The organism is Velazquezella soli, assembly GCF_977018685.1.
In genome coordinates this window covers 607501-663916 of record NZ_CDRNXF010000004.1, presented here as the reverse complement: position 1 = coordinate 663916, position 56416 = coordinate 607501, and the positions used below count along the sequence as shown (strand labels likewise).

Annotated in this window: 53 protein-coding genes (2 of these 53 running past the window's edge); 27 read left to right on the top strand and 26 right to left on the bottom strand. The window is 60.2% G+C overall.

Translation table 11 applies throughout. The annotated features are described in order from the left end of the window. The 5 genes from AC0JZ8_RS06805 to AC0JZ8_RS06785 form a co-directional block, all read left to right on the top strand. Positions 1-163: the final stretch of an ABC transporter permease subunit gene (locus AC0JZ8_RS06805; protein WP_062462141.1), read on the top strand. It extends 842 nt beyond the left edge of the window; the window shows 163 of its 1005 coding nt (coding positions 843-1005); its start codon lies off the left edge, out of view; it ends in the stop codon at positions 161-163. A 29-nt stretch (positions 164-192) separates the two neighbouring features. Further along, complete coding sequence (locus AC0JZ8_RS06800) at positions 193-1110, top strand: ABC transporter permease subunit (RefSeq protein ID WP_062462138.1); 918 nt, start codon at positions 193-195, stop codon at positions 1108-1110. Positions 1111-1112: 2 nt separating this feature from the next. Continuing rightward, positions 1113-1970, top strand: coding sequence for an ABC transporter ATP-binding protein (locus tag AC0JZ8_RS06795; protein WP_082471963.1), 858 nt, complete (start codon positions 1113-1115; stop codon positions 1968-1970). A 5-nt stretch (positions 1971-1975) separates the two neighbouring features. After that, positions 1976-2821, top strand: coding sequence for a dipeptide ABC transporter ATP-binding protein (locus AC0JZ8_RS06790; RefSeq protein WP_471893334.1), 846 nt, complete (start codon positions 1976-1978; stop codon positions 2819-2821). A 167-nt stretch (positions 2822-2988) separates the two neighbouring features. Further along, positions 2989-3915, top strand: coding sequence for a methylenetetrahydrofolate reductase (locus AC0JZ8_RS06785; protein WP_471892125.1), 927 nt, complete (start codon positions 2989-2991; stop codon positions 3913-3915). Here the strand turns inward: AC0JZ8_RS06785 and AC0JZ8_RS06780 are convergent. Beyond that, a complete protein-coding gene (locus tag AC0JZ8_RS06780; protein WP_062462131.1) occupies positions 3882-4694 on the bottom strand; it encodes an MBL fold metallo-hydrolase in 813 nt (270 codons plus the stop codon). The two genes, AC0JZ8_RS06785 and AC0JZ8_RS06780, sit on opposite strands and share 34 nt — an antisense overlap. A 172-nt stretch (positions 4695-4866) precedes the next feature. On the opposite strand from AC0JZ8_RS06780, the gene AC0JZ8_RS06775 reads away from it, so the two are divergent. Beyond that, positions 4867-5946, top strand: coding sequence for an acyltransferase family protein (locus tag AC0JZ8_RS06775; protein ID WP_471892124.1), 1080 nt, complete (start codon positions 4867-4869; stop codon positions 5944-5946). Between the two features lie 41 nt (positions 5947-5987). Here AC0JZ8_RS06775 and AC0JZ8_RS06770 read toward each other — a convergent pair whose 3' ends face one another. The 9 genes from AC0JZ8_RS06770 to araD1 all read right to left on the bottom strand — a co-directional run bounded on the left by AC0JZ8_RS06770 (position 5988) and on the right by araD1 (position 18833). Continuing rightward, positions 5988-6641: a TerC family protein gene (locus AC0JZ8_RS06770; RefSeq protein WP_062462125.1), complete on the bottom strand. Its 654-nt coding sequence runs from the start codon at positions 6639-6641 to the stop codon at positions 5988-5990. A 286-nt stretch (positions 6642-6927) separates the two neighbouring features. After that, positions 6928-8316: a virulence factor family protein gene (locus tag AC0JZ8_RS06765; protein WP_471892123.1), complete on the bottom strand. Its 1389-nt coding sequence runs from the start codon at positions 8314-8316 to the stop codon at positions 6928-6930. After that, entirely contained in the window at positions 8313-10889 is a 2577-nt protein-coding gene (mprF, locus tag AC0JZ8_RS06760; protein WP_471892122.1) for a bifunctional lysylphosphatidylglycerol flippase/synthetase MprF, read from the bottom strand. The genes AC0JZ8_RS06765 and mprF overlap by 4 nt, the downstream gene beginning before the upstream one ends. Before the next feature lie 216 nt (positions 10890-11105). After that, positions 11106-12296 carry a multiple monosaccharide ABC transporter permease gene (gene mmsB, locus AC0JZ8_RS06755; RefSeq protein WP_062462120.1) on the bottom strand — a complete coding sequence of 397 codons (1191 nt, stop codon included), beginning with the start codon at positions 12294-12296 and terminating at the stop codon, positions 11106-11108. 2 nt (positions 12297-12298) lie between these two features. Continuing rightward, complete coding sequence (gene mmsA, locus AC0JZ8_RS06750; RefSeq protein ID WP_062462117.1) at positions 12299-13858, bottom strand: multiple monosaccharide ABC transporter ATP-binding protein; 1560 nt, start codon at positions 13856-13858, stop codon at positions 12299-12301. A gap of 53 nt (positions 13859-13911) precedes the next feature. Beyond that, positions 13912-14973 carry a multiple monosaccharide ABC transporter substrate-binding protein gene (chvE, locus tag AC0JZ8_RS06745; protein ID WP_062462113.1) on the bottom strand — a complete coding sequence of 354 codons (1062 nt, stop codon included), beginning with the start codon at positions 14971-14973 and terminating at the stop codon, positions 13912-13914. An 89-nt stretch (positions 14974-15062) separates the two neighbouring features. Then, positions 15063-16907 carry an IlvD/Edd family dehydratase gene (locus tag AC0JZ8_RS06740; RefSeq protein WP_471892121.1) on the bottom strand — a complete coding sequence of 615 codons (1845 nt, stop codon included), beginning with the start codon at positions 16905-16907 and terminating at the stop codon, positions 15063-15065. A gap of 2 nt (positions 16908-16909) precedes the next feature. Continuing rightward, the gene (locus AC0JZ8_RS06735; RefSeq protein WP_471892120.1) at positions 16910-17842 is read right to left on the bottom strand and encodes a Gfo/Idh/MocA family protein; all 933 of its coding nucleotides are present in this window, start codon (positions 17840-17842) and stop codon (positions 16910-16912) included. Between the two features lies 1 nt (position 17843). Further along, positions 17844-18833, bottom strand: a complete 990-nt coding sequence (araD1, locus tag AC0JZ8_RS06730) for an AraD1 family protein (protein ID WP_062582998.1) — start codon at positions 18831-18833, stop codon at positions 17844-17846. Between the two features lie 329 nt (positions 18834-19162). On the opposite strand from araD1, the gene ytfQ reads away from it, so the two are divergent. The 5 genes from ytfQ to AC0JZ8_RS06705 all read left to right on the top strand — a co-directional run bounded on the left by ytfQ (position 19163) and on the right by AC0JZ8_RS06705 (position 24619). Then, positions 19163-20122: a galactofuranose ABC transporter, galactofuranose-binding protein YtfQ gene (gene ytfQ, locus AC0JZ8_RS06725; RefSeq protein WP_062581523.1), complete on the top strand. Its 960-nt coding sequence runs from the start codon at positions 19163-19165 to the stop codon at positions 20120-20122. 172 nt (positions 20123-20294) lie between these two features. Beyond that, positions 20295-21800: a sugar ABC transporter ATP-binding protein gene (locus tag AC0JZ8_RS06720; protein ID WP_471892119.1), complete on the top strand. Its 1506-nt coding sequence runs from the start codon at positions 20295-20297 to the stop codon at positions 21798-21800. Continuing rightward, positions 21800-22834: an ABC transporter permease gene (locus AC0JZ8_RS06715; RefSeq protein WP_192077897.1), complete on the top strand. Its 1035-nt coding sequence runs from the start codon at positions 21800-21802 to the stop codon at positions 22832-22834. The genes AC0JZ8_RS06720 and AC0JZ8_RS06715 overlap by 1 nt, the downstream gene beginning before the upstream one ends. Continuing rightward, positions 22831-23817 (top strand): galactofuranose ABC transporter, permease protein YjfF, encoded by a 987-nt coding sequence (yjfF, locus tag AC0JZ8_RS06710; protein WP_082471961.1) that lies wholly within the window; start codon positions 22831-22833, stop codon positions 23815-23817. The genes AC0JZ8_RS06715 and yjfF overlap by 4 nt, the downstream gene beginning before the upstream one ends. A gap of 1 nt (position 23818) precedes the next feature. Then, the gene (locus AC0JZ8_RS06705) at positions 23819-24619 is read left to right on the top strand and encodes a FadR/GntR family transcriptional regulator (RefSeq protein ID WP_082471960.1); all 801 of its coding nucleotides are present in this window, start codon (positions 23819-23821) and stop codon (positions 24617-24619) included. Here AC0JZ8_RS06705 and AC0JZ8_RS06700 read toward each other — a convergent pair. The 6 genes from AC0JZ8_RS06700 to AC0JZ8_RS06675 all read right to left on the bottom strand — a co-directional run bounded on the left by AC0JZ8_RS06700 (position 24597) and on the right by AC0JZ8_RS06675 (position 30501). Continuing rightward, the gene (locus AC0JZ8_RS06700; protein WP_471892118.1) at positions 24597-25433 is read right to left on the bottom strand and encodes a GNAT family N-acetyltransferase; all 837 of its coding nucleotides are present in this window, start codon (positions 25431-25433) and stop codon (positions 24597-24599) included. The two genes, AC0JZ8_RS06705 and AC0JZ8_RS06700, sit on opposite strands and share 23 nt — an antisense overlap. Continuing rightward, on the bottom strand, positions 25430-26176 hold the full coding sequence (locus AC0JZ8_RS06695; RefSeq protein ID WP_325265411.1) for an aspartate/glutamate racemase family protein: 747 nt from the start codon (positions 26174-26176) through the stop codon (positions 25430-25432). The genes AC0JZ8_RS06700 and AC0JZ8_RS06695 overlap by 4 nt, the downstream gene beginning before the upstream one ends. Before the next feature lie 9 nt (positions 26177-26185). Further along, positions 26186-27004 (bottom strand): ABC transporter permease, encoded by an 819-nt coding sequence (locus AC0JZ8_RS06690; RefSeq protein ID WP_062462092.1) that lies wholly within the window; start codon positions 27002-27004, stop codon positions 26186-26188. Between the two features lie 18 nt (positions 27005-27022). Next, complete coding sequence (locus tag AC0JZ8_RS06685) at positions 27023-27934, bottom strand: ABC transporter permease (protein WP_471892117.1); 912 nt, start codon at positions 27932-27934, stop codon at positions 27023-27025. A gap of 151 nt (positions 27935-28085) precedes the next feature. Next, positions 28086-29375 carry an ABC transporter substrate-binding protein gene (locus AC0JZ8_RS06680; protein ID WP_471892116.1) on the bottom strand — a complete coding sequence of 430 codons (1290 nt, stop codon included), beginning with the start codon at positions 29373-29375 and terminating at the stop codon, positions 28086-28088. A 37-nt stretch (positions 29376-29412) separates the two neighbouring features. Beyond that, entirely contained in the window at positions 29413-30501 is a 1089-nt protein-coding gene (locus tag AC0JZ8_RS06675; RefSeq protein WP_471892115.1) for an ABC transporter ATP-binding protein, read from the bottom strand. A 234-nt stretch (positions 30502-30735) separates the two neighbouring features. On the opposite strand from AC0JZ8_RS06675, the gene AC0JZ8_RS06670 reads away from it, so the two are divergent. The 5 genes from AC0JZ8_RS06670 to AC0JZ8_RS06650 all read left to right on the top strand — a co-directional run bounded on the left by AC0JZ8_RS06670 (position 30736) and on the right by AC0JZ8_RS06650 (position 34644). Next, positions 30736-31449 carry a GntR family transcriptional regulator gene (locus AC0JZ8_RS06670; protein WP_174197210.1) on the top strand — a complete coding sequence of 238 codons (714 nt, stop codon included), beginning with the start codon at positions 30736-30738 and terminating at the stop codon, positions 31447-31449. Positions 31450-31618: 169 nt separating this feature from the next. Further along, a complete protein-coding gene (locus AC0JZ8_RS06665; RefSeq protein WP_062581505.1) occupies positions 31619-32449 on the top strand; it encodes a transporter substrate-binding domain-containing protein in 831 nt (276 codons plus the stop codon). A 100-nt stretch (positions 32450-32549) separates the two neighbouring features. Continuing rightward, entirely contained in the window at positions 32550-33191 is a 642-nt protein-coding gene (locus AC0JZ8_RS06660) for an amino acid ABC transporter permease (RefSeq protein WP_062462075.1), read from the top strand. Continuing rightward, the gene (locus AC0JZ8_RS06655) at positions 33188-33856 is read left to right on the top strand and encodes an amino acid ABC transporter permease (RefSeq protein WP_062462072.1); all 669 of its coding nucleotides are present in this window, start codon (positions 33188-33190) and stop codon (positions 33854-33856) included. The genes AC0JZ8_RS06660 and AC0JZ8_RS06655 overlap by 4 nt, the downstream gene beginning before the upstream one ends. Beyond that, positions 33853-34644: an amino acid ABC transporter ATP-binding protein gene (locus tag AC0JZ8_RS06650; protein WP_471892114.1), complete on the top strand. Its 792-nt coding sequence runs from the start codon at positions 33853-33855 to the stop codon at positions 34642-34644. Before AC0JZ8_RS06655 ends, AC0JZ8_RS06650 begins: the two co-directional genes overlap by 4 nt. A gap of 7 nt (positions 34645-34651) precedes the next feature. Here AC0JZ8_RS06650 and rocF read toward each other — a convergent pair whose 3' ends face one another. The 3 genes from rocF to AC0JZ8_RS06635 form a co-directional block, all read right to left on the bottom strand. Then, positions 34652-35572: an arginase gene (gene rocF / locus AC0JZ8_RS06645; RefSeq protein ID WP_471892113.1), complete on the bottom strand. Its 921-nt coding sequence runs from the start codon at positions 35570-35572 to the stop codon at positions 34652-34654. Positions 35573-35710: 138 nt separating this feature from the next. After that, positions 35711-36637: a dihydrodipicolinate synthase family protein gene (locus AC0JZ8_RS06640; protein ID WP_430255404.1), complete on the bottom strand. Its 927-nt coding sequence runs from the start codon at positions 36635-36637 to the stop codon at positions 35711-35713. A 187-nt stretch (positions 36638-36824) separates the two neighbouring features. After that, positions 36825-38021: an amidohydrolase family protein gene (locus tag AC0JZ8_RS06635; RefSeq protein WP_062462059.1), complete on the bottom strand. Its 1197-nt coding sequence runs from the start codon at positions 38019-38021 to the stop codon at positions 36825-36827. A 301-nt stretch (positions 38022-38322) separates the two neighbouring features. Here AC0JZ8_RS06635 and AC0JZ8_RS06630 point away from each other — a divergent pair, with 301 nt between their 5' ends. Continuing rightward, on the top strand, positions 38323-38526 hold the full coding sequence (locus AC0JZ8_RS06630; RefSeq protein ID WP_012760580.1) for a cold-shock protein: 204 nt from the start codon (positions 38323-38325) through the stop codon (positions 38524-38526). A 104-nt stretch (positions 38527-38630) separates the two neighbouring features. Here AC0JZ8_RS06630 and AC0JZ8_RS06625 read toward each other — a convergent pair whose 3' ends face one another. Next, complete coding sequence (locus AC0JZ8_RS06625) at positions 38631-39116, bottom strand: Lrp/AsnC family transcriptional regulator (protein ID WP_471892112.1); 486 nt, start codon at positions 39114-39116, stop codon at positions 38631-38633. 96 nt (positions 39117-39212) lie between these two features. On the opposite strand from AC0JZ8_RS06625, the gene AC0JZ8_RS06620 reads away from it, so the two are divergent. The 6 genes from AC0JZ8_RS06620 to AC0JZ8_RS06595 all read left to right on the top strand — a co-directional run bounded on the left by AC0JZ8_RS06620 (position 39213) and on the right by AC0JZ8_RS06595 (position 45822). Continuing rightward, positions 39213-40706, top strand: a complete 1494-nt coding sequence (locus AC0JZ8_RS06620; RefSeq protein ID WP_471892111.1) for an aminotransferase class V-fold PLP-dependent enzyme — start codon at positions 39213-39215, stop codon at positions 40704-40706. Between the two features lie 311 nt (positions 40707-41017). After that, positions 41018-42157 carry an ROK family transcriptional regulator gene (locus tag AC0JZ8_RS06615; RefSeq protein WP_471892110.1) on the top strand — a complete coding sequence of 380 codons (1140 nt, stop codon included), beginning with the start codon at positions 41018-41020 and terminating at the stop codon, positions 42155-42157. Next, the gene (locus tag AC0JZ8_RS06610) at positions 42154-42924 is read left to right on the top strand and encodes an ATP-binding cassette domain-containing protein (protein ID WP_062462050.1); all 771 of its coding nucleotides are present in this window, start codon (positions 42154-42156) and stop codon (positions 42922-42924) included. The genes AC0JZ8_RS06615 and AC0JZ8_RS06610 overlap by 4 nt, the downstream gene beginning before the upstream one ends. Positions 42925-42958: 34 nt before the next feature. Next, positions 42959-43999 (top strand): sugar ABC transporter substrate-binding protein, encoded by a 1041-nt coding sequence (locus AC0JZ8_RS06605; RefSeq protein WP_062581491.1) that lies wholly within the window; start codon positions 42959-42961, stop codon positions 43997-43999. A 60-nt stretch (positions 44000-44059) separates the two neighbouring features. After that, positions 44060-45055 carry an ABC transporter permease gene (locus tag AC0JZ8_RS06600; protein ID WP_113111650.1) on the top strand — a complete coding sequence of 332 codons (996 nt, stop codon included), beginning with the start codon at positions 44060-44062 and terminating at the stop codon, positions 45053-45055. Then, positions 45052-45822 carry an SDR family oxidoreductase gene (locus AC0JZ8_RS06595; protein WP_471892109.1) on the top strand — a complete coding sequence of 257 codons (771 nt, stop codon included), beginning with the start codon at positions 45052-45054 and terminating at the stop codon, positions 45820-45822. Before AC0JZ8_RS06600 ends, AC0JZ8_RS06595 begins: the two co-directional genes overlap by 4 nt. Before the next feature lie 52 nt (positions 45823-45874). On the opposite strand, the gene AC0JZ8_RS06590 is transcribed toward AC0JZ8_RS06595, so the two are convergent. The 5 genes from AC0JZ8_RS06590 to AC0JZ8_RS06570 all read right to left on the bottom strand — a co-directional run bounded on the left by AC0JZ8_RS06590 (position 45875) and on the right by AC0JZ8_RS06570 (position 51555). Further along, a complete protein-coding gene (locus tag AC0JZ8_RS06590) occupies positions 45875-46882 on the bottom strand; it encodes an ABC transporter permease (protein WP_471892108.1) in 1008 nt (335 codons plus the stop codon). A gap of 9 nt (positions 46883-46891) precedes the next feature. Further along, entirely contained in the window at positions 46892-48391 is a 1500-nt protein-coding gene (locus AC0JZ8_RS06585; RefSeq protein WP_471892107.1) for a sugar ABC transporter ATP-binding protein, read from the bottom strand. Between the two features lie 75 nt (positions 48392-48466). After that, a complete protein-coding gene (locus AC0JZ8_RS06580) occupies positions 48467-49414 on the bottom strand; it encodes a sugar-binding protein (protein WP_430241688.1) in 948 nt (315 codons plus the stop codon). Between the two features lie 126 nt (positions 49415-49540). Continuing rightward, complete coding sequence (locus tag AC0JZ8_RS06575; RefSeq protein WP_092659140.1) at positions 49541-50533, bottom strand: sugar-binding protein; 993 nt, start codon at positions 50531-50533, stop codon at positions 49541-49543. A 41-nt stretch (positions 50534-50574) separates the two neighbouring features. Beyond that, entirely contained in the window at positions 50575-51555 is a 981-nt protein-coding gene (locus tag AC0JZ8_RS06570) for an NAD-dependent epimerase/dehydratase family protein (RefSeq protein ID WP_471892106.1), read from the bottom strand. A gap of 252 nt (positions 51556-51807) precedes the next feature. Here AC0JZ8_RS06570 and AC0JZ8_RS06565 point away from each other — a divergent pair, with 252 nt between their 5' ends. The 3 genes from AC0JZ8_RS06565 to AC0JZ8_RS06555 are packed head-to-tail and all read left to right on the top strand — an operon-like array spanning position 51808 to position 54506. Continuing rightward, a complete protein-coding gene (locus tag AC0JZ8_RS06565; protein ID WP_244476247.1) occupies positions 51808-52446 on the top strand; it encodes an ATP-binding cassette domain-containing protein in 639 nt (212 codons plus the stop codon). Between the two features lie 12 nt (positions 52447-52458). Beyond that, positions 52459-53448 carry an ABC transporter permease gene (locus AC0JZ8_RS06560; RefSeq protein WP_092659134.1) on the top strand — a complete coding sequence of 330 codons (990 nt, stop codon included), beginning with the start codon at positions 52459-52461 and terminating at the stop codon, positions 53446-53448. 35 nt (positions 53449-53483) lie between these two features. Further along, on the top strand, positions 53484-54506 hold the full coding sequence (locus AC0JZ8_RS06555) for a LacI family DNA-binding transcriptional regulator (RefSeq protein ID WP_244474108.1): 1023 nt from the start codon (positions 53484-53486) through the stop codon (positions 54504-54506). Positions 54507-54577: 71 nt separating this feature from the next. Here AC0JZ8_RS06555 and AC0JZ8_RS06550 read toward each other — a convergent pair whose 3' ends face one another. Next, positions 54578-55489 (bottom strand): LysR substrate-binding domain-containing protein, encoded by a 912-nt coding sequence (locus AC0JZ8_RS06550; protein ID WP_430255418.1) that lies wholly within the window; start codon positions 55487-55489, stop codon positions 54578-54580. Between the two features lie 311 nt (positions 55490-55800). Between AC0JZ8_RS06550 and AC0JZ8_RS06545 the strand changes: the two genes are divergently transcribed. Next, positions 55801-56416, top strand: the 5' portion of a protein-coding gene (locus tag AC0JZ8_RS06545; protein ID WP_062462025.1) for a TerC family protein. The gene runs 374 nt beyond the window's last position; 616 of the gene's 990 nt are visible here — the first part of the coding sequence; its start codon is at positions 55801-55803; its stop codon lies off the right edge, out of view.

Sequence of the window (56416 nt, the reverse complement as noted above, 5' to 3'; positions counted from 1 at the left end):
CTTTTCCTGGCCGGGCATCGGCAAGTGGATGGTCGATAGCGTCTTCCGTCGCGACTACCCGGTCATCCAGGGTGGCCTGCTTCTGATCGCGGCGATCATCATGACGGTCAACCTCATCGTCGACCTCATGTACGGCCTCATCAATCCCCGTATCCGCCACTGATCCGCCGAGATAAGAAGGAGAAAAATCCCATGGCAGATGCAATAACCGCCAAGACGCCAGAGATCGTCACGACCGGGCAGATGCGCCGCCAGATGCTCAAGGAGTTCTGGTTCTACTTTTCCGAAAACCGCGGTGCCGTCATCGGCCTGTTCGTTTTCATCGCTCTCGTGGTCGTAGCCGTCCTCGCTCCGGTGATTGCCCCGCATTCACCGTTCGAACAGTATCGTGACGCCGTGCTGCGGCCGCCGGTATGGGCCGAAGGCGGCAGCTGGAGCTTTCTTCTCGGAACAGACCCTGTCGGTCGCGACATTCTTTCGCGCCTGATCTACGGCGCACAGTATTCGCTGTTCATCGGCCTGTTCGTGACGACGCTGTCGCTGCTCGGCGGCATTCTCGTCGGCCTGATCGCGGGCTACTATCGCGGCTGGATCGATACGGTGATCATGCGCCTGATGGACATCATCCTGGCGTTTCCGTCGTTGCTTCTGGCGCTGGTTCTGGTCGCAATCCTGGGGCCCAGCCTCACCAACGGCATGATCGCGATCGCGCTCACCCTGCAGCCTCATTTCGTGCGACTGACCCGCGCCGCCGTCATGGAAGAGAAGACGAAGGATTACGTCACCGCTGCCCGCATCGCCGGCGCCGGTCCGATCCGTCTGATGTTCCGCACCATCCTGCCGAACTGCACCGGACCGCTCATCGTCCAGGCGACCTTGTCCTTCTCGAACGCGATCCTCGATGCAGCAGCGCTGGGCTTCCTCGGCATGGGCGCACAGCCGCCGGCGCCCGAATGGGGCACGATGCTGGCCGAAGCACGCGAGTTCATCCTGCGCGCCTGGTGGGTCGTCACCTTCCCCGGCCTTGCAATTCTCATCACCGTTCTTGCCATCAACCTGATGGGCGACGGCCTGCGCGATGCGCTTGACCCGAAACTGAAGAGGTCCTGATCATGGCGCTTCTGCAAATCGACAATCTCACCGTTGAGTTCGAAACCGCGACCGGCTGGTTCCGGGCCGTCGACGGCGTCTCGATCACGGTCGAAAAGGGCGAAGTGCTCGCCATCGTCGGCGAAAGCGGCTCCGGCAAGTCCGTTTCGATGCTGGCCGTCATGGGGCTTCTGCCGTGGACGGCGAAGATCACCGCCGACCGCATGCTGTTTGAAGGCAAGGACTTCCAGAAACTGAGCCCTGCCGATCGTCGCAAGCTGATCGGCAAGGATATCGCGATGATCTTCCAGGAGCCGGTGGCAAGCCTCAACCCTTGCTTCACGGTCGGCTTCCAGATCGAGGAAGTGCTGCGCATCCACCTCGGCCTCGACAGACAAGCCCGCCGCGCCCGCGCCATCGAACTGTTCAAGCTGGTCGGCTTGCCGGACCCAGCGGAACGGCTGAACAGCTTTCCGCACCAGATGTCGGGCGGCCAGTGTCAGCGCGTGATGATCGCCATCGCGATTGCCTGCGACCCGAAGCTGTTGATCGCCGACGAACCGACGACGGCACTCGACGTCACCATCCAGAAGCAGATCCTCGACCTGATCATGGACCTGCAGACCCGCACCGGCATGGGCCTGATCATGATCACCCACGACATGGGCGTGGTTGCCGAAACGGCCGACCGGGTCGTGGTGCAGTACAAGGGCCGCAAGATGGAGGAAGCCGACGTGCTTTCGCTGTTTGAGAACCCGCAGAGCAACTATACCAAGGCGCTTCTCGCAGCCCTGCCGGAAAACGCGACGGGTGACCGACTGACCACCGTCTCCGCCTTTTTCGACGGCAATCCGGACCAGCCTTCGGGAGTGAATGCATGACCGATATGACCAACACCGACATCATGCTGGAAGTGCGCGACATCAAGCGCGACTACGAACTGCCGGCTGGCTTCATGAAGCCGAAAAAGACCGTGCATGCGGTCAAGGGCGTTTCCTTCAAGCTTGAACGCGGCAAGACGCTGGCAATCGTCGGCGAAAGCGGCTGCGGCAAGTCCACGCTTGCCCGCATGATCACCTTCATCGACGAACCGACGGCCGGCGAACTGATCATCGACGGCCAGAAGATGGATACGCGTCCCGGCCACCTGACATCAGAAATGCGCCAGAAGGTGCAGATCGTGTTCCAGAACCCCTATGGTTCGCTCAACCCGCGCCAGAAGATCGGCGACGTTCTCGGCGAACCGCTGGCGATCAACACCTCGATGCCGGCATCCGAGCGGCGCGATCGCGCAACCGAGATGCTGATCAAGGTCGGCTTGGGTCCGGAACACTACAACCGCTATCCGCACATGTTCTCCGGCGGCCAGCGCCAGCGCATCGCGATCGCCCGTGCGCTGATGATGAACCCGAAGCTTCTCGTGCTGGACGAACCCGTCTCGGCGCTCGATCTTTCTGTTCAGGCACAGGTCCTGAACCTGCTGGCCGACCTGCAGGACGAGTTCAACCTGACCTACGTCTTCATCAGCCACGACCTTTCCGTCGTACGCTACATCGCCGACGAGGTGATGGTGATGTATTTCGGCGAGGCGGTCGAATACGGAACGCGCGAAGAGGTGTTTTCCGCGCCGAAGCACGAATATACCCAGACCCTGTTCAAGGCGACTCCGCGCGCCGATGTGGAATCGATCCGCGCTCGTATTGCTAAGAAGAAGGCTGCCTCGGCCGTTTGAACGCCTAAGATGCACTGATAATGCCGGCAGCTGTCGGCATTATCACGGAATTGAGCTTGAAGTTGACGCAGAGAGAAATCTCTCGCATCAGGAGTCATGCAAGAAGAAACCTCTGTCAGGTCGCCGGAAAGCGGCGAGCGTCATTATGGCAGGGTGGGAGTAGCGGCATGGCATTGTTGAACTTGTTCAGAAGCAGGCAGCAGGACAAAGCGCCGGAGCCCGCCTCGCTCAAGTCGATGGTCTCGGGCTACTCGATCGAGGTCATGCCGCGCACGGCCGCCAAGATCGACGACTTCACGACACTGCTGCCCGCAAACACCCGGGTCTATATCGCCCATATCGACGGCACACCGATCGACGATATGGTGAAGACGGCCAAACGGCTGCGTGAAGATGGCTTCGAGGTCATGCCGCACATTCCGGCCCGCAGCATCGAGAGCCGCGCCATGCTCGACGACTGGGTAAGCCGATATCACAACGAGGCAGGTGTGGACCAGGCGCTCGTCCTCGGCGGCGGCCTGTCGCGCCCGGCTGGCGCTCTCGACAGTTCGCTGCAGCTGATCGAGACCGGCATTTTCGACCGCCATGGCTTCAAGCGGCTGCATGTCGCCGGCCACCCCGAAGGCAACAGGGATATCGACCTCGACGGCACGACCAAGCTCGTAGACGAAGCCTTGAAGTTCAAGCAGATCTATTCCGAAAGCACCGACGCGAAGCTTGCCATCGTCACCCAGTTCGCCTTCGATTCGCGGCCGGTGATCCTGTGGGCGGAGCGCATCGCCGCAACCGGCGTCCGCATGCCGATCCATCTCGGCGTCGCGGGACCGACAAAGCTTCAGACGCTGATCAAATTCGCCCTCACCTGTGGTGTCGGCCCGTCGATCAGCGTCATCCAAAAGCGGGCCATCGACATCTCCAAACTCCTGGTGCCCTACGAGCCGACCGAATTCCTGACTGAAATTGCCGACTACAAGGCCCGCAACCCGCAAAGCTTGATCGAGCAGATCCACGTCTTCCCGCTGGGTGGTATCAGAGCCAGCGCGGAATGGATGAACGAGCGTCAACCTGCGCTGGCTGAAATCCGCGCGATATAGTCTTTTGCCGAGCGCGCGACGATCGCCTGGCCGTTGCCGCGGATATCCTGTTTGGCGAAGGCTCCGTAGATCCGCTCGAACGGCCAGGCCGCCAGCCGTTCGGCGACATCCGCCACCTCAGCTGCGCTGAGCGGCATCATGTTGGGATAGCTCCACATGAACGAAACCCGGTCGGCCCCCGGCGTCACCTGCACGATATCGCCGGCGAGCAGCACACCTGTCCCATCCCGCGCTGTCCAATGCATCACGGTTCCGCCAGCGAAATGACCGCCGGCATGTACAAGCGTCGCGGAAGAAGACAGGACGAGCGCATCCTCGTCCCACAGGCGGACGTGATCGGACGGACGCTGGATCCACTGGCTGTCCAAAGCGTGGATGTAGATCGGGCAATCGAAGGCCTCGGCCCAATCCTGCATGGTTGAGTAATAGTGCGGATGGGAGATCGCGATGGCGCTCAACCCGCCCAGCGATTTGACCAGCGTCTTCGTCGCGTCGTCGAGGAGCGCGATACAATCCCAGAGAATGTTTCCGGACGGTGTCTGCACCAGAAGCGCCCGCTGGCCGATAGCAAACGCGGGAACGGTACGGATGGAAAGGAGGCCGGGCTCGAGTTCGAGCCAGCTATTGGCATGCCCCTGCGCGAGCTTTTCAGCGGAAACCCACGCCTGGCCGGAAGCCGGGACATATTGCCGGTCGTCGAGGCAGATCGGGCAAGATGCGGGTGGTTCGGCACGATCGGGATAGGATGTGCTACAGGCATTGCAAAGAAAAACCGTCATGAGCCCCCCGCTCCGGATAACCGCGATCAATCGGTTATAGACGAGAACGGACTTCCCGATAGAGGCTGGGAGCCACATTCCGGTAAAGCGGCAAGAGCAGCCGGCCTCATTCACGCTTTCCCAACGCGGCCGCGATACGCTGTAGCGATGTTGCGGTTGCCGGGAGGCTGTGATGACGGAAGCAAAGCCTGTGCGGCTCTTGAACCTCGATCTGCTCCGGCTGGTCTCGGCCCTGCTCGTCCTGTTCTTCCACTACGGTTTTCGCATGCGGATCACCGGAGAAGGCGCCGGGATCGGCTTTCCGGAGCTCGCGCCGATAGCCAAGTGGTTCGATATCGGCCTGCTGATCTTCTTTGCCATCTCCGGCTACGTCATCATGATGTCGGCAGAAGGTCGATCGGCCTTTGATTTTGCCGCTGGACGGTTTGCAAGGCTCTGGCCGACATTCGTCGTCTGCGCCACCATCACCGCCGTCGTCCTGTCGATCTGGCCGGTCCCGGCGCTCAGTGCCCCGACGGTGCGGCAATGGCTGGCCCATCTCGTGATCCTGTCGCGCGTATTCGGCCAACCCTTCCTCGACGGAGCATACTGGACGATCGCCTACGAGATCATCTTCTACGGCTGGATCTTCGTCGCTCTCGCAACAGGCCTGTTGAAGTCGCACTGGCGTCTCATCGTCACGGTCTGGCTTGCCATTTCGGTGCTGAACGAGACAGCGCTGCAAAGCGTCGTGCTGCAGAAACTGCTGATCACCCAGTATTCAGGCTATTTTGCCTTCGGATTGGCGCTGTTTCGGACGCGACTGGAAAACTCCCGGGCAAGCTTTGCAGTGCTCAGCCTCGCAGCCGGCTGGGCCATCGCTGCACCGTTCCTGACGGAGCCGGAATTTGTATCCATGTATGGTCTTGAAAGAAATGCCGCGGGCCTGGCCGCGATGGGGCCGCTGGCGCTTGCGGCCGTGACGATCGCGATCTACGCGCCGACACTGCCGATCAAGAGAGGGCTCGCGATCTCGCTCGGCGGGCTGACCTATCCGCTTTACCTTCTGCATCAAAATATCGGCTATGCCGCCTTTGCCAATTTCGGCACGTCGGACAATCGCTTCGCCATTCTGGCTTTGTTGATTGGGGGATTGTTGGCTGTCGCGATGATCATCGCAAGAACAGTTGAGCCTGCCGCGAGACGGGCGATCATTAGGCTTTCAAAGCCCGTTCAGGCCAGCCTGACGCGACTGCGCGCCCGCTTTGCCTGAGGGACCCCGCGGCGGAAAAACCGCCGCAGGGTCTTGTGCACTCAGCCGTTGATGTAAGGCATGACTTCCAGAACGCCGCGGTAGATCATCTCCAGCGAAACGTAGAGGATGACGACCAGACCGACATAGGCAATCCAGCGATGCTTGTTGAGCAGGCGGGCGATGAAGCTTGCCGCGATACCCATCAAGGCGATCGAAAGAATGAGGCCGAAGATCAGCACTTCGGGATGTTCGTGTGCGGCACCGGCAACGGCCAGAACGTTGTCGAGCGACATGGAAACGTCGGCGATGACGATCTGCCAGGCAGCCTGGGCGAAGGTCTTGCGTGGCGCACCGCTGACGGACGCGTTCTCGCCTTCCTCGACGGCCTTCGAGACGACATTTTCGGCATCGTCCTCATGGCTGTGCGGAGTGCGCAGCTCGCGCCACATCTTCCAGCAGACCCAAAGAAGCAGGACACCACCGGCAAGAAGCAGGCCGACGATCTGCAGAAGCTGGGTCGTGGCAAGCGCAAAACCGATACGCAGCACGGTGGCGGCAATGATACCGATCAGGATCGCCTTGGCGCGCTGATCCTTGGGCAGTCCGGCGGCGGCGAGGCCGATGACGATTGCGTTGTCACCCGCCAGAACAAGGTCGATCATGATTACTTGCGCGAGGGCGGACAGTGCCTCCGGCGTAAAGAATTCCATCATTTGGTACCCGATCTTTCAATACGGAGCACCCATGTCGTGGAGAGGGGCGACGAATTACGGGCGGAAATTCACCGCTATCCATTCGATTGCCGTCAAGGTCGAGTGACGACCCCCACAAACACCAGGCACCTGAAGTTGAACAATCCAGTCCGACATCACAGTTCCTGCGAACTGCCAGAGGGGCCCGGTCCTGGTGCGCTGAGATTTATCTTGGGAGCCGCAGAAATCAAGCCCCAACTCACGAACCAGCTCACGGGAGTGTGATTTCTTCGCGGGAAAACGGCTTCTACTTGGTCAGCCGCTTGTGGAGGCTCTCAAGAATGAGCTTTCCAAGCCCCTCGTAATCTTCATCGAAATGGTGTCCGCCTTCGATGCCGACCGTCTCGATACCCTGCGGTTTCAGCGTCGGGCAAGGATCGTCGTCTTCGTCGGTACCATAAAGGCACTGCACGACATGCGGATCGATCTTGGCGATATCGGAAATGCTGTCGCCGTTCTTGCCCTCACCGGCAACACCAAGCCAACCGGTAACGGAAATCTCGAAATCGACCTCTTTCGACAGCGCCAGCAGCGAAATCTGTTTCACCCTCGCTTTGGTCGCAGCCGGCAGGACGTTGAAGGTCGCCGGCAGGATGTCGGCTCCGAATGAATAGCCGATCAGCACCACGTTTTTCACGTTCCACTGGCGCCGGTACGTGTCGATGATCTTGACGAGATCATCCGCCGTTTCCTGCGGCGTGCGTTCCTTCCAGAAATACCGCAGCGAATCCACCCCGACCACAGGCACACCCTGGGCCTGCAGATAACCGCCGAGCTCGCTGTCGATATCACGCCATCCGCCATCGCCGGAATAGACAACCGCCATCGTGTCGAGTGTCGGTTTCGTGTCCAGGACCGTTACTGGCAGATCGAGTTGATCGCTATTGCCGTCACCTTCAATCGCCGTGTCGAGGAGATCTGCGAGCGCTTCAGTTGCAGGCCCGGATACGTCCTTGAGCTCAAGATCCGGCCAACCGGCCTTGAGGCTGGTGGCGTGGTCCTTGCCGGCGGCATCGGCCGCATCGGTCAAGCCGATCGTCACGTCGGCCGGCAGCTTTCCATCGGTAAAGCCGTAGATCGTCCGGTCGCCGGCCTTTTCCTTGGTCGCGGGGGTGCAGAGAACCTTTTCGAGCGGAATGCCGGCCGTCGGATCGACTGCGATGGCTTTCGAGATCGTCGCAAACGGGCTTTGCGCGATCATGCCGAGCGCAAGCGCTGCGCCATCCCCGATGCCGGCAATGATCGGATGCCGGTAACTGGCATTGCCGATCCGGCGCTGCACCTGCTGCGACAGATCTTCGATATCGGAGACCATGTAGATGCAATCGCCGTCATCCTTGGCGAGCGACGCGATGTAGGACGGGTAATCGATACCGACCACCGCCGCCCCCTGATCGACAAGCGCCTTGGCCTGGCTCTCTTCCTCGGCACCCCAGCCTGCGCCCTTCGAGATCAGGAAGACCATCGCCTTCAGATCCTTGTCGGCGGGCAGAGTGATATGTGGCGAGGCGATCATTCCGGTCTTGTAGTCATCCGTCTGCGAACCGGTTTGCTCGGAAGCAGGCTGCTGAGCGGAGGCAAGACCGGTGCCGGCCAGCAGAATGCCGACGGCGAGAATTCGGGACAAGATCATCATTTTCCGACCACTCCTCTCAAGCCCCCGCCAATCAGCAGCGTCGCATCCACCATCGCGATGGCAGGACTGACGCTTGCCACCGCAAGATAGCGCGGTTCCCAGTGCGGGTGAAACTTGGTTTTGAATGCCTTCAGGCCTTTGAAATTGTAGAAGCGCTCGCCGTGTTCGAAGATCACGCTGCCGATCCGGTCCCAGACAGGGGCGGCTTCCCTCTGTGCCATCCCGGAAAGTGGCGCCATGCCGAGGTTGAAGGTCTTGTACCCGGCAGCCTGTAGATATTCCATGCAGCGGACGAACAGGAAATCCATCGAGCCTCTGGGCGCATCCGGCGCAAACCGCATAAGGTCGACGGTTGCCTCCTGCTTCGTCTCCGTCAGCGACAGCGTTGCAAAGGCGACGATCTTTCCCTGCGTGCGCAGCACCGCCACCGGCTGGGATGCCACATAGGCATCCTGGAAGGCCCCGAGCGAAAACGTCTTTTCGCGTGTCTCATGGGCTGCGAGCCAGGTATCGGACACGCGGCGCAGATCCTCGATCGAGCCCATCACATCCGCCTGCTCGATCACGTCGAATTCGAGCCCTTCGCGAAGACCCTTGTTGACGGCCTGGCGCAGACCGGCGAGACGACTTCCCTTGAGATCGAAGCGCTCCAGATCGACGATCGCCAGTTCTCCGAGCTTGACGGCTCGCATGCCGGCATCGGCGCAGTAAGGCAGAAGCGCCGGCGAAATCTGGTAGAAGACGGCCCGTCCGCCCTGGGCCCTCGCCTCTTCCACGAAGCTCCAGACCAGTTCGGGGATTTCCTCTGCCGGGCCGACCGGATCGAACAAGGCGATCCAGGAACGACCCTGAATGCCGTACATGATGAAGGCCTTGCCGTTTGCGGAAAACATCAACCGCTTGTCGGCCATGCGCACGACATTCGCATCCGCGATGTCCTGCTGCCGGACGATCGAGATCGCCCGCTCCAGTTCCTCCGGCGTGGAGTGTGCCGTGCGGGTCGCAGCCGGGCGCAACAGGCTCGCAATCGCGATTGTGCCGGCAACGATCGCCACGCCGAGGATCGCGCGAAGCCCGCGCGGCGCTTCGGCGGAAAACTCGAACTGCCACCAGAGCTCCCGGCTGTATTCCACCTCGCGATAGACAAACAGAAGCACTGTGATCGCGGCTGCCACCAGCACCAGCATCGCCACGACCCATGCAGGCGTCAGGACCTGCCGGAGGAGTGACGCCGGACGCGTGAACTGCCGGGCGCTGAGCAACAGGCCGGCGAGCAGAATGACCAGAAAGATCGCTTCAAACACCGCGACCGCACGCACGAAGGCGAGCAGCAAAGCCAGCGCGGAACAAGCCGTTGCCGTCCACCACGCCCCGTCGAGCCTCTGGCTCACACCGCGGGCCGAAGCAAAAAGAACGATGCCGAGAATGCTTGACAGAAAATGCGCACCTTCGACAACCGGCAGCGGCAGATAGTTATAGAGGAAATCGAGATCCGAATCCGGCGTTGGCGTGACGCCCGAAAACACCAGCATGGCACCGGCGATCATCGCGAATGCGGCAAGCAGAAGCGGCGCCAGACGGAATTCGAGCTTGCGCAGCGTCGAGGCGACCGGATGGTTGGAAAGCTGCTGCACCTCCATGCCGATCACGAACAGCGTCGCGACCAGAAGCGGCAGCACGTGATAGATAACCCGGTAGAGAACAAGGCTGCCGAGAACCTGATCGATATCGACAGTGCTTCCGAGCGCCGCAACGATGATCGTCTCGAACACGCCCAGCCCCGCCGGAACGTGGCTGAGAACGCCGGCACCGACAGCCGTGGCATAGATCGCCAGGAACGACGGCCAGCCGATATCCGTCTGCGGCAGAAGCACGTAAAGAACTGACGCCGAGGCAGCGATATCGAGCGCCGTGATCAGGAACTGCTGCGACGAGGTTTTCGTATCGGGAAGCCGCAGCTTCAGCCTGCCCAACGCCACTTCGCGGCCATTCCAGCCGGCAACGACAAGCGCTGAGAGCACCACGATAATCGCAACCGCAATGCCGCGCACCCAGCCCTCGCCGATGCCGAGCAGGCTGCCGATCCGAGGCGCCGTGACAAGCGATGCGATCGCAGTCACCCCAAGCAGGCCGATCCCGAAGGCGAGCGTGACAAAGGCGATCACGCGGCCGATGTCGTCGGGGCTGAGGCCCAGCCGCGAGTAACCGCGGAATCGGATCGCGCCGCCGCTCAAGGCACCGAAACCGGCTGTGTTGCCAACCGCATAGGCGCTGAACGCGGTCATCGCGACCGGCACCGGTGGCAGCTTCTTGCCGATATAGGAGAGTGCGTTGAGGTCGTATCCGGTCAGGGCAACAAAACTCAGCGCGGTGAAGAAGATCGCGAGAAGGATGGACGATGCCTTCGTGGCCGCAAGCGCTGCAAGCACGTCGTCATAACTGACTTCGGTAGTCAGATCGTAGATCGCAAACGTCGTGAAGCCGAAGACCACGAGGATGATGAAGGGAACGAGATAGCCGCGATAGTTTTCAAACGTCTCGCGGAGGCCGGTCTTCTGCTGATCTGTGGACATCAATGGTCATGCCGGTTGTTGAAGCATTGCCGGGGATTTCTCCCCGAACGAGCCGGGCAGCTAAGGCGACCCGATCGCGGCAATAATATGTCTGTGTTGCCGCCCTCATTACGTAGGCACTCGCCTACTTTCAATAAGGGTTTAGCGCATCGGCGTCGCAATAAAAAAGGCGGAAGCTGCAGCTTCCGCCTTTCGCTGTCTCTCTGTGATGAGGGCTCAACGGCGCTGGTTGTAGACGTCGACGCAGACGGCGCCGAGCAGAACCAGACCCTTGATGACCTGCTGATAGTCGATGCCGATGCCGAGGATCGACATGCCGTTGTTCATCACGCCCATCAGGAAGGCGCCGATGACGGCACCCGTGACCTTGCCAACGCCGCCGTAAGCCGAGGCGCCGCCGATGAAGCAGGCCGCGATGACGTCGAGCTCGAAGCCTGTGCCGGCCTTCGGGGTCGCGCTGTTGAGGCGAGCGGCAACGACGAGGCCGCCAAGCGCTGCCAGCACACCCATGTTGACGAAGGTCCAGAACACCAGACGCACGGTCTTGATGCCGGACAGCTCGGCTGCGCGGGCATTGCCACCGACCGCATAGATCTGCCGTCCGATGATCGTGCGGTTGGTGAAGAAGCCGTAGGCGACGATCAGCACGGCCATGATGATCAGCACGTTGGGCAGGCCGCGGTGCGACGAGATCAGGTAGGCGACATAGCCGATGGCAGCCATGACAAGGATGTTCTTGCCGATGAAGAAAGCCATCGGTTCGGATTCGACGCCATGCTCGACACGCCGTGCGCGGCTTCTGAAGTTCTGCCAGACCATCAGGGCGGCCAGTACCAGGCCGATGATGAAGGACGTCAGATAAAGGCCGCCCGTCGAGGAGATCAGTTCCGGGATGAAGCCGGAAGACAACTTCTGGAAGGTCGGATCGAAGGGACCGATCGACCGGCCGCTAAGGACCGCGATCATGAACCCGCGGAAGACCAGCATGCCGGCAAGCGTCACGATGAAGGACGGAATCCTGAAATAGGCGACGAAATAGCCCTGCATTGCGCCGATCACGCCACCGAGCACGAGGCAGATGATGCTCGCCGTGACAAAGTCGAAGCTGTACTGCACCATCAGCATCGCCGCGACCGCGCCGACGAAACCGGCGACCGAACCGACCGAAAGGTCGATGTGGCCGGTTACGATCACCATCAGCATGCCGAGCGCCATGATGACGATATAGCTGTTCTGGAGAACGATGTTGGTGATGTTGAGCGGCTTCAGCAGAACGCCCCCCGTTGCGACCTGGAAGAAGATGACGATCACGACCAGCGAGATCAGCATCCCGTAGTCACGAAGATTTTCCTTCCAGAAACCTGTCGCCGCCTTGGGAGCGGTAATTGCTTCCTGCGGAGTGCTCATAATTATCTCCCCTTGCGGCGCATGATAGCGCGCATGATATTTTCCTGCGTTGCCTCTTCGCCGGCGACTTCGCCGACAAATTCGCCCTCGTGCATGACCATGATCCTGTCGCAGATGCCGATGAGCTCGGGCATTTCGGACGAGATCACGATGACTGCCTTACCGGCATCCGCAAGTTCGTTGATGATGGAATAGATTTCGTACTTGGCGCCGACATCGATGCCGCGTGTGGGTTCGTCCAGGATCAGGATGTCCGGGTTGGTGAACAGCCATTTCGACAGCACGACCTTTTGCTGGTTGCCGCCGGAAAGCTTGCCGGTTTCCTGGTAGACGTTATGGCTGCGGATCCGCATACGGTCGCGGAATTCCTGGGCAACCTTCATTTCACGGATGTCGTCGATCACGCCGCGTGACGAAACGCCGCCCAGGTGCGCGAGCGAGACATTCTTGCGGATGTCCTCAGACAGGATCAGCCCGAGATGTTTGCGGTCTTCCGTGACATAGGCAAGGCCCGCCTTGATCGCCCGGTGCACGTCCGATGTATCCGCTGGCTTGCCATGGATCTTCACGGTGCCGGAAATATCGCGGCCATAGGCGCGACCGAACACGCTCATCGCGAACTCGGTGCGGCCGGACCCCATCAGGCCGGAGATGCCGACGACTTCGCCGGCCCGGACCTTCATGGACACGTTCTTGACCACCTTGCGGTGCGAATGCTGCGGATGGTGGACGGACCAGTCGTCGACCTCGAAGATCACCTCGCCGATCTTCGGCTCGCGCTTCGGGTAACGGCTTTCGAGATCGCGATCGACCATGCGACGGACGATCTCGTCCTCGTCGACCGGACCTTCGTGACAGTCAAGCGTGCCGACCGTACGACCGTCGCGCAGCACGGTGATGCGATCAGCAACTTCCGAGATCTCGTTCAGCTTGTGGCTGATCATGATCGAGGTAATGCCGTTGCGGCGGAATTCCTTGAGGAGTTCGAGCAGGGCTGCGCTGTCGGTTTCGTTGAGCGAAGCGGTCGGCTCGTCGAGGATCAGCAGGCGCACGTCCTTGGACAGTGCCTTGGCGATCTCGACCAGCTGCTGCTTGCCGACACCGAGGTTGGTGATGAGGGTTTCGGGCACCTCGGCAACGAGACCGACCTTGGCGAGCAGGGCCTTCGTGCGGATGTAGCGAGCATCGCGGTCGATCACTCCGTACTTGGATGGCGCGTTCGCGAGAAAGATGTTCTCGGCAATCGACATCAGCGGGATGAGCGCGAGCTCCTGGTGAATGATGATGATACCGAGCTTTTCGGAATCGTTGATGTCGCGGAAGTGGCGTTCCTCGCCGTCGAACAGGATCGAGCCTTCGTAGGAACCATGCGGGTACACGCCCGAAAGCACCTTCATCAGCGTCGACTTGCCGGCACCGTTTTCGCCGACAAGGGCGTGAATCTCGCCTTCCTTGACGGTAAAGCTGACGTCCGAAAGCGCCTTAACGGCGCCAAAACTTTTTGAAATGCCGCGCATTTCCAAAATAGGCGGTTTGTCCGCCGACAATACAGGATCAAGCATGAGAACTCCTGGAATAGGAAGCCGCGCGACGCTTGCGCCGCGCGGCCAGAGACTTACTTGAGCTGCGATTCCTGGTAGTAGCCGGTATCGACGAGGACCTTCCAGTTCGTCTTGTCGACGACAACTGGCTTCAGCAGGTAGGACGGAACGACCTTCTTGCCGTTGTCATAGGTCTTGGTGTCGGTGACAACCGGTTCCTTGCCGTTCATGGCAGCATCGACCATGTCTACGGTGACCTTCGCGAGTTCGCGCGTGTCCTTGTAGATCGTCGAATACTGTTCGCCGGCGATGATCGACTTGACCGAAGGCACTTCCGCATCCTGACCGGAGACGATCGGCATCGGCATGTCGCCGGAACCGTAGCCGACGCCCTTCAGCGACGAGATGATGCCGAGCGAGATACCGTCATAGGGAGACAGAACGCCGTTCAGCTTCTTGTCGGAATAGGTCGAGGACAGGATGGCGTCCATGCGAGACTGGGCAGTTGCCGGATCCCAACGAAGGGTCGCGACCTTGTCCATGCCGGTCTGGCCGGAGCCGACCTTGAGCGTGCCCTTGTCGATCAGCGGCTGAAGGACGCTCATCGCACCGTTATAGAAGAAGAAGGCGTTGTTGTCGTCCGGCGAACCGCCGAACAGTTCGATGTTGAACGGGCCCTTTTCGGTATCGGCCTTGAGGCCCTTTACCAGCGAGGTTGCCTGCTGAACGCCGACCTGGAAGTTGTCGAAGGTCGCGTAGTAGTCGACATTCGGTGTTTCGCGGATCAGGCGGTCATAGGCAATGACCTTGATCTTCTGATCGGCAGCCTGCTGCAGAACGTCGGACAGTGTCGTGCCGTCGATCGATGCAATGACGAGAACCTTGGCACCCTTGGTGACCATGTTTTCAATCTGCGACAGCTGGTTCGGGATATCGTCTTCAGCGTACTGAAGGTCCACGTCATAGCCACGTTCTTTCAGAACCTTGACCATGTTGTCGCCATCGGCGATCCAGCGGGCAGAAGACTTGGTCGGCATCGCGACGCCGACGAGACCCTTGTCTGCAGCAAACACAGGCGACGCGAGCGCGACACCTGCGAAAATTGCAACCGTGGTCATGAGTTTCAAAATTTTCATAAGTAACTCCTCCGTTTCAAGCAGCTCACAATTAAGCTGCCGTATTATCCGGGAGAGGCTCCCCGCCTCCCCTCACGACCTTTTTCAGGTCAGTGATTGTCGCGCGGCAGACCTTCGGTCTGCGCAATGCGCTGGTATTTCACAGCCGGTTCGAGAACCGCGCCGGTTTCCATCTGCCCGACGATGCCGCGCTGGATTTCCTGCCACGGCGTCTGGTGCTTCGGATAGCGATAGCCGCCCTCGGCGTCCAGAGTGCTTCGACGTTGTGCAAGCTCATCATCCGAAATCAGGATGTTGGCTTCGCCGCGACCGAGATCGATGCGCACACGGTCGCCGGTCTTCAAAAGTGCAAGACCACCACCTGCTGCCGCTTCCGGAGACGCGTTGAGGATCGACGGGCTGCCCGACGTGCCGGACTGGCGTCCATCACCGATGCAGGCGAGCGAGCTGATACCCCGTTTCAGAAGGTAATCGGGAGCGCGCATGTTGACCACTTCGGCAGCGCCCGGATAACCGATCGGACCGGCACCGCGCATGAAGAGAACCGAATGCTCGTCGATCTCGAGCGATGGATCGTCGATGCGGTGATGGTAATCCTCAGGACCGTCGAACACGATGGCACGGCCTTCGAAAGCTTCAGGATCGCTGGCGTTGGACAGGTAGCGCTCGCGGAACTCCGGCGAAATGACGCTGGTCTTCATGATGGCCGAGGAGAACAGGTTGCCGCGCAGAACGCGGAAGCCGGCCCGTGCCTTCAGCGGTTCGTCGTAACGCTTGATGACCTTGTCGTCCTCGATGATCGCACCGCGACAGTTGTCGCCGATCGTCTTACCGTTCACCGTCATCGCATCTTCGTTGATGAGGCCCTGCGTCATCAGCTGGTTGACAACAGCCGGAACACCGCCGGCATGGTAATAGTCTTCACCGAGATATTCGCCGGCTGGCTGCAGGTTGACCAGGAGAGGCACTTCCTCGCCATAGGTCTGCCAGTCGTCGACCGTCAGTTCCACGCCGGTATGGCGGGCGAGCGCGTTCAGATGGATCGGCGCATTGGTCGAGCCGCCGATCGCGGAATTGACGCGGATGGCGTTGATGAAAGCGTCCTTGGTCAGAATATCCGAAGGCTTCAGGTCTTCCCTGACCATTTCGACGATGCGAAGGCCAGTGAGATACGAGACTTCCTGGCGGTCACGGTAAGGAGCCGGGATGGCGGCCGAACCCGGCAGCTGCATGCCCAGCGCTTCGGCCAGCGAATTCATCGTCGTTGCCGTGCCCATTGTGTTGCAATAGCCGGTGGATGGTGCCGAAGACGCGACAAGCTTCACAAAGCCCGCGTAATCGATCTCGCCCTTGGCCAGAAGTTCGCGTGCCTTCCAGACGATCGTCCCGGAACCGGTGCGTTCACCGCGGAACCAGCCGTTCAGCATCGGGCCGACCGACAGGGCGATGGCTGGAATGTTGACGGTGGCAGCGGCCATAAGACAGGCTGGCGTGGTCTTGTCGCAGCCGATCGTCAGCACGACGCCATCGAGCGGGTAACCGTAGAGAACTTCGACAAGGCCGAGATAGGCTAGGTTGCGGTCAAGGCCCGCGGTCGGGCGCTTGCCGGTTTCCTGGATCGGATGCACCGGAAATTCGATGGCGATGCCGCCCGCTTCGCGAATACCTTCGCGCAGACGGTTGGCAAGCTCCAGATGGTGGCGGTTGCACGGCGACAGGTCCGAACCGGTCTGGGCGATGCCGATGATCGGCCGGTCCGACTGAAGTTCGGCCTGGCTGAGACCGAAGTTCATGTAGCGCTCGAGATAGAGCGCGGTCATGTCGACATTGTCAGGATTGTCGAACCAGGCGCGCGACCGCAGCTTACGCGCGTCCTGGCGGCGCTCTCCGGTTTCGGCGATTTCACTTGAGGGCGCGTTTTCCGAATTGCTCATCTTCAGTCCTCGAATGCTTCAGTTTCAATGCGCCGGCCAAGCATGAAGGCATCCGCCACATGCACCAGCGGTGAGAAATCCGTATCGCTGTCACCCTTGGTGACGAGCGCTACGAAATCCCGATACAGATTGCGATATTCGCGATCTTCCTCGACGATCTGCGCCTCGCCGTCGACGATCAGGCGGCTGCCGCCGTGGGTGAGGACGATCGTGCCCTCTTCGGTCTCGACCCGGATGTCCCAGGTCTGCGGCCCCGTCTGACGCCAGTCGAATTCGGCCGCCACAGGCAAGCCGCTTTTCGTTTCGAAGGCAAGGCTTGCAGCGATCGGCGCGGCACGATTGGCCGGAAAGGTCAGTTCGGAGCGCACGAGATGAAACTTTTCGGGCATGATCCGCGTGACGATCGACAGAGCATTGATGCCGGGATCGAAAACGCCGAGACCGCCCGGCTCCCAGATCCACGCCTGACCCGGATGCCAGTGGCGAACATCTTCCTTCCACTCGACCGAAACGCTTTTCAGCGTCCGCTCGGCCATCAGCGCCCGTGCAGGCTCGACAGCCGCGGCAGCGCGGGAATGCCATGTTGCAAACAGGCTGAGGCCTTTTTCCCTCGCCAGCGTTTCCAGCGCAAAGACTTCCGAAAGCGTTGCGCCCGGCGGCTTTTCGAGCATTACATGCTTGCCGGCTTCAAGCGCCGCCTTTGCCTGCTCGAACCGGCCCTGGGGCGGCGTACAGAGAGAGACGGCGTCGATTTCGACGCCGGAGGCCAGCAGCTCGTGAATATCGGCAAAACACGCGACATTTTCGAGCGAGGCGTTGCGGCTGGCGACTGCGACGAGATCGATCCCGTCGGTCGCTTCGATTGCGCCGAGATGCTGGTCCCTGGCAATCTTGCCAAGTCCGACGATAGCGAGACGAATGGGGGTCATGGCCACCTCAGAGCGCCTTGATCGCGACAGGCGTTTCCGCTGCCACAGCCAGACGGTTCACGAGCGGAAGCTTGAACGGCGCCGCATCGATCTCGAACACATCGCCGGCTTCGGTCTTGATGCCATGCGAGACCGACAGCGTCGCCGTGCCGAAGAAATGGACATGCAGATCGCCCGGCTGGCGGAACAGGTCGTATTTGAAATTGTGGTATTCGAGGTTGGCGATCGAGTGCGACATGTTAGCTTCGCCCGACAGGAACGGCTTTTCGAAGATCACCTCGTCACCACGACGGATGCGCGACGTGCCTTCGACATGATCAGGCAGTTCGCCGACCAGAAGTTCCGGCCCGAGCGCTGCCTGGCGCAGCTTGGAATGGGCAAGCCAGAGATAGTTGCCCTTCTCGGTCACGTGATCGGAAAACTCGTTGGAGAGGCAGAAACCGAGGCGGAACGGCGTGCCGTCGGGGCCGATCAGATAGATCGCCGCCAGTTCCGGCTCCTCGCCGCCATCAAGCGCGAACGAGGGAGAAACGAGATCTTCGCCGGTTGCGCGCAGCTGCGTTCCATTGCCCTTGTAGAACCATTCCGGCTGCGCACCGACTTCGCCATCCTTCGGCTTGCCGCCCTCGACGCCCATCAGGAACATGCGCATGGAATCGGTCGGCTTTTCTTCCGACTGCGCTGCCTTGTGCATCTTGTCGCGACCATCGGCGGAACCGAGATGCGTGAGGCCGGTGCCGGCAACGATGAAATGGGCTGGATCGGGATGCGAGACCGGCAGACCAAGACGTCCGCTCTGCGCGGCAACGTCGAGGTCGACTTCATCACCAAGCCCGAGTGCTTCGATCTGCTGCGCCAGACTCAGGCCTGCTGCAATGGCCTTCTGGGCAAGCTCGTAGGTTGAGGAAACGCCATTGACGACGCGCGGAGTATCTCCGCTCCAGGCGACAACCTGAACATCGCCAGACAAGCTCGCAACCTGAAGAATTCGCAACATATGCCCTGCCATCCGATAAGTCTGATAATATTGAAGCGCAGTGTCTCCCGAAACCGCGCCAACCCCTCCCATCAGATCACGATCCGATGCGTCATTAATACGACTATTGGATAACGGGACGTACTGTCAAGAACGAGATAGCTTCAGAGTGCCATCATCGTAAACAAGGGAGAATTCTAAATAGCGAGTGGAATCATATAGATAAATGAGGATCTCGCAAAATCGCGTTTCGAAAGCGTGATTTTTCGCAATTTTGCGTCTTGCAAAAGTATGATTATATGCCAAACCTTCGACCGTCAGTTTTCTTATCATCTCTGGGAGGATTTAAGATGAAGAGAGCACTATGGGCGGCTACCGCCGTTGTTACCGCATGCCTAGCGTCGAGCGTTTCCGCAAAATCCCTGACAATCGGCTTCTCGCAGATCGGATCTGAATCCGGCTGGCGCGCTGCCGAAACGACAGTGACGAAGCAGCAGGCCGAAAAGCGCGGCATCACCCTCAAGTTTGCCGATGCGCAGCAGAAGCAGGAAAACCAGATCAAGGCAATCCGCGGCTTTATCGCCCAGGGCGTCGATGCGATCCTGATCGCACCTGTCGTTGCCACCGGCTGGGACGCAGTCCTGAAGGAAGCCAAGGAAGAAAAGATCCCTGTCATCCTTCTCGACCGCGAAATCGATGCACCGAAAGATCTCTACCTGACGGCCGTCACCTCTGACCAGACCTTTGAAGGCAAGGTTGCAGGCGACTGGCTGGTGAAGGATGTCGGCTCCAAGGACTGCAAGGTCGTGGAACTGCAGGGAACCACCGGTTCCTCACCTGCCATCAACCGCAAGAAGGGTTTCGAACAGGCTATTGCCTCGCATTCGAACATCAAGATCGCGCGTTCGCAGACCGGTGACTTTACCCGCACCAAGGGTAAGGAAGTCATGGAAAGCTTCATCAAGGCAGAAGGCGGCGGCAAGGGCATCTGCGCCGTTTACGCTCATAATGACGACATGGCCGTCGGCGCGATCCAGGCCATCAAGGAAGCCGGCCTGAAGCCGGGCACCGACATCAAGGTCGTCTCGATCGACGCCGTTCCGGATATTTTCCAGGCTATGTCGAAGGGTGAAGCAAACGCGACTGTGGAGCTCACGCCGAACATGGCAGGCCCCGCGCTCGACGCACTCGAAGCCTACCTGAAGGACAAGAAGGAACCACCAAAGTGGATCCAGACAGAATCGAAGCTGTACACGGCTTCTGATGACCCGATGAAGGTGTACGAAGCCAAGAAGGGCCTCGGCTACTGATCTCCCGCCGCCCGATCTAGCTCTCGACCGAGCCGGGCAGTTTTCAACCGGGGCAGCTTTTTCAAGAGCTGTCCCGGCCTCCACTTATGCGGGCTGGAGCATGACAGACATACAGACTTCCTCAGAAAATTCGTTCTCCGCCACAGACCGAGAACGTCTCGATGATCCGCTCATGGAAGCAAGGGGCGTCGGCAAATCCTTTCTCGGCGTCACCGCGCTTGAGGGCGTGGATTTCACGCTGCAGCGGGGCGAAATCCACGCGCTGCTTGGCGAAAATGGCGCCGGCAAATCCACGTTGATCAAGATCCTGACAGGTGTCTACACGCGTGACCGCGGCGAGATGCGGCTGGATGGCCATGACGTGACGCCGGCCAACGTCGCGGAAGCGCAGGCGCTCGGCATCGGCACCGTCTATCAGGAAGTCAATCTTCTCGAAAACCTCACGGTGGCCGAAAACCTGTTCCTCGGTCGCCAACCAAGCCGCTTCGGGTTCATCGACCGACGCGAGATGCGTCGGCGCGCGAAAGCGCTTCTCGCGAGATACGGCCTCGATATCGACGTCGATGCCCTTCTCTCCTCCTATTCCGTCGCGATCCGCCAGATCGTCGCGATTGCCCGTGCCGTCGATCTGTCCGGCAAGGTGCTTGTTCTCGACGAGCCGACCGCAAGTCTCGACAGCCAGGAAGTCGAAATGCTGTTCGTCGTCCTTCGCCGGCTGCGCGAACAGGGTCTCGGCATCATCATCATCACCCACTTCCTGAACCAGGTCTATGCGGTGGCCGACCGGGTCACCGTGTTGCGCAATGGCAGACTGGTGGGCAGCCGCGCGCTGGCCGAACTGCCGCGTCTCGAACTCATCTCGATGATGCTCGGCCGTGAGCTGCAGGACATTACCCGCGAGCATCAGGCCCAGGAAGAAACCATCGCCCCGACCGGCGAGGCGCCCATTCGTTTCGCCGGCTACGGAAAACGCGGCAGCGTCGCCCCGTTCGATCTCGACATCCGCCCAGGCGAAGTCGTCGGCGTCGCCGGACTTCTCGGGTCTGGCCGCAGCGAAACGGCCTTCCTCCTTTTTGGCATCGACCGCGCAGACAGCGGCACAGCCAGCATCGACGGCCAGGAGATCGCCCTCTCCTCGCCGGTCGCGGCCATTTCGAACGGGTTCGGCTTCTGTCCGGAAGAACGCAAGACGGATGGAATCATCGGCGATCTTTCCGTGGCCGACAATATCGCTTTGGCACTGCAGGCCCGTCAGGGCTGGGCAAAACCGATTTCGTCGCGTGAGCGCCAGGCTCTGGCTGAAGGGTTTATCAAATCCTTGGACATTCGCCCCGCGGATGCCCAGCGGCCGATCAAATTCCTCTCCGGCGGCAACCAGCAAAAGGCGATCCTTGCCCGCTGGCTGGCGACGGACCCACGGCTTCTGATCCTCGACGAACCGACCCGCGGCATCGATATCGGCGCTCACGCGGAAATCCTGAAAATGATCGAGCGGCTGTGTGCCGAAGGCATGTCGCTTGTTGTGATTTCCTCGGAACTTGAGGAACTGACGGCGATCGCCCACCGGGTCATTGTTCTTTCCGACCGCCGCCACGTGGCGGAACTCACCGGCAGCGACGTCAACGCCGACAATATCATGCAGGCGATTGCCGCACCGAACCGGACGGAGGCCGCCTGATGAACCCGATAACCCGTCGCCTCAAGCGACTGGCGCCGCAGCTGATTGCACTTGTGATCATCCTCGGGATGATCACGGCGATTGCGCCCGGCTTCCTGACGATCTCGGTCCAGAACGGCCGCGTTTACGGCAGCCTCATCGACATTCTGGTGCGCGCCGCGCCGGTGGCACTTCTGACAATCGGCATGACGCTGGTCATCGCGACGCGCGGTATCGATCTTTCGATCGGCGCCGTCATCGCCATCTGCGGTGCCGTTGCCGCAACGCTGATCGCCGATGGATATCCGATCCCGGTCGTCATCGTCGTATCGCTCGGCATCGGCCTCGTCTGCGGTCTCTGGAACGGCATTCTCGTTGCCCTCCTCGATATCCAGCCGATCATCGCAACGCTGATCCTGATGGTGGCGGGACGCGGGATTGCCCAGCTGATCACAGAGGGCGTCATCCTCACCTTCAATGACGACACGTTTTCGGCGCTCGGATCCGGTTCCTTCGCCGGCATTCCGATCCCGATCTTTCTCTGGCTCGGCACCGGCCTTCTCGTCGGCCTGCTGGTCCGCCGCTCGGCGCTCGGCTTCCTGATCGAGGCGACCGGCATCAACCGCCGTGCCGCAACGCTTGCCGGTGTGAAGGCCCGCTTCCTGCTGTTCTTCGTCTATGCGATCTCGGGCCTGTGTGCCGCAGTCGCCGGTCTGATCGTGACCGCCGATATCCGCGGCGCCGATGCCAACAATGCCGGTCTCTGGCTTGAACTCGATGCGATCCTCGCGGTCGTCATCGGCGGCACGTCGCTGAACGGCGGGCGCTTCTCGATCACAGCGTCGCTGATCGGCGCGCTGATCATCCAGTCGATCAACACCGGCATTCTCGTTTCCGGCTTCCCGCCGGAATTCAACCTCATCATCAAGGCCGGCATCATCATCATCGTGCTGACACTGCAATCACCCGCCGTGATCACCATGCTCGGCTTCTTGAGGTCGCAGCCGAAAGCCAGCAAGAACCCGGTTTCCAAGGTTGAAGGAGCGGCAAGATGATCCACACCCGCAACCTTCCCTTCGTCACGACGCTTGCCATCTTCGTCATAGCCTACGGGCTCTGCATCCTGCAGTTTCCGAACATGCTGTCGACGAGGGTGATAGGCAATCTGCTGACCGACAATGCGTTTCTCGGCATCGCCGCTGTCGGCATGACCTTCGTCATTCTGTCAGGAGGCATCGATCTCTCGATCGGCTCGGTCATCGCCTTCACAAGCGTCTTTGTCGCCGTAGCCGTCGGCTCGCTCGGCCTGCACCCCCTCACCGCGTTCTTGGCCGTTCTCGTCATCTCCACGCTGTTTGGCAGCCTGATGGGTGCGATGATCCGTTATCTCGGCATTCCGCCTTTCGTCGTCACACTGGCCGGCATGTTTCTCGCGCGCGGTGCCGCCTACCTGATTTCCACCGCGTCGGTACCGATCAGCCACGAGATGATCGACGCGATCCAGGGTTTCTACTTTCGCTTTCCCGGCGGCGGGCGGCTGACGGCGCTTGCGATTTTGATGCTGCTCGTCTTCATCATCGGCGGGTTCATTGCCGGAAGGACGCGGTTCGGCGCGAATGTCTACGCGATCGGCGGCAATATCCAGTCGGCGGAGCTGATGGGCGTACCCGTCGGCTCCACGACGATCGGCATCTATGCCCTGTCAGGCTTCCTGTCGGGCTTGGCCGGCATTGCCTACACGCTTTATACCTCGTCGGGTTATTCGCTGGCCACCGTCGGCGTCGAACTCGATGCGATTGCAGCCGTCGTCATCGGCGGTACGCTTTTGACCGGCGGCGTCGGGCTTGTAGCCGGCACGTTCGTCGGCATCCTTATCCAAGGCCTGATCCAGACTTACATCGTCTTCGACGGAACCCTGTCGTCCTGGTGGACGAAGATCGTCATCGGCATCCTCCTTTTCGTGTTCATTGTGTTGCAGCGCGGTATCATCTGGTATTCAAACCGGCGATTGGCCGAGAGTCGGCTTAAGGAGATCTAGTTTGAGTTTGCTGGAAACGACGATTAACGGGCGAAAGCGCCGTAGCAACCACGCAACGGTGGTCGCTGGGCTTGGCCGCGGGATCGTTTCCGGCACGTTCCCGGAAGGCTCTCTCCTGCCCGGCGACACCGAGCTTTCGGCACGGTTCGGCGTATCGCGCACGGTGTTACGCGAGGCGATGAAGACGCTGTCTGCCAAGCGGCTGGTCGAAGCCAAGGCGAAGGTCGGTACCCGCGTCCTCGACAGTTCGAGCTGGAATTTCTTCGACGCGGATGTCTTGAGTTGGCGTTTCGAGACGAGTCTCGATTACGAATTCATCGAGCATCTGGCCGAAATGCGCACCGCGCTTGAGCCGGCAGCGGCGGCGGCGGCGGCTTTGAGGGCAACGAGCGACGACATCGTTTCGCTTTACGCGATCGCTGCCAAATTCGACAATCTCAACCACACGCCGGAATCGATTGCCAACGTGGATCTCGAATTCCACCTGGCCATTGCCCGCATGTCCGGCAATCCGTTCATGCGTTCGGCAAGCGCTTTGATCGAGGCGGCACTGGCGATTTCCTTCCAGCTGTCGTCACCGGCCGCGTCGCCGGAAATGATCGACGAAGTCGCCTCCAACCATCTGCGCATCGCCCATGCCATCGCGTCCCGCGATCCGCAAAAGGCGATGTCGGCGATGCGTCATGTGATCGACGTCGGCAAAATCCGCATCCGCACGTCGCTGGATGCTGCGGAGAACGTGCCAGGCAACAAGACCGCCGAGCTGCGCTTCCCGGATTCTACCCGAGTTCCAACGTCGTGACCCCGAAGACATCGGATGTCTGCGCTGACGGCGGCAAGCCACGGTACATTCGGGCTGTCGTAAAACCTTTTTGGAATCCGGCTTCTGAAAGATAGTCCGAAAATCCCTGCTGCGGCGCCGGCACATCGATATGGACAGTCTCGCCTTCGGTTTCCGCGACGAGGCTTTGCAGCAGCGTGACGGCTTCGGTCGTACCCATGGCGAAAAGCGGACCGATCTTGAACCCGTCGTTACATCTGCGACAGACGCCATATCCTCTGATCTCTCCATCATCGATCAGGACCTTCGTCGACCTCGGCGGCTTCAGCCACTCGGAAAGAAACGCTTTGCGGACTTGCGGGAAGACGCTGCGATCGTAGTGGATGATAGCCGGCAAATTACCGACGCTGACATCGGTCACGCCGGCGACGGCGGTACCCCTGAGGCGGCCACTCCAGCGTATAGTCTCGTAGAACGGCTCGAACCCCATGCTGCGATAATTCTGCTGTTGCTCCGCAACGCCATCGAGACCGATCGTCCGGCCCTCGATATGGGCCATCCCGGCATCCCATACACGCCGGCCCATACCCTGCCCGCGAAAATCGGGATGCGCGATATAGAGGCCGATAAAGCCGAAGTCGTTGCCGTATCGCACCGCGGAAATGCCTGATGCGAACACGCCATCGACGAAACAGCCGAAGAAACCATCGGGGTCCGCCGCATGGAAAGCCGCCGCATCGGCAAGCCCGGGGTTCCAGCTTTCCGCTCTCGCCCAGTCGAGAAGGCATTCCACCTCCCCAAGCGTCAAAGTCCGGATAACCGGCGAGCCCATCATCGGGCTGCAAGCCTGCCCGGCGCAAACCCTTCGAGAAGCCCGACATACGGCTTATCAACCGGCGTTGCATAACCGCCGTTTTTGGCGGTCGACAACCCCAATGCCACCAGCATTTCAGCCTGCTTCACGGCAGCCGCGACACCATCGACCACGGGAACCCCGCATTCGGCCCGCAGCTCGGCGGCAAGATCCGCCATGCCGGCGCAACCGAGCACAATCGCCTCCGCTTTGTCTTCCTTCAAGGCCAGCGCGATTTCGGAACGAAGGCGTTCGCGCGCGTTGGATGTCGGATCTTCCAGCGACAGGACCGGAATATCGGCGGCCCGCACCTTGCAGCGGCCGGCCATGCCGTAGCGATGGACGAGATGTTCGAGCGGCAGGCGTGAGCGCTCCATGGTCGTCACGATCGTGAAGCGTTGCGCGATAAAGGCGGTGGCAGAAAGCGCCGCTTCGCAGATGCCTATAACAGGGATATGGGCGAGAGCCCGGGCTGCATCGAGCCCCGTATCATCGAAACAGGCGATGATCGCCGCGTCGGCACCGGCCTTTTCACCCTTGGCAAGCTCGACCAAAAGGCCGGGGACCGCAAACACTTCGTCGTAATAGCCTTCGATCGACACCGGCCCCATGGACGATGTGACGGCCTCGATCTGCGTGCCGGAATTGGCAACGCGGGCGGCGCTGTCGGCCACGGTCGCCGTCATGCTGGCCGTTGTATTGGGATTGACGATCAGAATGCGCATCGTGTGGGATCAGCTCCGCAGGCGGCGACGGTTGATGTAGACGATCAAGCCGAGCGTTCCGGCAATGACCAGGAACGAGAACACCGTCGTGACTGTCCCCAGCGCATAGAGCACCGGCGTCGTGACATTGGTGGTCATGCCGTAGATCTCGAGCGGCAGTGTATTGTACGTGCCCGCCGTCATCAGCGTGCGAGCAAACTCGTCATAGGAAAGCGTGAAGCCGAACAGTCCGACGCCGATCAGGCTGGGGGCGATCATCGGCAGCACGACATTGGAAAACGTCTGCCAGGACGAGGCGCCGAGATCACGCGCAGCCTCCTCATAGGCCGGCGAAAAGCGGTTGAATACGGCAAACATGATCAGCACGCCGAACGGCAACGTCCAGGTCAGATGCGCGCCGAAGGCCGACGTGTACCAAGTAGGCTCCAGCCCGAACTGCTGGAACACGACGCCAATGCCGAGGGAGACGATGATCGACGGCACGACGAGACTGGCAACCGCCAGATAAAAGAGAGCCGTCGCACCGGCAAACTTGCGGCGAAAGGCAAGGCCCGCCAGAAGTGCCACGACGACGGTGACGATCATCACCATCACCCCGAGTGCCGTGGAGCGGCGGAACGAACCACCGAAGTCGCCGACCGCCTGGGTCTCGAACAGATTGACGAACCAGCGGGTGGAGACGCCGTTCAACGGAAATGTCAGGCCGCCATTCGGTCCCTGGAATGAAAGGATCAGCACCGCCGACAGCGGCCCGTAGAGAAACAGCACGAAGATGGCGAAGAATAGGGCGAGGAAATAGAATTCTCGGCCGCGCTTGTCGCTGTGCATCTCAAAGCTCTCCCATCTTCACAGTTCTTTGCGGATATCGACGATGCGCAGGATGCCCGCGACCATCAAGAGAACGAGGACCAGAAGAACCACCGCATTGGCGGCAGCAGCCGGATATTGCAGCAGCGACATCTGGTTCTTCATCATCAGCGCCACCGACGCGCTCTGGCCCCCGGACATGACCTGCACGGTGGAAAAATCGGCCATGACCAACGTCACCACGAAGATCGTGCCGATCGCCATGCCGGGTTTGGCCAGCGGAATGATGACGTTGGTCAGGATCTGAAAGGACGAGGCACCGGCATCACGCGCCGCTTCGACCAGCGATTTATCAATGCGCATCAGCGTGTTGAAGATCGGCGTCACCATGAACAGCGTGTAGAGATGCACCATGGCCAGCACGACGGCGAAATCCGAATAAAGCAGCCACTGGATCGGCTCCGGCACAATGCCGGCATTGACGAGTGCGCTGTTGATCAACCCGTTTCGCCCGAGAACCGGGATCCACGAAATCATCCTGATAATGTTGGATGTCAGGAACGGCACGGTGCAGACAAGAAACAGCACCATCTGCATCGCCGAGGTGCGAATGTGGAAGGCCAGAAAATAGGCGACCCAGAATCCGACGAACAGCGTGATTGCCCAGACGATGGCCGCAAATTTCAGCGTGTTGAGATAGGTCTTCCACGTCACCCAGGATCCGAGCGTTTCCACATAGTTCATGGTCAAAAGGTCGGGATACATCTGGGCGAAGTCGTAATCCCAGAAACTGACGATCACGATCATCAGGATCGGAAGCGCCAGGAAGAAACCAAGGATCAGCGTCAGCGGCGTCGCCTGCAGATAGGAAACGAGGCCGAGCGGGATGCGAAAGCTGCGGGCTTTGGGCATTTCCGGTTTCACCGCGTCCGCGGATGTGATCGTCGCCATCGGTGTTTCCTGCCTTCGTCGAAAGATGGAGCGGTTCCGCAAGTCCCCCCTCCCCTTGTGGGGAGGGGGGCCGGCAGGCCGGGAGGGGTTTTGAAGAAAGGCCCCTCCCTAACCCTCCCCACAAGGGGGAGGGAACATGTCGTATCGGCCGTTACGCCGCGATGAATTCGTTCCAGCGACGAACCATGTAGCGGTCCTCGTCCATTACCGAATTCCAGCAGGCGACGTGACCCATGCGCTCCTGGAACGAGCCGCCGTCGCGAACCGCACCGGCTTTTTCCATGACCTTGCCATCGGGCGCGACGATATCGCCCTGAGCTGCCTTGCCTTCGATCCAGTAGCCCCACTCGTCGGCCGACATGTGTTCCTTGGCCGTGTCCATGGCGGCGGAATAGTAACCCTGGCGGTTGAGGTAGGCGCCGACCCAACCGGATGTGTACCAGTTGATATATTCATAGACCGCATCGAGCTTGGCGCCGGAAAGATGCGCGGCAAGACCGAGACCGCCGCCCCACGAGCGATAGCCTTCCTTGAGCGGCTGATATTTGCAGGCGATGCCCTTGGAGCGGACCGCGGCAACGGCTGGCGACCACATCGACTGGATGATGACTTCGCCCGACGACATCAGGTTGACGCTCTCGTCGAACGACTTCCAGAAGGCGCGGAACTGGCCCGCCTGCTTGGCCTTGATCAGGAAATCGATGGTCGCATCGATCTCGGCCTTGGTCATGTTGCCCTTGTCGGCATACTTGATGTTGCCCATGGCTTCCATGATCATCGCGGCATCCATGATGCCAATCGACGGGATGTTCAGGATCGACGTCTTGCCCTTGAACTTCGGGTCCATGATATCGGCCCAGGTGGAGATTTCACGGCCGACCAGATCCGGACGAATGCCGAGCGTATCGGCATTGTAGATCGTAGGCATCATGGTGAACCACTGGGTCTCTTCCTTGGCGAACTTCTTGTCGCCCGCCTTTTCGACGAAGCCGACCGTATGCGGCGCCGTGCCCTGGGCGATCACGCTGTCCGGCTTCAGCTTGCCGTTCTTGAACAGCGGCACGACCTTGTCGTAATATTTCAGCTTTTTCACATCCATCGGCTGGATGACGCCGGCCGGATAGACCTTCTTGAGAATCCAGTATTCGATGTCGGCAATGTCGTAGGAGTTCGGCTGCGTGACGGCGCGCTGGGCAGCGGCATCCGAGTCGGTTGCGGTCATCTCGAGCGTGATGCCGAGATCCGCCTTGCACTTTTCAGCGATCGCATTGAGGTTTGAAACGCCGGTACCGAACTGGCGGATCGTGATCGGGTTCTGCGCCCAGATGGTCGGGAAGCCGGTAATGGCCCCCGAACCGGCAGCAAGACCGGCAGCGGCAGATGCGGTCTTGAGCAGCGAGCGGCGCGAAAGTCCCTTCGCGGTCTTTTGAATTTCAGTCATTCCCATGTTCTCCTCTAGTTGATTATTGTGAGTGGGATCAGTGCTTGAGGCGCCCGAGGACAATCGCGTCCTCCCGGCCCCAGCAGAGGGGGATCGCCTCTCCGACCTTGACCGGATTGGCGAAGAAATCGGTGTCGGAGAGGATCGCGGTAAAATCCTCGATGCCGGCGCCGTTGACCGACAGCTTCACCGAGGAACCGCGATATTCGATATTGGTGATCGAGCCGGTAAAACCGAGGCCCGTTTCGGACGGCTGGCCGATCCGGACGTGATCGGTGCGGATGGCGATATCGGCCTGATCGGTCAGGTCGCCATTGTCGCCGACGGCCAGAAAATCGGCACCGGCCGGCACCGACAGCATCAGTTCCTGGCCATGGCTCTTGGTGACGCGACCGGAGATGACGTTGTGGTCGCCCATGAATTTTGCGACGAAGGCCGTCGCCGGCTTTTCGAACACGACGCGCGGATGAGCCGCCTGCTCGATGCGACCGTCGTTCATGATGACGATGACGTCAGCAAGCGCCATCGCCTCTTCCTGGCTGTGCGTCACATGCACGAAGGTGATGCCGAGCGAGGTCTGCAGCTTCTTCAACTCCGCGCGCATGCGGATCTTCAAGAACGGATCGAGCGCCGAAAGTGGTTCGTCGAGCAGCAGCGCTTCGGGATCGGTGATCAGCGCACGGGCAAGTGCCACGCGCTGCTGCTGACCGCCGGAAAGCTGGGCCGGACGGCGTGTCGCATAGCCTTCCATCTGCATCAGCCGCAGCAGGTCCATCGCCTTGGCGCGGCGGACATCCTTGTCGACGCCCTTCATCTTCAGGGAGAAGGCGACGTTGTCGACCAGATCGAGATGCGGAAACAGCGCGTAGGACTGAAACATCATCGCGGTGCCGCGTTTGGCCGGCGGAAGATCCGTCACCACCGTGTTGCCAAGCCGCACATCGCCCGACGTAATGCTCTCGTGGCCGGCGATCATTCTCAGCGTCGACGTCTTGCCGCAGCCGGATGGCCCCAGCAGGCAGCAATAGGTGCCGGCCGGGATCTTGAGACTGATCGCATGGACCGCCGTCGTCGTCCCATAGGTCTTGGTGACGGAGGCGATATCGATTTCGGCGGCTTTGCTCATTCGTGGCTCCCTGCTTGGGAAATGAGATGCATCCGCCGTGCCAGTTTCCCTAAGCCTTTGGCACTGCTGGAACTTCAATCCGGTCAGAAATGAGTTTTGCGTGCAGTGCGCAAAAATCATGCGATCGATGCCGATCCCATGCGAAAATCGTATGCAATCCTTGCCGTGGATCGAAGACATCCGTTCTGGCAATCTCTATTTGTCTGGAGTAATGGAGATTAACGGGATGTGGTGATGAGTATCAGCGAGCAGATCATTCTCAGCGAGACGACGCCGGAAGACCGGTCTATGGCGATACGCGAAGCGCTGCGCAACGCGATCATCGACCGTCGCCTGGCGCCGGGAACCAAGCTTTCGGAAGCCGAAGTCGGCTCGCTGTTCGATGTCAGTCGCACCGTCGCCCGCGCCGCGCTGCAGATGCTGACCTTCGAAGGCCTGGTAAAGACCGAGCGAAACCGCGGCGCCTTCGTCTCCAATCCGTCGCCGGACGAAGCACGCCAGATCTTTGCCTCGCGCCGGCTGATCGAGCCCGGCATCGTCGCGGCCGCGCTCGAACGTATCACGCTTGACGACATCGAGCAGTTCCGGCGCCAGCTTGAGGAAGAAGAGCGCTACATGACCGAGCGCGGTCCGGCCGCACGCCGCGCCGAGATCAAGGCATCGGGAGATTTCCACCTGATGCTGGCTTCGGTCGCCGGAAATGCCATTCTCCAGCGCTTCATGGACGAATTGATAGCCCGCTCTTCACTGGTGATCGCGCTTTACGGCCGATCAGGTGTGTCGAGCTGCGGCCACAGCGAGCACTTCGCGATCCTCGACGCGCTCAAGGACGGCGATGGCGACCGGGCAGCCGCTCTGATGCTGCACCATATCGATCATATCGAGGCTGATCTCGACCTGCAGGAGAAGCAGGGTCTCGGCTTGAAAGACGCGCTCGCGATCGGCTGATCGATCGCTATCTTCGCACTTACCTAGCCTATATTGCAGTGCGAAACCGCGTTGACTCTGTTTCGGAAGCTCTGTCTATTTGTTCCATGCTTTGCCGGTTCACTCCGCCGAGCCAATAAACGGGAACAGCCATCGGCACGCGTATGCCGATAACGTGGAGACATCACCAATGCTGAAGAGACACCTGCTGAAGGCCGCCGTCGGCGCCGCACTTCTCGTAACCACGGCGTTTTCCGCCCATGCCGCAGATGACGCGCTTGCCCGCATCAAGGCGGCCGGCGTCATGAAGGTCGGCACGGAAACCGCCTTTGCTCCTTTCGACTTTATCGATGCCGGCACGCATACGGGCCTCAACGTCGATTTCTTCGCAGAACTCGGCAAGGATCTCGGCGTCAAGATCGAATGGGTCGAGCTTCCCTGGGATGGCGTCTTCCCGGCGCTGGAAGCCGGCAAGTTCGATTTCGTCGCGGGCCCTGCCACCATCACCAAGGCACGCCTGGAACGCTTCAAGATGACCGCGCCGATCGCTGAAGCCACCGTCGCCATCCTGAAGAAAGCCGGCGATACATCGATCACCAAGCCTGAAGACATTGCCGGCAAGGCCGTCGGCGCCGGCAAGGCGACCGCGCAGCTTGCTCAGCTGCAGCAATATTCCGAGACTCTTCCGACCAAGGTGACCGCCCGCGAATACGTTTCCTTCAACGACGCCTACGCGGATCTGGCTGCCGGCCGTATCGTCGCCGTCGCAAATTCGCTGCCGAACATTGCCTTCGTCGCAAAGCAGCGCGCCGGCGTCTTCGAAGTGGTGACGCCCGCCTTCGGCAAGAAGGCCTATTTCGGCTTCATCGGCAAGAAGGACGCCGACAGCGCGAGCCTCGTCGAATACGTCAATTCCGAAGTCATCAAGATGAAGAAGGACGGGCGCCTCGCCAAGCTGCAGGAAAAGTGGTTCGGCACAACGTTCGATACGCCGGACGAAGTGAAAGAACCTGCGTTCTAACAAACCTTGCGAACGGGCAGGATACGACAGGTCGTGTCCTGCCCGCTTCACCCACTGCTCCATCCGCCCGCCGCATCCCCCGGGCGAGACGTGACGACAGATGACGTTCAAACTATTCACGCTTCTCCTGCAGGCGGCGGTGTCGACCATCGGCATCAGCCTGGTCTCGATTGCGATCGGATTCGTCATCGCGATCCTGCTTTCGGCCGCGACCCTGTCCGGCAAGACGATCTACTCGGCTCCTGCAAGACTGTTCGTCAGCTTCTTCCGCGGCGTGCCGCTGCTTGTCCAACTGCTGTTGATCTACACGCTGCTGCCGGCGATCGGCCTCAACGTGCCAAGCATCGTCGCGGCGATTATCGGCTTGTCGCTCTGCACCGCGGCCTATCAGGCGGAAAACCTGCGCGGCGGCTTCTCCAGCGTGCCGAAAGGGTTGATCGAGGCAGCTGAGGTGACGGGCTTCAATCCGCTTCAGATCTTTGCGCGGATCCAGGTCCCAATCGCTCTTCGGTTGACCCTCCCGACGCTGGTCAACGAATCGATCATGATCCTGAAGGCATCGTCGCTTGTGTCTGTCGTCGGGATCATCGAGCTGACAAAGATGGCACAGGATCTGGCCTCCAGCACCTACCAGCCGATCCCAATCTTCCTCAGTGCCGGACTGGTCTATTTCGTGATCTGCTCGACGATCGCGCTTCTCGGTCGCTACGCGGAAAGATCCATGGCGAGGACCTCCGCATGATGTTCAATCCTCAGGTCATCATCGAAAAGCTGCCCGAACTCGGCAGCGGGCTGTTCGTCACGCTTCTGCTCTGGATCGCCGGCATTGCCGGTGGCGTCGTCATCGGCTTTCTCGTGGCAACCGCCCGCCGCTTCGGTGGGTTCGCCACCAACGCAGTCCTGGGCTCCGTTGTCGAAGTGCTGCGCGGCACGCCCTTCCTGATCCAGATCTTTCTTCTCTACTACGGCGGTCCGTTCGTCGGCCTGATGCTGGATCCGATCCCCTGCGGCCTCATCGGTCTGACGGTCTATAGTGCCGCCTATTACAGCGAGATCTTCCGCGCCGGCTTTGCCGCCGTTCCTGTTGGCCATGTGGAAGCCGCCGGCTGCCTCGGCATGACGCGCCTGCAGACGATCCGCCGCATCCAGATCCCGGAAATGGCGCTGATCGTGCTGCCGCCGGCGGTCAACCTTTCGGTCATCCTGCTGAAGGAATCCGCCGTTCTGTCGATCATCACCGTGCCGGAACTGACGGCCACCGTCAGCGCCATCGGCTCGCAGCAATATGCCTATCTCGAGGCAATCTTCATCCTCGCTGTCGTCTACTGGGCACTTGTCGAGCTGACCGACCGGCTTGGCCGCGCCGCCGAATACCGGCTTTCCCGTTTGAGGTTTTCGAAAGCATGACCCTACCCGCCATCACCATCCGCAATCTGGTCAAGCGTTTCGGAGAAACGACCGTTCTGCAGGATATCAATCTCGAAATACCCGAGGGCAAGGTCTCCTGCCTGATCGGCCCTTCCGGCTCGGGCAAGAGCACGCTTTTGCGATGCCTGGCCTTCCTGGAGGAATCGACCAGCGGCATGATCACCATCAACGGCGAGGCGCTGGGCTTTTTCGAAAAGCCGGATGGCAAGCGCGAACGACTGCCCCCGGCGCAGATCCGTGCCGTCCGCGCCCAAACCGGCATGGTCTTCCAGCAGTTCAATCTCTGGCCGCACATGACGGCGCTCGGCAATGTCAGCGAAGCCCTGAAGATCGTCCGGAAGCTCTCGAAAGCCGACGCCGAGGAAAAGGCCATGGCGCAGCTGCGCAAGGTCGGCCTGGAAAACCGTGCCGGCCATTACCCGTCGCAATTGTCCGGCGGCCAGCAGCAGCGCGTCGCAATCGCCCGCGCCCTGGCACTCGAGCCGAAAATCATGCTGTTCGACGAGGCGACATCAGCGCTTGACCCGGAACTGACGGGCGAAGTGCTGAAAGTGATGCGGGATCTGGCCGAGGAGGGCATGACCATGGTCGTCGTGACCCACGAGATCGGCTTTGCCGCCACCGTCGGCCAGCAGATCTCGTTTCTCGACCACGGCAAGCTGCTTTTTTCCGGCCCGCCCTCGGAGGTATTTGCCAAGCCGCGCCATCCGCGTCTCGACCAGTTCCTCGATACCTATCTCGACCGCGGCGCCAGCATGCTGATCTAACGCGCCGTCAGAACCGCCGGGTCGGGCGGTCAAGCACGGTGCGGCCCATCAGGCTGGCGGTGAGGTCCACCAGAAGCGTGGCGGTACGGCCCCGTTCATCGAGGAACGGGTTGAGCTCGACCAGATCGAGGCTGGTGACGAGACCGCTGTCATGCAGCATTTCCATCACCAGATGCGCCTCGCGGAATGTCGCACCACCCGGCACCGTGGTGCCGACGGCGGGTGCGACCGAAGGATCGAGGAAATCCACATCGAGGCTCACATGCAGCAGACCGCCTGCGGCCTCGACCTTTTCGATGAAGGAGCGCAGCACGGCGCCGACACCGTGTTCATCGATCGCCCGCATGTCATGCACCGTGATGTCGCTTTTGTTGATCGCGGAGCGCTCCTGCGGATCGACACTGCGGATGCCGATCATGCAGACATTGGCCGGATCGACCGGATGCGACAGGTGCGGGAAATAACCCTCGAAACCTGGTTGGCCCGTGAAATAGGCGACCGGGACGCCGTGCAGATTGCCGCTGCCGGTCGTTTCCAGCGTGTGGAAATCCGTGTGCGCATCGACCCAGAGAACGAACAGCGGTCGCTGCTTTTCCGCCGCGGTGCGTGCCAGACCCGCAACGATCCCGGCCGACATCGCATGGTCGCCGCCGAGAAAGATCGGCATGCCCTCGGCACTTTCACGGTGGGCGATCTTGGTCAGCAGTTCGACCCAGGCGACGATCTGAGGCAGGCGGCGAACCGCCGTGTTGGGATGCGTAATCTCCGATACCGCCGGCAGCGCCAGATTGCCGAGATCGCTGACCTGATGGCCGAGATCGGCGAGCGCGCCTGCAAGGCCTGCCGTGCGCAACGCACTCGGCCCCATCTCGCAACCGAGCTGGGATGCTCCATCCTGAAGGGGAACGCCGATGAGTTTGCAATGCATGCTGTTTTTCCGTCGCTGACCGAATCTTGGGGCTCAAGACCTATCACGGAACGCGGCCGATAGGCAGCAGCCAGCCTCACCCTTAAGAAAATCGGGCGGAGGAAGGAGCGGGTACATGATATCCCGCTCCGTCCGATGTCAGAGTGCTGCGCGCTTGTCGTGTTTGGCGAGGCGTGCGAGCAGATAATCGACTTCTGCCTTGGCGGCCGATGTCAACATCTGGGCCGGCTTGCGCTGCGCATCGGAGGCAATCACGCCGCGGCGCTTGAGCACGTGCTTTCGCACGGCAAGACCGATGCCAAGCTGCTGCTCATAGCGGATCAGCGGCAGATGCGCGTCGAACAGATCATGCGCCTCGTCGCGCTTGCCGGCAGCAAACAGCTCGACCAGCTCGGTCAGCATATCCGGGAAGCCATAACCCGTCATTGCGCCGTCAGCACCACGCTCCGGCTCGAAATCGAGGAACATGCCGCCATTGCCGCAGAGAATCGAGAACGGCCGCAATTCGCCGGCCTTCTGCATGGCGCGCAGCTTCGAAATCTTTTCAAGACCCGGCCAGTCCTCATGCTTCAGCATCAGGCAGGAGGGGTGGTTGGTGATGATCTTGGCGACCACACTGGTCGCGATCACCGTGTTGAGCGTCAGCGGATAGTCCTGCAGCACCCACGGCACATCTTCGCCGACCGCTTCCACGGCACCTGCAAAATAATTGATGGTCTGGTCGTCGGTCTTGGCACCCTGCCCCGGCGCGATCATCACGCCTGCAGCACCCATGTCCATGGAGGAGCGAGCGAGCGACCGCATGGCTGCGAAACCCGGCGCCGACACGCCGACGATGATCGGCACCTTGGCACGGGAAACCACGCGCTTGATGATCGCGCGGCTTTCATCCGCCTCCAGCTTCGGCGCCTCTCCCATGATGCCGAGAATGGTAATGCCGGTGCAGCCGCTCTCCTCATAGAAATCGGTCAGCCGATCGACGGAATCGAAATCGATCGAACCATCCTCATGAAACGGTGTCGCGGCAATGGCGTAAACGCCCTTGGTTTCGGCATTGAATGTCATGAAATCTCCTCTCAGTATCGAACGAGCTGCAGGGTAATTCGCGTCAGGACGTCAGGTAAGAGCAAAGGCCTGTCCGACTCCGGCTGTTCGACCGGTATCATGATGTGGACGAAGAACACCATGCCCGCCATCCCGATCGGCGGAGTTACGGTTTCAAGCCGTCCTCCGTCACCGATCTCAAAGCGAATCAGACCCGTTTGCCACCCTGGGCAACGAGACGTCCACCCTTGAACACACGCCTGTTGCCGGGGAAAGCAACGACCGCTTCCGGAATATTGGCAGCCGAAAGCGTCACGAAATCGGCTTTCGCGCCAATCTCGATACCATAGGACTCGATCCGCAGCGCCTTGGCGCTTTCAGACGTGACGATATCGAACACTGCCTTCAGGTCCTCGTCGGTATAGAAGCCCGAGCGATAGCCGATGATTTCCGCCCGGTGCAGCATGTCGCCATCGCCATAGGGCCACCAGCTGTCGCGAATATTGTCGCTGCCGCTGAACACGGTGACGCCTTCTCGCCGCAACAGAGCGACCGGCGGGAAATTGTGGTTGCCCGGCGCATTGGTCATGATCGAAACGCCGCTTTTCGCAATCGTTGCGGCAATTTTGCGCGCCGCATCAGCGCCGAGATCCCCAAGCCCATAGGCATGGCTGATCGCGACATGGCCCTGCATGCCGAGCGCCACCGTGCGGGCGCAGATTTCCTCGATGGTAAACGCGCCCATGCTGCCGGCATCGTGGAGGTGAATGTCGATATCGACGCCGTGCTTTTCGGCAACGCCGAAGACCACATCGAGATGGCCGGTGACGTCACGGTCGAAACTGGCCGGATCGAGACCGCCGACCAGATCGGCACCAAGCCCGATGGCCTCGTCCAGCAGCGCCGGTGTGCCGGGGCTCCTGAGGATGCCGCTCTGCGGAAAAGCCACCAGCTGGAGATCGATGAGATCCCTATAGTCCTCGCGAACCGCCAGGACCGTCTCCAGCGATTTCAGCCCGACCGAACCATCGACCATCACGTGGCTGCGCATGGAAAGCGTGCCATTGGCGATGCAGAGATCGAGCTGATCGCGGGCCCGCTTGTCCATCGGCGCCGCGGCGGCCATGTTCTCCGCCTGGAAGGTGACCCGCTCCTGCACGTCGAAACCGTTGGTGCAGGGCCGATGCGGCATCCATTTATCGCCGTAGAAGCTCGTATCCAAATGGATGTGCCCTTCGACAAAACCCGGAACCAGCAACTCGCCGCCGATGTCGATGACCTCGGCAGAAGGAGTAACCGAGCCTGCTGCTTCAATCGCAGATATCCGCCCCGACTCGACGTGAATATCGCGCAGAACGCCCTCCGCCAGCCTGGCATTGGTGAAAACCGTCGTGCTTTTGGTCATGGGCTTCCTCAAATTCTAGCATCGTTTACAGCGTCAGGTCGGCGGCAACCCCCTGGTTTATACGGCTTATTGCCCGCTATGCGACCAATATCCGATCAAGATAACGGAGTTAGGTGTCGCGGCAGGCTTGCTCGCCAGAGATATCAATGCTTAAGATACTTTGCGTAGTCGGTGGCAAGAAAATTTGGCGTTGATACGGGCCGGGCATCACGGTGTTCATGGTGCTGGGGTTGATAGTGAAGCGGTGGCGCTATAGTTTGCCCATCGCAATTTCGCGGATTACATAGGAAACAGGTTTCTCATGGCGACAGGTACGGTTAAATTCTTCAACGACGACAAGGGCTTCGGCTTCATCACGCCTGAGAATGGCGGCCAGGACGTGTTCGTTCACGTTTCTGCTCTGCAGCGCGGCGGCTCGCTTCGCGAAGGTGACAAGGTCAGCTTCGAAGTCGGACAGGATCGCAAGACCGGTAAATCGAAGGCTGAAAACGTCTCGGTTCTCTAAGCGACGATAAAAAGCGCCTAGCCTGCTTTAGGGTGGGCTAGGCACATTCTGCGGGTTAATCCATCGGTTGTGCCGCCAAATATGGCTGGAAACCAAACCAGGTCTCACCGGTTCATTCGGCTGAGATCCAGTGCACGGTTGCGAATGATCGCCTCCATCGCGAAAAAGCCCGTCACCGTCGCGAGATCGAATTTCGTGATGAGCTTCTGATAAAATGCGTCATACCCGGATATTCCGCGGGTCACGACCTTGATCAGATAATCCCAATCTCCCCCGATCCTGTAAAAGTCGATCACCTCCGGCAGGCGATCCACATGACGGCGAAAATCGTCAGCCCACTCCTTGGAATGGTGGCGTGTGCGAATCATCACAATGACCGTCAGATCGAAGCCCAGGAGGTCGAGATCGATCTCGGATCGGGCATTGCCGATGATCCCGCTTGCCTGCAGACGCTGCAGCCTGCGCCAGCATGCATTTTGCGAAAGTCCGACATGCTCTGCCAAATCACGCTGCGACAAGGCCGAGTTGCGTTGCAGGCTTGTGAGGATCCGTAGATCGATTTCATCGAAATTCAGGTCTTTATCGATCATGTGACACAGTTCCTGGCAAAATCAGCGCAAATACGGTGAAGAATTCAGACCCTGCTTTAGTTTATAATCGCAGTCAACTCGTCAAGGAGATCGACAATGCGCCAGCTGGCTGACTGCATGCCACGAACCGAACCCGAAACTGCTCTTCAGGGATTTCGTCGCAGTCTGGCTGGCGCCGATCCGATTGCAGCACTGACCTCGGGAATGATTGGCGCGTCCGCCAAGGTGGACGGGCCATACGGCCTGAAGGATCTCGTCTATGCCGATTATGTGGCGTCAGGACGGGCGCTCCGGCAGGTGGAAACCTTCGTTCTTGAAGAGGTCCTGCCTTATTATGCCAACAGCCATACGGAAGCGTCCTTTTGCGGAGCGATGATGACCCGCATGCGCCGTGAAGCGCGTGCCACTATCGCCGAATGCTGTGGCGCCGACAGCCGCCATGCGGTGATCTTTGCCGGATCCGGCGCAACGGCCGGCATCAACCGCCTGGTCAAGTTGCTCGGCGTCGAGGATGCAGTCACTACCGGCAAACCCGCCCGGGTCATCATCGGCCCCTACGAGCATCATTCGAACATCCTCCCCTGGCGGGAAAGCGGCGCTGAGATCATCGAAATTCAGGAAGGTTGCGGTGGTGGCCCTGACCTCATCCTCCTGGAAAAGGCTCTTGAGGACAGCAGGGACGTTCTGACGATCTGCTCGTTTTCGGCCGCATCGAACATCACCGGTATCCTGACGGATATCGAAGCGGTCACCCGGCTCGCAAAATCGGCAGGCGCAAAGATCCTCTGGGATTTCGCCGGCGCAGGTCCCTATATCCCAATCACGATGACACCGGCTGAAGGCGCCGAGATCGACGCCATCGTCGTATCGCCCCATAAATTCCTCGGTGGCCCCGGTGCCTCCGGTATCCTCGTGGTCAGACGCGATGCAGTCGTCACTACAAAACCCTCTTGGCCAGGCGGCGGCACCGTCAAATTCGTCTCCCCGACGGGCCACGATTACAGCGACAATATCGAAGCGCGCGAAGAAGCCGGAACCCCCAACGTCATCGGCGATATCCGCGCTGCACTCGCCTTCTTGGTCAAGCACGCAATCGGCCTCGAGAGAATTGCGAGCCTGAACGAGAATTTCACCGCGCGCGCATTCGAGGCTTGGCAGGGCATTCCCCAGATCGAGCTGTTGGGCTCGATGAGCATGTCGAGACTGCCGATCTTTTCGTTTCGCATCAGGGATGGAAAGGGTGGCTATGTGCATCAGCAGCTGATCACCCGCATGCTTTCCGATCGCTTCGGCATACAGGCACGCGGCGGCTGCGCCTGCGCCGGGCCCTATGTCCACCGCCTCCTGTCGATCGATGACGAGCATTCGGAGCGGATCAGGCAATCGATCCGGAACGGCAACGAAATCGAGAAACCGGGTTTCACCCGGCTCAATCTGAGCGTTCTCCATTCCGAGGAAAAAGTCAGGTTCATCCTTGAAGCGGTGATCCAACTCGCCCGGGATGCCCCTTCCCATACAGCGTCATACATGGTCGATCGCAGCCGGGCGATATTCTCGCCCCTCGCTCAACCGTTGGAGGCGACGGCATAGGCTTTTGCCAAACGCCTCCCATTTGGCGTGCCCACCCGGCCGCCTTGCGGGTATGACCCCCGTGACATAGCGCAACCTACCAGCGGAGGATGACGCTTTCGTGCTCAAGTTGATCAGGCGCTGGTCATGATTCCTGGCTCCCAGGGTGAGGCGAACTCATTAAGAGTTTCGCGGAAAGCGCGCGTACCGTCAGATCAGCCTTTGCAACGTCAGCGCGATCGGGCCCTTCGCGCGCGCATTTTTCTTTTTTGAAAACCATTTGACTAAATACGTGACCGCTGACACACTTTCGTCATTCGGAGACATTCGAAATGGCGCTGCGCGGTACCAACCAGGAATCCGGAAGGCCCTACAACAGACGGATCGTCTTGGAAGCGATCCGCCTGACTGGTCCGACGACGCGTGGCGAAATTGCCGAACGGGTTCACCTCACCGTACAGACTGTCTCTACCATCGTGCGGGAACTCGAAGAACAAGAGCTCATCGTCTCGGTGCGCGAAAAGCCTCGGGGCCGCGGTATTCCGCCCTCGAAGCTGACCGTCAATCCGGAGGGTGGGCATGCGGTCGGCATTCACCTGACGCCGCTTGGCATCGACGTTGCCTTGGTCAATCTGCGCGGTGATGTCGTCGAGAGCCGCCACCGCAGCGCGTCCAACCCGAAACCGGACGAAGCCTTCGCTCTGATTGGCGAGATGGTGGACGAACTCAAGGCAAGCCCAAGCCGCGGCCGCCTGCTGGGCGTCGGACTGGCTTTGCCCGGGCCATTCGACGTGGAATCCATCAGCTTCGTTGGCCCGACAACGATGACCGGCTGGAAAGACGTCGACATCAATGCCCGCCTCACAGAGGCGACAGGTCTGCCGGCCTTTATGGAAAACGACATGGCGGCAGCGGCGCTCGGCGAGCAGCTCTACGGTCGCGGCCAACAGATTTCGGATTACTATTACCTGTTCTTCGGCGTCGGCCTTGGCGGCGCGATGATGCATGACGGGACAGTGATGCGCGGCGCCTGGGGCAATGCCGGCGAAATCGGCCATATCCCCGCCGTTCCGGATGGCGAGCCCTGCCCCTGCGGCAACAATGGCTGCCTTGAGCGCTATCTTTCGCTCGAGGCCTTCACTCGGCGCGGCCTGCCCGAGGCCGAATGGGTCCGTGAGATCGCGCCGATCTTTCGCAATGCCATCCGCACGATCGAAAACCTTTTCGATCCAGAGACTGTCGTGCTCGGTGGCCTGGCGCCGCAGTCTTTGATCGAGCGGCTTGCCGCACTTGCCGACAGCCTGAGCAATTCGGTTTCCGCCCGCACCAGCCGCCCGCATCCACGTGTCGTCGTCGCCAGTGACTGCCAGCATTCGGCACTCCGAGGCGCAGCCGCGCTAGCCGTTTTCGGCGTCCTGTCGCCGCGCTTCGGCCAGATGTTCGAGACTTCAGAGAAGGGGACTGTCGAATGACCGAAAAACTGCTTGTCCTGAATGATATCCGCAAGAATTTCGGCGCGATCGAAGCGCTGAAGGGCATCAGTTTCTCGATCGGAAAGGGCGAAGTGGTCGCTCTTCTCGGCGACAACGGCGCAGGCAAGTCCACGCTTGTGAAGATCATCTCGGGTGGTCTGCAACCGACGTCAGGTCAGATGCTCTTCGAAGGCGAAGAGTTCGAGGCAAAGACGCCTGCCGAGGCCAAGGCAGCCGGCATCGAGACGGTCTACCAGGACCTGTCTCTCTGCACCAATGTGGACGTCGTCGCCAATTTCTTCATGGGCCGCGAGATCACCCGCAAGATCGCGGGCATCCCCTTCCTCGATGAGCGTGCGATGGAGGAAATCACGACCAAGGCACTGACCAGTGCCGGCACCCGCATTCCCTCCATGCGCACCAAGGTCGAGCATCTGTCCGGCGGCCAGCGGCAGGCGATCGAGCTCAATCGTTTTGCCCATTGGGGTGGCAAGCTCCTCTTGCTGGACGAGCCGTTTGCCGCACTTGGGGTCGAACAGACGCGGCGGGGATTGGACATGATCCGCCATGTCGCCAGCCAGGGCATCGGTGTCGTCATCATCACCCACATCATGCAGCAGGCCTTTCAGGTCGCAGACCGCATCGTCGTCATCCGCCACGGCGTCGTCGCCGGCGATGTCGACAGAACCAAGACAAGCCCGGATGCAGTGATCGAAATGATCACAGGGCAAACCCTCACCGGCGCCGGACCGGTGGGCAAACAATGACAAGGGGTCCGGCGTAAAACTGGAGAGAACGATCATGAGACGAATAATGCTAAGCTTGCTGAGCGTTTTGGTGCTCGGCCTTTCAATGCTCACAACGGCGGCCGCACAGTCCAAGGGTACGGTCTATTATCTTGTGCCGACACTGCTCGACGAATTCCAGACAGGCTCGGTCAGCGCCTTGGAAATGTTTCTGAAGCAGACCGGCTACGAGATGAAAACCCTTAACGCCGACAACAAGACAGACGCACAGCAGTCGCAGATGAACGACGTCATCGCCTTGAAGCCGGCGGCGATCATCCTCGCCGCTGTCGACTTCAACGCATTGAAACCATCCATCGAGGCAGCCCGTGCGGCCGGTATTCCGGTCGTCGAGTTCGACCGTCAGGTCACCTCGACCGTGTCAGACTTCACCTCGGTCGCCGGGACGATCGAGATCGGCCATGTTGCCGCGCAACAGGCTGAAGCGATGCTCAAGGCCAAGAATGGCGACGTGAAGGGCAAGATCCTGCAGGTTCTGGGCGACCCTGGCGATCCCTACACGCTCGATATCCAGAAGGGCTTCGAAGAGAAGATGAAGGCCTTCCCGAAGGTGACCATCATCTCTGTGCCCGCCATGCAGTGGGAAGCCAGCAATGCAGGGACGATCGTCTCCGATCAGATGCTGGCCAATCCCGATATCAACCTGATCTTCCTGCATGCAGCCCATCTTTCGGTTGCAGCCGTCGCCTCGCTTGAGTCCGCTGGCAAGAAACCAGGCGACGTCATGATGATGAGCTCGAACGGCGCTCCCGTCGGCCTCGATCTGATCCGCAAGGGCTGGCTCAATACCGAAGTCGAGCAACCGCTTTATGCCCAGGCGGCAGCCATTGCCATGTTCATGGACAAGATCGTCGGCAAGCAGGAAATCAAGGCCGGCGACTATGATGTGCTTGGCCTGAAAGGGGTCGTGACGAAGGAAGCCTGGGGGCCGAACATCAAGATCCCGGGTGCCGCGATCACCAAGGAGAATGTCGACAACCCGGCCTTCTGGGGCAACATGAAAGCGCCGACAGCCTCGATCAAATCCGTCGAATAACAACCCTTCATCCGGGGTTGAAAGACCCCGGACTCCTTCCCTCAAGTCCGGATTTGCCGCATGACGCCCCGTACGCGCAAAAGTCTAGAATCTGTACTCGATAACCTCGTCTGGTTCATGCTCATCGTTGTGCTTGTCCTGTTTTCGGCCCTGATCCCGAACTATTTCCAGATCGGCATTTTCACAAACATCATCGAAGCGTCGAGCGTGCTGGGCGTGATGTCGATCGGCCTGGCTTTGGTGATCATCGCCGGCCATATGGACCTTTCGGTAGAATCCGTTGCCGCTTTGGCCGCCATGGCGGTCGGCATCCTTTTCTGCTCGGCAGGGATCGGCATGGGGATGAAGCTCTCACCGCAATGGCTGATGATCCCAGCGTCACTGCTCGTTGCCTGCGGGATCGGCGCATTGATCGGTCTCTTCAACGGCTTCCTTGTCGTGAAACTGAAGATGAGCGCCTTCATCATCACGCTTGCCTCCTTCATTTGGGTGCGCGGCATCGTGCTGGCGGTTTCCGGCGGACGCTCCGCCCAGGATCTGGATCCGGCCATCCGCTGGTTCGCTATTGAGCGTGTGGCTGGCATTCCGCTGTCAGCCTGGATTGCGATTGCCTGTTTCGTGGTCTTTTCGGTGCTGATGGCCAGGACGCCATTCGGCCGGCACCTGGTAATGATCGGCGGGAACGAGACCGCCGCTTACCGCGCCGGCATTCGCGTCACCCGCAACCTGATCATCGCCTTTGTACTGGCAGGCGCCATCGCCGGCCTGGCTGGATGGCTGCTTGCCATACGCACATCAGGCGCCACGGCAAACCTCGGCGTTGGGCTGCTGTTCAACGCCTTTGCGGCAGTCGTCATCGGTGGTGTCAGCCTCAAGGGTGGTGTCGGTGCGCTGCCCGGCGTCTACGCCGGAGTGCTGCTCCTCTCGTCCATCAACACCGCCATCAACCTGATGGGCCTGCCGGCAAACTATACCCAGGTCATCCACGGCTTCCTGGTGCTTGCAGCGGTTCTACTCGATACGTTCAAACAAAGGCTCCGCCAAAGGCTCGCATGACAGACAGATTGAAAAACAAGGTGGCGCTGGTCATCGGCGCATCGCGCGGCATCGGCAAGGCAATCGCCGTCCGCTTCCAGGAGGAAGGCGCAAAGCTGGTGCTGGCTGATTCCGAGGCCGACGACGGCAAGGCGGCAGCCGATGATCTCGACATCGACTTCGTCCACACCGACATCTCGAAGATGGAAGACGCCGTTGCCGCGGTCGAATTCACACTCGAACGTCAAGGGCGGCTCGACATCATCGTCCAGAACGCCGGCATCTATCCGTGGCAGCTCATCGAGAATACGTCTCCGGAAGACTGGGACAGCGTGATGGGGGTCAATCTGCGTGGATGCTTCAACGCCGCACGCGCCGCGCTGACGCCGATGAAAAAGCAGGGCTCGGGGCGTATCCTGTTTACGTCATCCATCACCGGCCCGCATGTTACAAGCCCGGGCCACGGCCACTACGCGGCGAGCAAGGCTGGCATCAACGGCTTCATTCGCTCAGCGGCGCTGGAGTTCTCGTCCTATGGCATCAATGTCAATGGCGTCGAGCCCGGCAACATATTGACGGAAGCGATCCAGCTGCACCGTAGCGCCGCCTTCATCAAGAACATGGAGGACGCAATTCCGCTCGCCCGCCTCGGCTCGCCGCGCGACGTTGCCAATGCCTTCCTGTTTCTCGCCTCCGACGATGCGAGCTATGTGACCGGCACCACCATCGTCGTCGATGGCGGGCAGCTCCTGCCGGAAGGCGCGGACTTCAGGCTCCTGCCATCCTGATCATTTCCAGCATCCGGGACCAGCTCTGTGTCGATCGTCGACGACCTAACTGTCATCCGTTTGCCGACGGGATGCGGGAAACCTCGGCCAAGGCAGAGCGGGTCGCCTGATGATGTCGCCTTTGCCGATAGGCATGGAACTGCGTATCGGCAATAACACCCACCAGAATGACCGCACCCATGACCGCGAAATTGAGCGAAGAGGGAATGCCGAGCAGGTTGACGAGGTTCTGGAGGACCTGAAGCAACACGACCCCGAGCACTACCCCGACGATCGAGCCTTCCCCACCCCGCAGGGAAAATCCGCCGAGGACCGCAGCCGCGATGGCATAGAGCTCGTAGAAATTCCCATGCGACGAGGGCTGGACGGACTTGGTGTACATGGCGAAGAAAATGGCCGAGACGCCCGTCAGAAAGGAACAGAGAACATAAGCCGTGACGATCACGCGCTTTGTATTGATCCCGCAATAACGAGCCGCCTCCTCGTTCTTTCCGACGGCCAGAAGATGACGTCCGAAAACGGTTCGATGCAGGAGAAACCATGCAAGCACCGCAAACACGCCAAAAGCCATGACGGAATGGGGAACGCCCGCTGTTCGTCCGACGAACAGATATTCGAGCATGGGAAGATCCGTCCCGAAGGTAAAGCCGGCCGTCCCGTCCCGGGTGTAGAAGCGCGCTATGCCTCGGTAGATCAGCAGACCACACAGTGTGACGACGAAGGGCTGTAGCTTGAGCCGTGTAATGAGCCAGCCATGCAGCAATCCGATCACAACCGACAGGACAAGCACGATCGCAAAGGCGACAGGCCAGGGAACGCCATGCGAGGCGATCAGGTCGATGAAGATGACGCCGAGAAGGGCGATGACGGAACCGATCGAAAGCTCGATCCCTGCAGTGACGATGACGAAGGCCTCGGCAATCGAAAACAGCCCGAACAGTCCAATCAGATTGGCTGTGTTGGCAAGATTGACCGGAGAAATGAAACGCGGATTGACCAGTGTCACGATGGCGCCCACGGTCAGAACGAGGACGGCAAGGCCGATGTCTTTCTTGTGCATGCCAATCTCCTATCCGACCGCCAGACTGAGGATCGATTCTTCGGACAGATCCGCCCGCGACAGGATGCCGGCAATGGCCCCGCGCCGCATCACCGCCACGCGCGTCGAGACGCCGATGACTTCTTCCATATCGGACGAGATCATCAGCACCGCGGCTCCGCCTTCCGCGAGATCGCGCATGAGGCGGTAAACCTCAGCCTTTGCTCCGACATCGATGCCTCTCGTCGGCTCGTCGAGAATGATGAGCCTGGGATCGAGCCCGAGCCACTTTGCCAGAACGACCTTCTGCTGGTTGCCGCCCGACAATTCGCTGACCGCACGGTCGAGCCGCGGCGCACGGATCGATAGCCGGCTGCGGGACCGATCAGCGATCTCCATTTCGGCCCCGCGATCGACGAAGCCAGCGGTCGCGATCTCCGAAAGGTTCGGCATCACCACGTTTTCAGAAAGAGAGAAGTCGAGGAACAGTCCCTCACCCTTGCGGTCTTCCGGCACCAAACAGATGCCGGCGGCGATTGCTGCAGGCACCGATCCGGATGCGACCGGCTTGTCGTTCATCTCGACACGGCCGCCCTGGACGGGATCGATGCCAAAGATCGCGCGCGCAAGTTCCGTCCGACCTGCGCCGACCAGACCGGCAAGGCCGAGAATTTCCCCGCCTCGAACCTCGAGATCGACCGGGGCCTGCGGATAGGCTTCGGTTCTGAGATTTCGTGTCCGAAGCACCACCGGCCCCTGCCTTACATGCGGGGGCGTGTAGAATTGCGTCACATCGCGGCCGATCATCAATCGCACCATGGCATCTCGATTGATGCTGCCGCTTCGGAGCTCCCCGGCATTTCGACCGTCCCTGAGCCCAACCACCCGGTCTGCGACGGCTTCGACTTCGGCAAGGCGATGGGTAATAAACAGGATGGCCACTCCATCTGCCCGCAACCGGCGCACGACGTCGAGCAACCGTTGGGTTTCCGCAAGAGTGAGGCTCGATGTCGGTTCGTCGAGGATCAGAAGGCGGACATTGGTCGAGAGCGCCTTGGCGATTTCCATCAGTTGCTGGTCCGCCAGCGAAAGTTCCGAAGCCTGGGTGGATGGCTGAAAGCGGGCGCCCAGCATGTCGAGCAGTGGTTTCACCCGCTCGGCCATGGCCGCATGGTCGATAAAACCGAAGCGGCGGCTGCGCGGCTCACGGCCCAGGAGAACGTTGCCAGCGACATCGAGATTGAAAAATGGGTTCAGCTCCTGGTGCACGAACGCGATGCCACGGGCCAAGGCCTCGGCGGGTTTCAGATGGGGCGTCGTTTTCCCATCGATGACGATCTCACCTTCATCGGGTACGATCGTGCCCCCAAGCACCTTCATAAGCGTGGATTTTCCGGCACCGTTTTCGCCGATCAACCCGACGACTTCGCCTCCCCGGATGCCGAGCGACACCTGATTGAGCGCCACAGCGCTTGGATAGACCTTGGTGATGCCGATGAGATCAAGAGATATGCGGGCGGCAGCTGTCATCTGGCGTGAACCTCGAATGCGTTGAGGGCCAGCACGGAGCCCGAAAGATCCGCGCTGGCCGCGTCAAGGTGCGTATCACCCGCCCATCCGCGCCTTGAGTTGCTTCTCGAACGCATCGACATTCGCCTTGTCGATGACTTTGGTCGGCACGATGATCAATCCATCTGCCGGCACTTTCGACTTGTCGCCCTTCAGGTACGCCGCCATCAGCTTCATCCCCTGGTAGCCCCATTGATAGGGGTCCTGAACGACCGTGCCTGCAAACTGGCCTTGCCGCACGGCTCCGAGCGTGATCGGATCTTCATCGAAAGCGATGACCGTGATGTTCCCGAGCTTTCCGGCCGCTTTCAACGCTTCATAGATCTTCGGTGGATTGTAGGAATAAAAGCCCACCATGCAGGTGATGTCCGGATTTGCCGCGAGGACATCATCGACATTGGACCGCGCGCGGGCAAAATCGACGTCATCGCCCCGCACATCGACGAGTTCGATCGACTTGCCCTTCACGGCCTGGCGAAAACCGTCGATCCGCTCCCTGGCGTTATCAGCGCCAAGGAAGCCGACAAAACCCATACATTTACCACCCTTGGGCAACGCCTTGACCGCGATTTCCCCCGCCTGGATGCCGGCTTGGGTATTGGACGAACCCAGATAGGCGATGCGCTTCGACTGCGGCGCATCGCTGTCCGTCGTGAAGAGCGGAACCTGCGCTGCGATGCGGTTGAAGGCATCGACGGAATTCTTCGGGTCAGCCGACGAGATCATGATTGCGTCGGTCCCCGCAGCCACGAGGTCATCCATCAGGGCGTTCTGCAGTGCAGCCGTGCCCTGCGTGGGATAACGGAACTGCAACTCGAAATCCGGAAGCTCCGTCTGCGCCGCCTTGACCCCTGCCTCGGCCAGCTTCCAGAAATCGGAAGCGGCATTGACGACGAAGGCGAGTGCCTTTTTCTCTGCGGCGACCGCTGGCATAGCCACCATGGTCGCCATGGCCACGAGGGCCGTGATCGTAAACCTTTTCATCTTGTCCTCCCGCAACCCACTCCTCCAGGGCTGCTCCAGGTTGAAGGGCGACAACCGAGCAATGCAAAGCCTTAGCCCGGTTATCGGGTCCGTTTCAGCGTCTGCGCCATGGGCGCCACGGCGCCGTCAGTTGGTCTTGCAGAAACCGGGATCTTCGGCGTTGCAGATGTCGAGGCCGGTAAACAGCGGATCATCCACCTTCTCGCCTTTGATCAGCTTGATCATCACGTCGGGTGCCTTGTAGCCCATCTCGAAGGGCCGCTGACCGACCTGCGCATGGCTGCGGCCCTCACGAAAGGCTTGGGTCTGCGGTGGCAGCGTATCCCCCGCCACGATCACCAGTTCCTTCGACTTCAGCTTGCTCATGACCTGGTCGGTGACCTGGGTATAGGCCTGTGGCGCGAACTGTGCCCACCCGCCGATCAGGATGAAGGCATCGAGCTTGGGATGGGCTGTAAAGACATCCGACATCTGCTGATTGGCGAGGTCCGCCTGGTCGTTGGTATAGACGGGGCATCCCTCGATTTCAGTCCAGCCGTTCTGTCCGCTCAGCCGCTTCACGTCCTTGGCTCCCGCAATCGTGTCACGGAAACCCTGGGCACGCGCATTGATGTTGGCGGCACCAACATTGCCGAGTTGCAGACACACCGTGCCACCCTTCGCCTTCAGCTTCTTCGTCTGCTCAGCCATCTTCACACCCATCAGATAATTGTCGGTGCCGAGATAGGTCTTGCGCAGATCATGGTCTTTCTCGAGGAAGTCCGCATCGACGGTCATGACGGGAATTTGCGGCGCGATCTGGCGCACGCGGTTCGCCATGGCCGGCGCGTTCGACGGCGAGATTGCAATCGCTGCAACACCGCGCGTCAGCAGATCGTCGACAATTTGGACCTCACCCGCTTCGTCGGCCGAAGAGGCCGGTCCCGTATAGAGGCACTCGTATTCGCTCTTCGGATTTTCCGAGAGCCACTTCTTGCAGCCCAGATTGATCTGTTCGAAGAACGGATTGTCGAGCCCTTTGACGACGATGGCGAGTGTCTTTTTGCTCTCCGCAGCGCTCTCGCCGGCCAGCAACATGAGAATAGGTATTGCAGTGAATGCCAAATATCTTGTTTTCATTGCCTTTCTCCTCCTCCAAATCGCCGGCAAAACCCTCCTGCTCAGCCGGGATACCAAATGATGCGCGGATTATTTCCTGCACGCCTGTAGCTCCAGGCACGCTCGACAAGTCCTTCGACATCGATTTCCGGTTGCCAGCCGAGAACCATCCGGGCCTTTGAATTGTCGAGCCAGTTGCTGTGAAACGGTGTCGGGATATCGCGGCGCTTCCGATCGCCGGAAGCCTCCAGGATATCGGCCAGCGCGCCGTAGTCGACCGGCTGGTCCATGGCGACGTTGAACAGTTCTCCATACGCAGCCGGATTGTCCAGCGCGGCGATCATCGCGTTGACGAGATCATCGACATGAAGAAAGCTGCGCTTGAGATAGGCGCCGCGACCATCCCGCATGGCAGGTATGGCCCGGTTCTTCCGAAGCGCGTCGAGATCATCCGCTCCCATCATCGCCGACCACGGCGGCCCGCCGAACTGATCAGGACCGACCTCCATTGCGTAGCGGAAGTCGTCCTTTTCCATGATCCACGGAGCGCGAAGCGTGGTCCAGTTGAGACCCTCCTGGATCCCGAACTGTTCCACCATGGTCTCTTCCAGCACCTTGGTCAGGGCATAGACGCCGCGATAGGCTCGCCTCGGCGACTGCTCCGTGATCGGTGCACTGTAACCATGAAAAATGTGCCCCACCACACAATCACCGCTCAGCAGCATGAACTGCTGTTTCGCAGCTGAACGGCTGAAACCCTCCAGCAGGAGGTAAAGCCCCTTGAGAGCAACATCGATGGCCTGATCTGGCGTCTCTTTGACGGCCGCCAGGTGCAGCACATGCGTCACACCCTCGAGCGCCTTCCCGACAATCTGCGGATCTGCCACGGACCCCTTCACCACGGAGATACGGGGACCCGGTTCCAGGGAGCGGTTGTTGCAGAGCGCGACGACGTTCCATTCCGCAAAGCGCGGATTGGAAAGAAAGGCGGGAAGGAAGGCTTGGCCCACCTTTCCGGTGGCGCCCGTCACGAGCAACCGCATCACCGCCCCCTTTTCGCTTTCAGGTTGAATAATTAATATTTGGTTATAATATTAAGTCAAGCATTATTGATACCTGTTTACGGGCGGGCAACGTGCAGGCTATGGTGCCGACAGAATGCCATCGTGGGATCAGCCGAGGGAGGGCGGAGCGTGTCACGGCTTTCATTGCATTCAATTTCAAAGAGTTACGGCGCAATACACGCGCTGTCGCGTGTCAGTGTCACCGTCGAACCAGGGGAGGTTCTGGGACTGATGGGGGACAACGGCGCCGGCAAGACGACGCTTGTCAAAATCATCGCCGGCAACTTCCCACCATCGACAGGAGAGATCCGCGTCGATGACCAACCGGTGACCTTTCACAACCCACGCGACGCACAGCGGCACGGCATCGAGGTCGTCTATCAGGACCTTGCGCTGTGCGACAATCTCTCCGCTGCCTCCAATGTCTTTCTAGGGCGAGAGACCATGCGCAGCCTCGGGCCGCTGCGCTACATCGACTATGCCAAGATGAACCGCGTCGCAGCGGAGCTGTTCCGGCAACTGAAATCGGAAACGAGACCACGCGATTTGGTGCGCCGCATGTCCGGTGGCCAGCGCCAGGCGGTTGCGATCGCCCGCACGCTGCTGTCCGAACCCAAGATCGTCATCATGGACGAGCCGACCGCCGCAATCTCCGTCCGCCAGGTGGCCGAGGTTCTCGATGTCATTCGCAGGCTGCGTGATCACGGCATCAGCGTCATTCTCATCAGCCACCGCATGCCCGACGTCTTCGGTGTTTCGGACAAGATTGCGGTGCTGCGGCGCGGCGAACTCGTCGCCAGCAAACGCGCCGATCAGTCGTCGCCCGAAGAAGTGACAGGATTGATCACCGGCGCCATCGAAGCCGCTTGAAAGGAGATCGCCATGACCACATTGGATGACGTGATTGCCCGCAGCGAGCATCGAAGCTGGATCTCACGCGTATCGAGCCGGCAGCTGTTCTGGGTCTTTATCGCTGCGGTCCTTGCCTGCCTCGCGCTCAGCATTCTAACGGACAGCTTTGCAACAGAGCGCAATCTCTTCAATGTTGCGCGCAACTTCGCCTTCGTCGGCATCATCGCGATCGGAATGACGACCGTAATCGCCTCGGGCGGCATCGATCTGTCGGTCGGCTCAACCGTAGTGTTGAGTGCCATGGTGATCAGCGTCACCATGGAGGGTGGCATGCCCTTCCTCCTCGCATTTCCTCTTGCGCTGCTTGCAGCCCTCCTTGTGGGCGTACTGAACGGCGTGCTTGTCGCCTATGCCGGAATGCCACCCTTCGTCGTCACCTTGGGCACTCTTTCGGCCGCTCGGTCCCTGGCCATGGTCCTGTCGGACAACAAGATGATCTGGAATTTCGGCCCCGACCACGACCTGCTGATCTGGGTCGGCGGCGGCTCGACGCTGGGCATACCCCACCCCCTGTACGTCCTCGCTGCGCTAGCCCTTGTAATGTCGCTGGTCTTCAGGTGGACCCGATGGGGGCAGCATCTGCTTGCGATCGGCAGCAATGAGAACGCCGCCATCCTGACAGGCATCCCCGTGCGGCGCATGAAGGTGAGTATCTATGGCGTGTCGGCTCTCACCGCCGGGCTCGCCGGCGTTCTGATGGCTGGATGGCTCGGCAGCGTGACCACCAATCTCGGCCAAGGCATGGAGCTGACGGTGATTGCCGCGGCCGTCATCGGTGGTGCCAATCTGGCCGGTGGCGAAGGCAATGCGCTCGGTGCCGTCGTTGGAGCACTGTTGATAGAAGTTATTCGCAACTCTCTGATCCTGCTCGGCATCTCGACATTCTGGCAAGGAATGTTCATAGGTACCTTCATTGTGGTTGCCGTAGCCTTCGACCGTGTCCGGCACTTTCGATCCTGACACGGCACCATACCCCGGAAACCACGGTGTCCGACATGGAGAATGCCTTGAAACCGACGATGATGGACGTGGCCGCGCTGGCAGGCGTATCTCAGGCGACCGTTTCCCTCATTCTCAATGGCAGTTCCGGCGCCCGGTTCACCGAAGCCACCCGCAAGCGGGTCTTCGACGCGGCGGATCAGTTGGGCTATCGTCTCGCGAACAAGTCATCAGCCAGTTCCGGACCCGGCAGTGCGCCCGCCAACAAGGTAATCGTTTTTGCCGTCGACGAACTGACCACCGATCCATGGATGGCCCTTGCCTACGAAGGTGCCCGCGAAAAGGCACTCGAACTCGGGATTATCGTCACACTTGGCGTCTTCCGCAAAGGCGAGGACCCGGATGGCGGCATCTTTTCGATCTGTGACGGACAGGCACTTATCGGCTACATTTTCGGCACTATTTTGACCCGCAAGATCGATCCGCCGGAACCGCTTCTGAAGGTCCCCTCTGTGCTGGTCAACTGCTACGATCAAGAGCGTCGGCTTCCGTCCATCCTGCCGGGAGACGTCGCCGGCGGCCGGGCGGCGACGGAACGGCTGATCAGCGCCGGGCGCAAGCGGATAGCCCTGATCAACGGCCAGGAAGGTCTCGACAATCCGCGCGACCGCTTGCGCGGATACAAGCAGGCTCTTGCCAGCAACGATCTCTCCTACGACCCCGACCTCGTGCACTATGGCAACTGGGAACCGCCGTCCGGATACGAAAAGACGCATGCGCTGATGAAGCTGAAGGATCCCCCGGACGGGATATTCTGCGCGAACGACCTCATGGCGCTTGGCTGTATCGAAGCGCTGAACGAACTCGGCAAGTCTGTCCCGGAGGATGTCTCCGTCGTCGGCTTCGACAACAGAGACATTGCCCAGTTCACGATGCCGCCGCTGACAACCTTCCATCTTCCGATGTTCGAGATGGGCGTGATGGCCGTCGAGCTGCTTTCCGATATGGCTGGCGGGCTGACCAGCAATCACGACCAGTTGAAGGTGGAGTGCCGACTGGTCGCCCGCAGTTCCGCCTGAGCTCAGACTGGCCTGCGGCAAGGTTCGCGGCCAATGGAATGACTTGCTGAGCAGAAAGGACCGCCGGCACGTCAGCCGATCCCGAGCTCCAATGCGGCGTCTGTCGCCCTTCTGGCAAGTTCCTGAAAATGCGCCACCCGGCCGCTGGTTGACCTGAAACAGATGCCGACCTGACGGGTCTCACTCCAGCCCTCGATTTCCAGGAGATGAACGTCCTCTGCGTTGCGGAACTCCGCCTGTGCGTAGAGTTCGGGAAACAGCGAGCAGCCCATGCCGATCGACACCATTTGTCGGATCGCGTCCAGGCTGGTACCGGCATAGTCGTCAATGACAGTCGCGCCGGACGCCTTCGCCAGTCGCTGAACGCTCTCGAGCAACTGGTGTCCGCTTCCAAGCGCCAGCAGACGCTCGCCTTTCAGCTCTTGAACGGAGACAGCCCGACGTTTTGCAAGCCGATGATCAGCGGGAACGCCCAGCAGCAGCCGCTCCCTGCCGATCGGCACGAACATCAGAGACCGCTCGCCGAACAAGGGGCCGAGGCCACAGTCGAGCGTTCCTTCCGCAACAGCGGTTTCGATCGCCGCAGGACGATCTTCGACGATGTAGATCTTCAGATCGGGGTATTGTTTATGCAGGGACGGTAGGAACCTGGGCAGGAAATACGGCCCGAAAGTCGGCGGCGTGCCCAGCCTGATGACGCCGCCAAGCGCTGCGCTGTGCTTTGCGACGGTCTCGAGCAGATCGCCCACTGCGGCAAGCGCCACGCGGGCACCATGCACAAAACGTTCCCCGACCGGCGTGAGGAGAACCGTCGTCGACGTCCGCTCGAACAGCTGGACGCCCAGATTTTCTTCCACGATCCCCACTTGGACGGAGAGTGTTGGTTGCGAGACATGGCATTGCTTCGCGGCCTTTCCGAAATGACCGCATTCAGCAAGCGCGACGACGTATTCGAGTTGGCGAAGACTGGGGCGAAACGGCATGCTCAATAGTCGATCACTATCGAGACGATTTCAACAATCAATTGGCGCAATGACGATGGGATCGCCAGATCAGTCTTTGATCAAAGAGGAGGTCGAAGATGGAACTGGCTTCGACCTCGAAAGGCCATCGCGGCGCTCCGACTGAAACGCGCAAGCCCTCTTGATCACGATCCAGTTCCATCTGCTACCGCGGGTCCTGCGCCCGCGGTTTACTCCTTGTGCCCCTGTCCGGGCCCCTCTGGCGAGAGCTGCCGGTCCTCTCGCGATGTCGGACGCCGCATCCACCGTGAACGACCGGCTGGAGTGTTCACATGGACTTTGCATTCTTCTTTGCAGACTGGCTCGGCAAGCCCGTCTGGATGTGGCTCGGTTTCCTTTCGATCGTGACGACCCTGCTTGCCCTGGACCTCGGCGTTCTTCACCGCGACAACCGCGAGATTGGTGTCCGCGAGAGCCTGATCCTGTCTTCGATGTATATCGCGCTCGGTCTTGCGTTCGGCGGCTGGATCTGGTGGCAGCTCGGCGGTGAGCAGGGGATGAACTACCTAACGGGCTTCGTAGTCGAGAAAACGCTGGCGCTGGACAACGTCTTCGTGATCGCGCTCATCTTCTCTTTCTTCGCAGTGCCGCGCAAATACCAGCACCGCGTCCTCTTTTGGGGCGTGCTGGGTGTGATCGTTCTGCGCGCCATCATGATCGGACTTGGCGCGACGCTGGTTTCGAACTTTTCATGGGTCCTCTATCTCTTTGCCGCCTTCCTCGTCATCACCGGCATCAAGATGCTGTTGATCGGCGACAAGGAACCCGAGATCGGCAACAATCCCATTGTCGGCTTCATGCGGCGCAGGTTTAACGTCACGGAAGAGCATCACGGTCAGGATTTCTTCGTCAAGAAGCCCCATCCCACGACCGGCAAACTGGTCTGGT

What these genes read in the sequence shown, in the direction of transcription:
- AC0JZ8_RS06680 (WP_471892116.1), bottom strand. Translation starts at nt 29,375, where the DNA reads ATGACTGAAATTCAAAAGACCGCGAAGGGACTTTCGCGCCGCTCGCTG.
- AC0JZ8_RS06765 (WP_471892123.1), bottom strand. Translation starts at nt 8,316, where the DNA reads ATGATGATCTTGTCCCGAATTCTCGCCGTCGGCATTCTGCTGGCCGGC.
- AC0JZ8_RS06785 (WP_471892125.1), top strand. Translation starts at nt 2,989, where the DNA reads ATGGCATTGTTGAACTTGTTCAGAAGCAGGCAGCAGGACAAAGCGCCG.
- AC0JZ8_RS06555 (WP_244474108.1), top strand. Translation starts at nt 53,484, where the DNA reads ATGGAGAATGCCTTGAAACCGACGATGATGGACGTGGCCGCGCTGGCA.
- AC0JZ8_RS06585 (WP_471892107.1), bottom strand. Translation starts at nt 48,391, where the DNA reads ATGACAGCTGCCGCCCGCATATCTCTTGATCTCATCGGCATCACCAAG.
- AC0JZ8_RS06795 (WP_082471963.1), top strand. Translation starts at nt 1,113, where the DNA reads ATGGCGCTTCTGCAAATCGACAATCTCACCGTTGAGTTCGAAACCGCG.
- AC0JZ8_RS06780 (WP_062462131.1), bottom strand. Translation starts at nt 4,694, where the DNA reads ATGACGGTTTTTCTTTGCAATGCCTGTAGCACATCCTATCCCGATCGT.
- AC0JZ8_RS06620 (WP_471892111.1), top strand. Translation starts at nt 39,213, where the DNA reads ATGCGCCAGCTGGCTGACTGCATGCCACGAACCGAACCCGAAACTGCT.
- AC0JZ8_RS06655 (WP_062462072.1), top strand. Translation starts at nt 33,188, where the DNA reads ATGATGTTCAATCCTCAGGTCATCATCGAAAAGCTGCCCGAACTCGGC.
- AC0JZ8_RS06715 (WP_192077897.1), top strand. Translation starts at nt 21,800, where the DNA reads ATGAACCCGATAACCCGTCGCCTCAAGCGACTGGCGCCGCAGCTGATT.
- AC0JZ8_RS06610 (WP_062462050.1), top strand. Translation starts at nt 42,154, where the DNA reads ATGACCGAAAAACTGCTTGTCCTGAATGATATCCGCAAGAATTTCGGC.
- AC0JZ8_RS06690 (WP_062462092.1), bottom strand. Translation starts at nt 27,004, where the DNA reads ATGCACAGCGACAAGCGCGGCCGAGAATTCTATTTCCTCGCCCTATTC.
- AC0JZ8_RS06665 (WP_062581505.1), top strand. Translation starts at nt 31,619, where the DNA reads ATGCTGAAGAGACACCTGCTGAAGGCCGCCGTCGGCGCCGCACTTCTC.
- AC0JZ8_RS06790 (WP_471893334.1), top strand. Translation starts at nt 1,976, where the DNA reads ATGACCAACACCGACATCATGCTGGAAGTGCGCGACATCAAGCGCGAC.
- AC0JZ8_RS06570 (WP_471892106.1), bottom strand. Translation starts at nt 51,555, where the DNA reads ATGCGGTTGCTCGTGACGGGCGCCACCGGAAAGGTGGGCCAAGCCTTC.
- AC0JZ8_RS06670 (WP_174197210.1), top strand. Translation starts at nt 30,736, where the DNA reads ATGAGTATCAGCGAGCAGATCATTCTCAGCGAGACGACGCCGGAAGAC.
- AC0JZ8_RS06605 (WP_062581491.1), top strand. Translation starts at nt 42,959, where the DNA reads ATGAGACGAATAATGCTAAGCTTGCTGAGCGTTTTGGTGCTCGGCCTT.
- AC0JZ8_RS06660 (WP_062462075.1), top strand. Translation starts at nt 32,550, where the DNA reads ATGACGTTCAAACTATTCACGCTTCTCCTGCAGGCGGCGGTGTCGACC.
- AC0JZ8_RS06615 (WP_471892110.1), top strand. Translation starts at nt 41,018, where the DNA reads ATGGCGCTGCGCGGTACCAACCAGGAATCCGGAAGGCCCTACAACAGA.
- mmsA (WP_062462117.1), bottom strand. Translation starts at nt 13,858, where the DNA reads ATGCTTGATCCTGTATTGTCGGCGGACAAACCGCCTATTTTGGAAATG.
- AC0JZ8_RS06600 (WP_113111650.1), top strand. Translation starts at nt 44,060, where the DNA reads ATGACGCCCCGTACGCGCAAAAGTCTAGAATCTGTACTCGATAACCTC.
- AC0JZ8_RS06565 (WP_244476247.1), top strand. Translation starts at nt 51,808, where the DNA reads ATGGGGGACAACGGCGCCGGCAAGACGACGCTTGTCAAAATCATCGCC.
- AC0JZ8_RS06575 (WP_092659140.1), bottom strand. Translation starts at nt 50,533, where the DNA reads ATGAAAACAAGATATTTGGCATTCACTGCAATACCTATTCTCATGTTG.
- AC0JZ8_RS06800 (WP_062462138.1), top strand. Translation starts at nt 193, where the DNA reads ATGGCAGATGCAATAACCGCCAAGACGCCAGAGATCGTCACGACCGGG.
- AC0JZ8_RS06580 (WP_430241688.1), bottom strand. Translation starts at nt 49,414, where the DNA reads ATGAAAAGGTTTACGATCACGGCCCTCGTGGCCATGGCGACCATGGTG.
- AC0JZ8_RS06740 (WP_471892121.1), bottom strand. Translation starts at nt 16,907, where the DNA reads ATGAGCAATTCGGAAAACGCGCCCTCAAGTGAAATCGCCGAAACCGGA.
- mmsB (WP_062462120.1), bottom strand. Translation starts at nt 12,296, where the DNA reads ATGAGCACTCCGCAGGAAGCAATTACCGCTCCCAAGGCGGCGACAGGT.
- AC0JZ8_RS06635 (WP_062462059.1), bottom strand. Translation starts at nt 38,021, where the DNA reads ATGACCAAAAGCACGACGGTTTTCACCAATGCCAGGCTGGCGGAGGGC.
- AC0JZ8_RS06775 (WP_471892124.1), top strand. Translation starts at nt 4,867, where the DNA reads ATGACGGAAGCAAAGCCTGTGCGGCTCTTGAACCTCGATCTGCTCCGG.
- AC0JZ8_RS06770 (WP_062462125.1), bottom strand. Translation starts at nt 6,641, where the DNA reads ATGATGGAATTCTTTACGCCGGAGGCACTGTCCGCCCTCGCGCAAGTA.
- AC0JZ8_RS06590 (WP_471892108.1), bottom strand. Translation starts at nt 46,882, where the DNA reads ATGCACAAGAAAGACATCGGCCTTGCCGTCCTCGTTCTGACCGTGGGC.
- AC0JZ8_RS06560 (WP_092659134.1), top strand. Translation starts at nt 52,459, where the DNA reads ATGACCACATTGGATGACGTGATTGCCCGCAGCGAGCATCGAAGCTGG.
- AC0JZ8_RS06695 (WP_325265411.1), bottom strand. Translation starts at nt 26,176, where the DNA reads ATGCGCATTCTGATCGTCAATCCCAATACAACGGCCAGCATGACGGCG.
- AC0JZ8_RS06625 (WP_471892112.1), bottom strand. Translation starts at nt 39,116, where the DNA reads ATGATCGATAAAGACCTGAATTTCGATGAAATCGATCTACGGATCCTC.
- AC0JZ8_RS06685 (WP_471892117.1), bottom strand. Translation starts at nt 27,934, where the DNA reads ATGGCGACGATCACATCCGCGGACGCGGTGAAACCGGAAATGCCCAAA.
- chvE (WP_062462113.1), bottom strand. Translation starts at nt 14,973, where the DNA reads ATGAAAATTTTGAAACTCATGACCACGGTTGCAATTTTCGCAGGTGTC.
- AC0JZ8_RS06720 (WP_471892119.1), top strand. Translation starts at nt 20,295, where the DNA reads ATGGAAGCAAGGGGCGTCGGCAAATCCTTTCTCGGCGTCACCGCGCTT.
- AC0JZ8_RS06700 (WP_471892118.1), bottom strand. Translation starts at nt 25,433, where the DNA reads ATGATGGGCTCGCCGGTTATCCGGACTTTGACGCTTGGGGAGGTGGAA.
- araD1 (WP_062582998.1), bottom strand. Translation starts at nt 18,833, where the DNA reads ATGTTGCGAATTCTTCAGGTTGCGAGCTTGTCTGGCGATGTTCAGGTT.
- AC0JZ8_RS06550 (WP_430255418.1), bottom strand. Translation starts at nt 55,489, where the DNA reads ATGCCGTTTCGCCCCAGTCTTCGCCAACTCGAATACGTCGTCGCGCTT.
- ytfQ (WP_062581523.1), top strand. Translation starts at nt 19,163, where the DNA reads ATGAAGAGAGCACTATGGGCGGCTACCGCCGTTGTTACCGCATGCCTA.
- AC0JZ8_RS06630 (WP_012760580.1), top strand. Translation starts at nt 38,323, where the DNA reads ATGGCGACAGGTACGGTTAAATTCTTCAACGACGACAAGGGCTTCGGC.
- AC0JZ8_RS06650 (WP_471892114.1), top strand. Translation starts at nt 33,853, where the DNA reads ATGACCCTACCCGCCATCACCATCCGCAATCTGGTCAAGCGTTTCGGA.
- AC0JZ8_RS06640 (WP_430255404.1), bottom strand. Translation starts at nt 36,637, where the DNA reads ATGACATTCAATGCCGAAACCAAGGGCGTTTACGCCATTGCCGCGACA.
- rocF (WP_471892113.1), bottom strand. Translation starts at nt 35,572, where the DNA reads ATGCATTGCAAACTCATCGGCGTTCCCCTTCAGGATGGAGCATCCCAG.
- mprF (WP_471892122.1), bottom strand. Translation starts at nt 10,889, where the DNA reads ATGTCCACAGATCAGCAGAAGACCGGCCTCCGCGAGACGTTTGAAAAC.
- AC0JZ8_RS06675 (WP_471892115.1), bottom strand. Translation starts at nt 30,501, where the DNA reads ATGAGCAAAGCCGCCGAAATCGATATCGCCTCCGTCACCAAGACCTAT.
- AC0JZ8_RS06595 (WP_471892109.1), top strand. Translation starts at nt 45,052, where the DNA reads ATGACAGACAGATTGAAAAACAAGGTGGCGCTGGTCATCGGCGCATCG.
- yjfF (WP_082471961.1), top strand. Translation starts at nt 22,831, where the DNA reads ATGATCCACACCCGCAACCTTCCCTTCGTCACGACGCTTGCCATCTTC.